General features: G+C 30.1%; 63 protein-coding genes and 1 CRISPR repeat array (1 of these 64 running past the window's edge). Of the genes, 16 read left to right on the forward strand and 47 right to left on the reverse strand.

The window, feature by feature from the left end; all coding sequences use genetic code 11:
• Nucleotides 1–296: 296 nt before the first annotated feature.
• The 5 genes from ABDZ93_RS05805 to ABDZ93_RS05825 all read right to left on the reverse strand — a co-directional run bounded on the left by ABDZ93_RS05805 (nt 297) and on the right by ABDZ93_RS05825 (nt 5,323).
• Complete coding sequence (locus tag ABDZ93_RS05805; protein WP_343824558.1) at nt 297–2,270, reverse strand: ABC transporter permease; 1,974 nt, start codon at nt 2,268–2,270, stop codon at nt 297–299.
• Nucleotides 2,263–3,030, reverse strand: a complete 768-nt coding sequence (locus tag ABDZ93_RS05810; protein ID WP_343824560.1) for an ABC transporter ATP-binding protein — start codon at nt 3,028–3,030, stop codon at nt 2,263–2,265. The genes ABDZ93_RS05805 and ABDZ93_RS05810 overlap by 8 nt, the downstream gene beginning before the upstream one ends.
• Before the next feature lie 128 nt (nt 3,031–3,158).
• Nucleotides 3,159–4,172, reverse strand: a complete 1,014-nt coding sequence (locus tag ABDZ93_RS05815) for a sensor histidine kinase (RefSeq protein WP_343824561.1) — start codon at nt 4,170–4,172, stop codon at nt 3,159–3,161.
• A 1-nt stretch (nt 4,173) separates the two neighbouring features.
• The gene (locus tag ABDZ93_RS05820; RefSeq protein WP_343824563.1) at nt 4,174–4,845 is read right to left on the reverse strand and encodes a response regulator transcription factor; all 672 of its coding nucleotides are present in this window, start codon (nt 4,843–4,845) and stop codon (nt 4,174–4,176) included.
• Between the two features lie 292 nt (nt 4,846–5,137).
• Nucleotides 5,138–5,323 carry a hypothetical protein gene (locus ABDZ93_RS05825; RefSeq protein WP_343824565.1) on the reverse strand — a complete coding sequence of 62 codons (186 nt, stop codon included), beginning with the start codon at nt 5,321–5,323 and terminating at the stop codon, nt 5,138–5,140.
• Nucleotides 5,324–5,888: 565 nt separating this feature from the next.
• On the opposite strand from ABDZ93_RS05825, the gene ABDZ93_RS05830 reads away from it, so the two are divergent.
• On the forward strand, nt 5,889–6,416 hold the full coding sequence (locus ABDZ93_RS05830; protein ID WP_343824566.1) for a GNAT family N-acetyltransferase: 528 nt from the start codon (nt 5,889–5,891) through the stop codon (nt 6,414–6,416).
• Between the two features lie 159 nt (nt 6,417–6,575).
• On the opposite strand, the gene ABDZ93_RS05835 is transcribed toward ABDZ93_RS05830, so the two are convergent.
• From ABDZ93_RS05835 to ABDZ93_RS05860, 6 genes are all read right to left on the reverse strand, one after another.
• Nucleotides 6,576–6,845 carry a hypothetical protein gene (locus ABDZ93_RS05835; protein WP_343824568.1) on the reverse strand — a complete coding sequence of 90 codons (270 nt, stop codon included), beginning with the start codon at nt 6,843–6,845 and terminating at the stop codon, nt 6,576–6,578.
• An 85-nt stretch (nt 6,846–6,930) separates the two neighbouring features.
• Entirely contained in the window at nt 6,931–7,341 is a 411-nt protein-coding gene (locus ABDZ93_RS05840; RefSeq protein WP_343824570.1) for a hypothetical protein, read from the reverse strand.
• A 426-nt stretch (nt 7,342–7,767) separates the two neighbouring features.
• Nucleotides 7,768–8,916: a toxic anion resistance protein gene (locus ABDZ93_RS05845; protein ID WP_343824573.1), complete on the reverse strand. Its 1,149-nt coding sequence runs from the start codon at nt 8,914–8,916 to the stop codon at nt 7,768–7,770.
• Between the two features lie 27 nt (nt 8,917–8,943).
• Entirely contained in the window at nt 8,944–10,086 is a 1,143-nt protein-coding gene (locus ABDZ93_RS05850) for a 5-bromo-4-chloroindolyl phosphate hydrolysis family protein (protein ID WP_343824575.1), read from the reverse strand.
• A gap of 713 nt (nt 10,087–10,799) precedes the next feature.
• The gene (locus ABDZ93_RS05855; protein ID WP_343825123.1) at nt 10,800–11,195 is read right to left on the reverse strand and encodes a putative immunity protein; all 396 of its coding nucleotides are present in this window, start codon (nt 11,193–11,195) and stop codon (nt 10,800–10,802) included.
• Nucleotides 11,192–11,602, reverse strand: coding sequence for a peptide deformylase (locus tag ABDZ93_RS05860; protein ID WP_343824577.1), 411 nt, complete (start codon nt 11,600–11,602; stop codon nt 11,192–11,194). Before ABDZ93_RS05860 ends, ABDZ93_RS05855 begins: the two co-directional genes overlap by 4 nt.
• Nucleotides 11,603–11,832: 230 nt before the next feature.
• Between ABDZ93_RS05860 and ABDZ93_RS05865 the strand changes: the two genes are divergently transcribed.
• The gene (locus ABDZ93_RS05865; protein WP_425544756.1) at nt 11,833–12,255 is read left to right on the forward strand and encodes a helix-turn-helix transcriptional regulator; all 423 of its coding nucleotides are present in this window, start codon (nt 11,833–11,835) and stop codon (nt 12,253–12,255) included.
• A gap of 279 nt (nt 12,256–12,534) precedes the next feature.
• Here the strand turns inward: ABDZ93_RS05865 and ABDZ93_RS05870 are convergent, their stop codons facing one another.
• From ABDZ93_RS05870 to ABDZ93_RS05910, 9 genes are all read right to left on the reverse strand, one after another.
• Nucleotides 12,535–14,889 carry an ABC transporter permease gene (locus tag ABDZ93_RS05870; RefSeq protein WP_343824579.1) on the reverse strand — a complete coding sequence of 785 codons (2,355 nt, stop codon included), beginning with the start codon at nt 14,887–14,889 and terminating at the stop codon, nt 12,535–12,537.
• The gene (locus ABDZ93_RS05875) at nt 14,886–15,569 is read right to left on the reverse strand and encodes an ABC transporter ATP-binding protein (protein WP_343824581.1); all 684 of its coding nucleotides are present in this window, start codon (nt 15,567–15,569) and stop codon (nt 14,886–14,888) included. Before ABDZ93_RS05875 ends, ABDZ93_RS05870 begins: the two co-directional genes overlap by 4 nt.
• 77 nt (nt 15,570–15,646) lie before the next feature.
• Nucleotides 15,647–16,684, reverse strand: a complete 1,038-nt coding sequence (locus tag ABDZ93_RS05880; protein ID WP_343824583.1) for a sensor histidine kinase — start codon at nt 16,682–16,684, stop codon at nt 15,647–15,649.
• Between the two features lie 8 nt (nt 16,685–16,692).
• Nucleotides 16,693–17,379 carry a response regulator transcription factor gene (locus ABDZ93_RS05885; protein WP_343824585.1) on the reverse strand — a complete coding sequence of 229 codons (687 nt, stop codon included), beginning with the start codon at nt 17,377–17,379 and terminating at the stop codon, nt 16,693–16,695.
• Entirely contained in the window at nt 17,361–17,585 is a 225-nt protein-coding gene (locus ABDZ93_RS05890; protein ID WP_425544757.1) for a helix-turn-helix domain-containing protein, read from the reverse strand. Before ABDZ93_RS05890 ends, ABDZ93_RS05885 begins: the two co-directional genes overlap by 19 nt.
• 269 nt (nt 17,586–17,854) lie before the next feature.
• Complete coding sequence (locus ABDZ93_RS05895; RefSeq protein WP_343824587.1) at nt 17,855–19,516, reverse strand: FAD-dependent oxidoreductase; 1,662 nt, start codon at nt 19,514–19,516, stop codon at nt 17,855–17,857.
• A 192-nt stretch (nt 19,517–19,708) separates the two neighbouring features.
• Nucleotides 19,709–20,272 carry an alkyl hydroperoxide reductase subunit C gene (ahpC, locus tag ABDZ93_RS05900; RefSeq protein ID WP_343824588.1) on the reverse strand — a complete coding sequence of 188 codons (564 nt, stop codon included), beginning with the start codon at nt 20,270–20,272 and terminating at the stop codon, nt 19,709–19,711.
• A gap of 414 nt (nt 20,273–20,686) precedes the next feature.
• Complete coding sequence (gene tsaD, locus ABDZ93_RS05905; protein ID WP_343824590.1) at nt 20,687–21,727, reverse strand: tRNA (adenosine(37)-N6)-threonylcarbamoyltransferase complex transferase subunit TsaD; 1,041 nt, start codon at nt 21,725–21,727, stop codon at nt 20,687–20,689.
• A gap of 311 nt (nt 21,728–22,038) precedes the next feature.
• Nucleotides 22,039–22,920: a LysR family transcriptional regulator gene (locus ABDZ93_RS05910; RefSeq protein ID WP_343824592.1), complete on the reverse strand. Its 882-nt coding sequence runs from the start codon at nt 22,918–22,920 to the stop codon at nt 22,039–22,041.
• 114 nt (nt 22,921–23,034) lie between these two features.
• Here ABDZ93_RS05910 and ABDZ93_RS05915 point away from each other — a divergent pair, with 114 nt between their 5' ends.
• The 3 genes from ABDZ93_RS05915 to ABDZ93_RS05925 all read left to right on the forward strand — a co-directional run bounded on the left by ABDZ93_RS05915 (nt 23,035) and on the right by ABDZ93_RS05925 (nt 24,976).
• Complete coding sequence (locus ABDZ93_RS05915) at nt 23,035–23,598, forward strand: chromate transporter (protein WP_343824594.1); 564 nt, start codon at nt 23,035–23,037, stop codon at nt 23,596–23,598.
• A gap of 11 nt (nt 23,599–23,609) precedes the next feature.
• Entirely contained in the window at nt 23,610–24,167 is a 558-nt protein-coding gene (locus ABDZ93_RS05920) for a chromate transporter (protein ID WP_343824596.1), read from the forward strand.
• A gap of 140 nt (nt 24,168–24,307) precedes the next feature.
• Nucleotides 24,308–24,976: a RusA family crossover junction endodeoxyribonuclease gene (locus tag ABDZ93_RS05925; RefSeq protein ID WP_343824598.1), complete on the forward strand. Its 669-nt coding sequence runs from the start codon at nt 24,308–24,310 to the stop codon at nt 24,974–24,976.
• Nucleotides 24,977–25,100: 124 nt separating this feature from the next.
• Here ABDZ93_RS05925 and ABDZ93_RS05930 read toward each other — a convergent pair whose 3' ends face one another.
• Nucleotides 25,101–26,027 (reverse strand): hypothetical protein, encoded by a 927-nt coding sequence (locus ABDZ93_RS05930; RefSeq protein WP_343824600.1) that lies wholly within the window; start codon nt 26,025–26,027, stop codon nt 25,101–25,103.
• Nucleotides 26,028–26,126: 99 nt separating this feature from the next.
• Nucleotides 26,127–26,423, reverse strand: a complete 297-nt coding sequence (locus ABDZ93_RS05935; protein ID WP_343824602.1) for a hypothetical protein — start codon at nt 26,421–26,423, stop codon at nt 26,127–26,129.
• Between the two features lie 284 nt (nt 26,424–26,707).
• On the opposite strand from ABDZ93_RS05935, the gene ABDZ93_RS05940 reads away from it, so the two are divergent.
• Nucleotides 26,708–26,977: a hypothetical protein gene (locus ABDZ93_RS05940; RefSeq protein ID WP_343824604.1), complete on the forward strand. Its 270-nt coding sequence runs from the start codon at nt 26,708–26,710 to the stop codon at nt 26,975–26,977.
• A gap of 149 nt (nt 26,978–27,126) precedes the next feature.
• Here ABDZ93_RS05940 and ABDZ93_RS05945 read toward each other — a convergent pair whose 3' ends face one another.
• Nucleotides 27,127–27,342, reverse strand: coding sequence for a heavy-metal-associated domain-containing protein (locus tag ABDZ93_RS05945; RefSeq protein ID WP_343824605.1), 216 nt, complete (start codon nt 27,340–27,342; stop codon nt 27,127–27,129).
• Nucleotides 27,343–27,568: 226 nt separating this feature from the next.
• Between ABDZ93_RS05945 and ABDZ93_RS05950 the strand changes: the two genes are divergently transcribed.
• Nucleotides 27,569–28,591, forward strand: coding sequence for a branched-chain amino acid aminotransferase (locus ABDZ93_RS05950; protein ID WP_343824607.1), 1,023 nt, complete (start codon nt 27,569–27,571; stop codon nt 28,589–28,591).
• Between the two features lie 113 nt (nt 28,592–28,704).
• Here ABDZ93_RS05950 and ABDZ93_RS05955 read toward each other — a convergent pair whose 3' ends face one another.
• Entirely contained in the window at nt 28,705–30,003 is a 1,299-nt protein-coding gene (locus ABDZ93_RS05955) for a hypothetical protein (protein WP_343824609.1), read from the reverse strand.
• 189 nt (nt 30,004–30,192) lie between these two features.
• On the opposite strand from ABDZ93_RS05955, the gene ABDZ93_RS05960 reads away from it, so the two are divergent.
• Entirely contained in the window at nt 30,193–30,423 is a 231-nt protein-coding gene (locus tag ABDZ93_RS05960; RefSeq protein WP_343824611.1) for a BhlA/UviB family holin-like peptide, read from the forward strand.
• Nucleotides 30,424–30,570: 147 nt separating this feature from the next.
• Nucleotides 30,571–32,175: direct repeats of the CRISPR family, unit length 30 nt; unit sequence ATTTAAATACATCTCATGTTGAAGTTAATC.
• Nucleotides 32,176–32,348: 173 nt separating this feature from the next.
• On the opposite strand, the gene cas2 is transcribed toward ABDZ93_RS05960, so the two are convergent.
• The 9 genes from cas2 to ABDZ93_RS06005 form a co-directional block, all read right to left on the reverse strand.
• On the reverse strand, nt 32,349–32,639 hold the full coding sequence (gene cas2 / locus ABDZ93_RS05965) for a CRISPR-associated endonuclease Cas2 (protein ID WP_343825127.1): 291 nt from the start codon (nt 32,637–32,639) through the stop codon (nt 32,349–32,351).
• 1 nt (nt 32,640) lies between these two features.
• Nucleotides 32,641–33,639, reverse strand: coding sequence for a type I-B CRISPR-associated endonuclease Cas1b (cas1b, locus tag ABDZ93_RS05970; RefSeq protein WP_343824612.1), 999 nt, complete (start codon nt 33,637–33,639; stop codon nt 32,641–32,643).
• 9 nt (nt 33,640–33,648) lie between these two features.
• Nucleotides 33,649–34,143 (reverse strand): CRISPR-associated protein Cas4, encoded by a 495-nt coding sequence (cas4, locus tag ABDZ93_RS05975; RefSeq protein ID WP_343824614.1) that lies wholly within the window; start codon nt 34,141–34,143, stop codon nt 33,649–33,651.
• A gap of 9 nt (nt 34,144–34,152) precedes the next feature.
• Entirely contained in the window at nt 34,153–36,726 is a 2,574-nt protein-coding gene (cas3, locus tag ABDZ93_RS05980) for a CRISPR-associated helicase Cas3' (RefSeq protein WP_343824615.1), read from the reverse strand.
• Nucleotides 36,727–36,838: 112 nt separating this feature from the next.
• Nucleotides 36,839–37,612 carry a type I-B CRISPR-associated protein Cas5b gene (gene cas5b, locus ABDZ93_RS05985; protein ID WP_343824617.1) on the reverse strand — a complete coding sequence of 258 codons (774 nt, stop codon included), beginning with the start codon at nt 37,610–37,612 and terminating at the stop codon, nt 36,839–36,841.
• Between the two features lie 2 nt (nt 37,613–37,614).
• On the reverse strand, nt 37,615–38,565 hold the full coding sequence (locus tag ABDZ93_RS05990; protein ID WP_343824619.1) for a type I CRISPR-associated protein Cas7: 951 nt from the start codon (nt 38,563–38,565) through the stop codon (nt 37,615–37,617).
• Nucleotides 38,558–40,315, reverse strand: coding sequence for a type I-B CRISPR-associated protein Cas8b/Csh1 (gene cas8b, locus ABDZ93_RS05995; protein ID WP_343824620.1), 1,758 nt, complete (start codon nt 40,313–40,315; stop codon nt 38,558–38,560). The genes ABDZ93_RS05990 and cas8b overlap by 8 nt, the downstream gene beginning before the upstream one ends.
• Nucleotides 40,316–40,328: 13 nt before the next feature.
• Nucleotides 40,329–41,021 (reverse strand): CRISPR-associated endoribonuclease Cas6, encoded by a 693-nt coding sequence (gene cas6, locus ABDZ93_RS06000; RefSeq protein WP_343824622.1) that lies wholly within the window; start codon nt 41,019–41,021, stop codon nt 40,329–40,331.
• Nucleotides 41,022–41,219: 198 nt separating this feature from the next.
• On the reverse strand, nt 41,220–41,420 hold the full coding sequence (locus tag ABDZ93_RS06005; RefSeq protein ID WP_343824624.1) for an HTH domain-containing protein: 201 nt from the start codon (nt 41,418–41,420) through the stop codon (nt 41,220–41,222).
• A 352-nt stretch (nt 41,421–41,772) separates the two neighbouring features.
• Here ABDZ93_RS06005 and ABDZ93_RS06010 point away from each other — a divergent pair, with 352 nt between their 5' ends.
• Nucleotides 41,773–42,042, forward strand: coding sequence for a hypothetical protein (locus tag ABDZ93_RS06010; protein ID WP_343824626.1), 270 nt, complete (start codon nt 41,773–41,775; stop codon nt 42,040–42,042).
• A 112-nt stretch (nt 42,043–42,154) separates the two neighbouring features.
• Here ABDZ93_RS06010 and ABDZ93_RS06015 read toward each other — a convergent pair whose 3' ends face one another.
• The 6 genes from ABDZ93_RS06015 to ABDZ93_RS06040 all read right to left on the reverse strand — a co-directional run bounded on the left by ABDZ93_RS06015 (nt 42,155) and on the right by ABDZ93_RS06040 (nt 46,595).
• Complete coding sequence (locus ABDZ93_RS06015; RefSeq protein ID WP_343824628.1) at nt 42,155–42,772, reverse strand: hypothetical protein; 618 nt, start codon at nt 42,770–42,772, stop codon at nt 42,155–42,157.
• 187 nt (nt 42,773–42,959) lie between these two features.
• On the reverse strand, nt 42,960–44,288 hold the full coding sequence (gene dnaB, locus ABDZ93_RS06020; RefSeq protein ID WP_343824630.1) for a replicative DNA helicase: 1,329 nt from the start codon (nt 44,286–44,288) through the stop codon (nt 42,960–42,962).
• Between the two features lies 1 nt (nt 44,289).
• Nucleotides 44,290–45,249, reverse strand: a complete 960-nt coding sequence (locus ABDZ93_RS06025; RefSeq protein ID WP_343824632.1) for a conserved phage C-terminal domain-containing protein — start codon at nt 45,247–45,249, stop codon at nt 44,290–44,292.
• Between the two features lie 161 nt (nt 45,250–45,410).
• A complete protein-coding gene (locus ABDZ93_RS06030; protein WP_343824634.1) occupies nt 45,411–45,584 on the reverse strand; it encodes an LPXTG cell wall anchor domain-containing protein in 174 nt (57 codons plus the stop codon).
• A gap of 245 nt (nt 45,585–45,829) precedes the next feature.
• A complete protein-coding gene (locus ABDZ93_RS06035) occupies nt 45,830–46,312 on the reverse strand; it encodes a GNAT family N-acetyltransferase (RefSeq protein ID WP_343824635.1) in 483 nt (160 codons plus the stop codon).
• Nucleotides 46,313–46,382: 70 nt separating this feature from the next.
• Nucleotides 46,383–46,595, reverse strand: coding sequence for a hypothetical protein (locus tag ABDZ93_RS06040; protein ID WP_343824636.1), 213 nt, complete (start codon nt 46,593–46,595; stop codon nt 46,383–46,385).
• 304 nt (nt 46,596–46,899) lie between these two features.
• On the opposite strand from ABDZ93_RS06040, the gene ABDZ93_RS06045 reads away from it, so the two are divergent.
• From ABDZ93_RS06045 to ABDZ93_RS06055, 3 genes are all read left to right on the forward strand, one after another.
• Entirely contained in the window at nt 46,900–47,325 is a 426-nt protein-coding gene (locus tag ABDZ93_RS06045) for a hypothetical protein (protein WP_343824637.1), read from the forward strand.
• Between the two features lie 80 nt (nt 47,326–47,405).
• Nucleotides 47,406–47,630, forward strand: coding sequence for a DUF1659 domain-containing protein (locus ABDZ93_RS06050; protein WP_343824638.1), 225 nt, complete (start codon nt 47,406–47,408; stop codon nt 47,628–47,630).
• Nucleotides 47,631–47,676: 46 nt separating this feature from the next.
• On the forward strand, nt 47,677–47,895 hold the full coding sequence (locus ABDZ93_RS06055; protein ID WP_343824640.1) for a DUF2922 domain-containing protein: 219 nt from the start codon (nt 47,677–47,679) through the stop codon (nt 47,893–47,895).
• An 80-nt stretch (nt 47,896–47,975) separates the two neighbouring features.
• Here ABDZ93_RS06055 and ABDZ93_RS06060 read toward each other — a convergent pair whose 3' ends face one another.
• The 8 genes from ABDZ93_RS06060 to ABDZ93_RS06095 all read right to left on the reverse strand — a co-directional run bounded on the left by ABDZ93_RS06060 (nt 47,976) and on the right by ABDZ93_RS06095 (nt 54,870).
• The gene (locus tag ABDZ93_RS06060; protein WP_343824642.1) at nt 47,976–48,158 is read right to left on the reverse strand and encodes a hypothetical protein; all 183 of its coding nucleotides are present in this window, start codon (nt 48,156–48,158) and stop codon (nt 47,976–47,978) included.
• 475 nt (nt 48,159–48,633) lie between these two features.
• A complete protein-coding gene (locus tag ABDZ93_RS06065) occupies nt 48,634–49,572 on the reverse strand; it encodes a hypothetical protein (RefSeq protein WP_343824643.1) in 939 nt (312 codons plus the stop codon).
• A 174-nt stretch (nt 49,573–49,746) separates the two neighbouring features.
• Nucleotides 49,747–50,679, reverse strand: coding sequence for a GNAT family N-acetyltransferase (locus ABDZ93_RS06070; protein ID WP_343824645.1), 933 nt, complete (start codon nt 50,677–50,679; stop codon nt 49,747–49,749).
• 379 nt (nt 50,680–51,058) lie between these two features.
• Nucleotides 51,059–51,532 (reverse strand): GNAT family N-acetyltransferase, encoded by a 474-nt coding sequence (locus ABDZ93_RS06075; RefSeq protein WP_343824647.1) that lies wholly within the window; start codon nt 51,530–51,532, stop codon nt 51,059–51,061.
• 72 nt (nt 51,533–51,604) lie between these two features.
• On the reverse strand, nt 51,605–52,309 hold the full coding sequence (locus tag ABDZ93_RS06080) for a TraX family protein (protein ID WP_343824649.1): 705 nt from the start codon (nt 52,307–52,309) through the stop codon (nt 51,605–51,607).
• 318 nt (nt 52,310–52,627) lie between these two features.
• Nucleotides 52,628–53,149: a hypothetical protein gene (locus ABDZ93_RS06085; protein WP_343824650.1), complete on the reverse strand. Its 522-nt coding sequence runs from the start codon at nt 53,147–53,149 to the stop codon at nt 52,628–52,630.
• Nucleotides 53,150–53,242: 93 nt separating this feature from the next.
• Nucleotides 53,243–53,668, reverse strand: coding sequence for a YhfM domain-containing protein (locus ABDZ93_RS06090; RefSeq protein ID WP_343824651.1), 426 nt, complete (start codon nt 53,666–53,668; stop codon nt 53,243–53,245).
• A gap of 146 nt (nt 53,669–53,814) precedes the next feature.
• Nucleotides 53,815–54,870 carry a DUF5700 domain-containing putative Zn-dependent protease gene (locus ABDZ93_RS06095; protein ID WP_343824652.1) on the reverse strand — a complete coding sequence of 352 codons (1,056 nt, stop codon included), beginning with the start codon at nt 54,868–54,870 and terminating at the stop codon, nt 53,815–53,817.
• A 297-nt stretch (nt 54,871–55,167) separates the two neighbouring features.
• Here ABDZ93_RS06095 and ABDZ93_RS06100 point away from each other — a divergent pair, with 297 nt between their 5' ends.
• The 4 genes from ABDZ93_RS06100 to ABDZ93_RS06115 all read left to right on the forward strand — a co-directional run.
• The gene (locus ABDZ93_RS06100) at nt 55,168–55,785 is read left to right on the forward strand and encodes a DUF4230 domain-containing protein (RefSeq protein ID WP_343824653.1); all 618 of its coding nucleotides are present in this window, start codon (nt 55,168–55,170) and stop codon (nt 55,783–55,785) included.
• Between the two features lie 175 nt (nt 55,786–55,960).
• Nucleotides 55,961–56,539, forward strand: coding sequence for a lytic transglycosylase domain-containing protein (locus ABDZ93_RS06105; protein WP_343824655.1), 579 nt, complete (start codon nt 55,961–55,963; stop codon nt 56,537–56,539).
• Nucleotides 56,540–56,675: 136 nt separating this feature from the next.
• On the forward strand, nt 56,676–57,119 hold the full coding sequence (locus tag ABDZ93_RS06110) for a GNAT family N-acetyltransferase (protein ID WP_343824656.1): 444 nt from the start codon (nt 56,676–56,678) through the stop codon (nt 57,117–57,119).
• A 228-nt stretch (nt 57,120–57,347) separates the two neighbouring features.
• Nucleotides 57,348–57,671 carry the 5' portion of a VanZ family protein gene (locus ABDZ93_RS06115; protein WP_343824659.1) on the forward strand. Its footprint extends 303 nt past the window's final position, so the window shows 324 of its 627 coding nt (coding positions 1–324); its start codon is at nt 57,348–57,350; its stop codon lies off the right edge, out of view.

A 57,671-nucleotide genomic window follows, 5' to 3' on the forward strand; every position in this document is an offset into this window, starting at 1 on the left:
TAACACTCAGCCGGCTATGAGTTTTTGTTAATATATTCAAGCTATATTTTTATATTACACTATGACGTGGTGCTAGGGTCAACACTTTACAAAAGAATTATATATCATTAATTTTCTTCTTAAAGCAAAATAAGAAGGAGAACCTCCTCCCTCTAGATTTGGTTCTCCTCCAATACTTAAATACGTTGTATTGAAAATTATCTGCAATTGAAGTTTAAAAAACATAAGGGATTGTCTCAAAACCTCTGATCCAGCATGTTTCAAGACCGTCCCTTTTTATTAAACTAAAAAACAAATCAGCTTACAATTTTATAATAAACTCGTGAAGTGAGGAAATAAACAATAGCATAGAAAATGGCAAAGACAAAAATTGTTCCTGCTGTACAGATTACAAATAATGTAACATTAGTGAGATTTAATACTGCAAGAAGCTTCACGATAACCTTAAAGGCAAAGGCAATATGAATAATTGCTGTTACAAGTGGCAAGAAGAACACCATAAGCACTTGGTTGCCAATTGATTTTTTAATTTCTTCTTTGCTCATGCCAACCTTCTGCATAATTTCAAAGCGTTCCTTATCATCATAGCCTTCTGAAATCTGCTTGTAGTATATAATAAGAACAGTAGCCATAATAAAGAGTGCTCCAAGGAATATACCTAGGAAGAAAAGCCCTCCGTATAGAGAAAAGAAGGATTCTCTGGATTCTTCCAAACCTTCACAACGTGCATCAATAGATAATTGCTTTATTTTGCTGTTAATTTCATTAGTTAAAGCAATTTCCTTTTCCGCATTATCATCAGTATCAAAGGCAAAGTAATAAGATAAATCCTCTATTTTGCCATCAACCTGAGTGCTGGAAGCATATATTTTTTCAATTGTCTTTTCATCAGGTACGATAATAAAATAGCCGTTAGCAACTACTGCGGATGCTATTCCATCCACTGTCATGCTATTTATACGTTCTTTTATTTTAAACTCATTGCCTAGAATATTAATGCTGTCTTCAGCTATTTCCCCTCTATAAGTAAAGAGCAACACTTCATTTTCCTTTAAAGTAATAGACTTATTTTCCAAGTCATTATATTCACTTAATGGTATAAACTCTAGGAAGCTTAAATTGTTTGCGTCCAAATAACTGCCGTTATCTGTGAAATAATTCTTATCTTGTATCATAGGTAGAGACAAGGAGCGATATTTAACTATATTTTTCATGAGTATATCGTCCTTATCCCCCTGTTCTTTTATCATATTATTAAGCACTTCTGTCTTTTCTTTTGATACATTTCTTGCGCTTATCGAAATATCTCTTGGAAATCTTGTTCTAAGCACATCTTCCATACCAATATACAGTGACACTGTTGTGGATAACATCACTAGAACAGTAGTTGAAAGAATACAAATGTTAGCAAGTCCTACTGCATTCTGTTTCATTCGATAAATCATGCCAGACACATTTATAAAATGATTGGTCTTATAATAAAACTTCTTATTTTTTCTAAGCATTTTTAAAAGAGCAATACTTCCTGCAGTAAATAAAGACCAAGTTCCTATCATAACAAGAATTGCTGCCAGAAAGAACATATTAAGTGCAGCTAGAGGCGATTCTGTAGTTAAGGCAATATAGTAGCCTGCTCCAAGACTGAGAACTCCAATTAAAGTAAGAATCCACTTTGTTTTTGGCTCCTTTTCACCAACCTGACCGCCCTTAAGAAGCTCAACAGGTTTTGCAAGATGAATTTGTCTCATATTATTTATAAGAGTTAAGACAAAAATAAAGCCAAAAAGAATAACCGTTTTAACTATGGAGTTAGTTGATATAACAAATCCCATTGTAACCTTAAAGTTTAAAATCTTAAGAAGTACTAAAAACATAAGCTTGCTTACTGCAATTCCAGATATCAGTCCCAATATCATGCTTATAATTACCACGAAAATGGTTTCCCAAAGCAACAATTTAGCAATATGCTTTTTCTCCATACCCAAAATATTATATAAACCCAGCTCTTTTTTACGCCTCTTTATAAGAAAGCTGTTAGTATAAAAAAGAAAAACCACTGAGAAAAAACCAATAACATAAGTACCTAAATTGAGTATTATTTTAAGTTCCCTTCCACCAGACATACTATTTAGTCCATCATTTACTGATATAAAGTGCATGATATAAAACATGGCAATAGTGCTTATACAAGTTAGTATATATGGAAAATATGTCTTTCCATTCTTTTTAATGTTATTTACAGCCAGCTTTTGATAGAACATCTTACTCATTTTTTACACCGCCTGTAGCAATTATAGTAAGTGTATCGGAAATTTTTTGATACATTTCTTCTTGAGACATGGAGGCTCTATATAGCTGATGAAACACCTCTCCATCCTTTATAAAAAGCACACGGCTTGCATGGCTGGCTGCTTTAGTGCTGTGAGTAACCATTATTATGGTTTCTCCTTCTTTATTAATATCATTAAACAGGTGAAGAAGCTCATCACTTGAATGAGAATCCAATGCTCCAGTAGGTTCGTCTGCAAGAATAAGCTGCGGATGAGTAATTAATGCCCTAGCAACGGCAGCTCTCTGCTTTTGACCTCCAGAAACTTCATAAGGATATTTTTGCAAAATATCATCTATTCCAAGCTTCTTTGCAATAGGTTTTAAACGATTATTCATTTCATTAAAGGACTTACCAGATAAAACAAGGGGTAAAAATATATTATCCTGCAAAGAAAAGGTATCAAGAAGATTAAAATCTTGAAACACAAAGCCTAAATTATCACGACGAAACTTAGAAATTTCCTTTTCTTTAAGATTCATACTGCTTATACCGCTCAGCACTACCTCGCCGCTTGAGGGCTTATCTAGAGATGCAATAATATTTAAAAGGGTAGTCTTACCTGAGCCAGACTCACCCATAATAGCTAAGTACTCACCCTTCTCAACTGAAAAGGACACATCGGATAAAGCCTGAACATGGTTTGTACCAAAACGGCTGGTATATACTTTTTTAAGTTTTTTTACTTCTAATATTGACATAATTTTCTCCTTTCAAACACTGAGTATTTCTATCATGTTCAGTATAACAAAAGGAAGAAATATCTGCCTTAACTTTGGCTTACATTTCTTCCTTTAACCTTACGCCGTTGTAAGGTTGTAGCATAATCTTATTCTATATTTACTTCAATTGTTGCCAGATTAATCATTACTTTTGTCCCTTTATCAAGACTCGATTCTATAGCTATGCTGTGAGAGAGCTTGCTTAAAATCTGCTTGCATAAATATAATCCAAGGCCTGTAGACTTTTTATCCCATCGACCATTATAGCCTGTAAAACCTCTTTCACATATACGATTTAGGTCTTCTTCCCTTATGCCAATACCCGTATCTTCTATAACAAGAGTCTTTTCACTGAAATTATCCATGTATATTGAAATAGCTCCCTCTTTAGTATACTTCAACGCGTTTGATAGAATCTGCTCAATAACAAATACCAACCACTTTTCATCCGTTAAAATCTCACAGCTTAATTCTTCAAAATCTAACTTAATTTTCTTTCTTACAAACATTCTTGCATATTTTCGTACTGCCTGTTTTACTATATCATCAAGACTATATTTTTTTAACACAAGGTCAGAAGACATGCTCTCAAGCCTTAGATACTGCAGCACAAACTCTACATACTGCTCAATCTTAAAAAGTTCCATGGAAAGTTCTGAGTTTAACTCATTTTCCTCAGACTGAAGAATTAGACTCATTGCTGAAATAGGTACTTTAATTTGATGCGCCCATAAAGTATAGTAGTCTATTAAATTACTTCGGCTCATATCTGCACTATGGGCGATCTGAATATTATTGCTATAGAGGATAGTAAGCAGCTCCTTATAGTCCTTTTCAATTATATCTTTAGGCTCAGGGAGTTTATCAAAGCTTAAGGTAATGCTACTTTTTAAGTCTTGAAGCAATTTATGTCTATTATATAACCTTATAAAATCTATTATAAGGAATATAATACCTATGCATGCACATAGTACACTAGCATAAACTATCGGTTCTACGAGGAGATTATATAAAGAAAATACAAGTGCAAAGGTGATACAAAACAAACCTAATAGAATAATTCCTTTAACACGCATTTTAAAATAGGAAATCACAAACTTAAAAACCTCTGTTTTCTTCATATCATTCCACCATATACCCTATACCTTTTTTGGTCGTAATAAAATCAGACAGTCCTACCTCCTGCAGCTTTTTGCGAAGTCTTGTTATATTAACGGTTAAGGTATTGTCATCGATATAGCTGTCAGTTTCCCAAAGCCTTGTCATAATGGTATCCCTGGACACAGCCTTGCCTTTATTTTCGAGAAGAATCTGCAGTATCTTGTTTTCATTCTTTGAAAGCTCAATTTTTCTGTCGTGATAATTTAAGGTAGCATCACTTATATTAAGTATTGAACCTTTATGCTCAAGCAAGTTAGTCTGTCCTGTAAAATCATAGGTTCGACGTAATAAAGCCTGTACCTTTGCAGTCAGCACATTAAGGTCAAAAGGCTTTGCAATAAAATCGTCTCCCCCCATATTCATAGCCATAACTATGTTCATACTATCTGAGACTGATGAAATAAAAATAATAGGAACCTTAGAAACCTTTCTAATCTCGCTACACCAATGATAGCCATTAAAAAATGGCAAGGTAATATCTAAAAGAACAAGCTGCGGACTATAGGAAACAAATGTAGCAAGTACATCCTTAAAATCAGTCACACATTCTGCCTCAAATCCCCAAGACCTTATGTGATTCTTCACTGTTTTAGCAATTATCAAATCATCTTCTACTATAAGAATTTTATACATTTATTGTTCACCCTACTTTTCTATATATATAACAACCTAATTATACCATAATCAAGTCTATATATTGATTTAGCTTAGGCATCTGAAAATAAATAATAAGTCAAAGATGGGAAGTATATTTTGCGTTAGACAAGGAAACAGGTTCCGCAGATAGTAGCACTATCTAAGGGTTCTGTTGACGCAGTATAACACAAAATAGACGAGCATTCTGACTTATCTATTTTTTGAAGATGCCTTATACCCATCATTGAAGAAGGTTTCAACGGGCAGAATAGGTGCTAGGAAAAGATTATTATCCTTCCCAATTCATCTGGCTGTCAGGTATTCCAAGCTTTATGCACTCTTCACATACAATTTGTTTTTCTTTTTCATTTCCTATTTCATATCTTAAAATTTTATTTCTAAAGACAATAATTTTTATGTTACCTGATTTCATATCTACAAACCAGTTTCCAACCTCTTCGTTAGAAATTATCACCTTAGATAATAACTCTGCTCAAGTTGCAATTATGCAACCATAGATTATATTGCTATTTGGAAATTAGTCTTAAGTATACTCAAATATTAATATAGAAGGTTATACTTTGATGAGTATTAAATTGTTATTTAACAACTAATTTTATATTGTATGCTACAGTTTCCAAAAGGTCTAAGTTGAAATTTTCATGGGTAATTAGAGTTCTTTCAAACTCATAATCTTTTTGAATCATAGCCATTTTAAGAAAACAAAGATATATTCCCATGTCTATGGAATTATAATAAGGAAGCTTACTAGGTAGGCTTTAAAGTTATTTTAGGTATAAATATAGACTTACACTCATTTATGTAAGCCAAATTTTAAAATTTACTATTAAGACGTTTTGGATTTAAAAGAAGAAAAATCCAAATTCATTTTATTAAGGCTATGTTTAAGATAAGTGGTTAAATATTTGAATAATCATATTACTATGTTGTATAATTAAATACAGACACAATAGTAGATTAATGTGGCTATAAAAGATGTAAAACAACTCAACAAATAGTAATTTATAGAGGTGATTTTTATGGAAGACTTAGTATTAAAGAAAGTAGCAATAGAATATGGTGATGACATATTCTCATATAAGAATGAATTTATTAAAAATAATGAATCAATGGATGGAACAGGTTTCTTAAGAAATTCGAGTTCACCACAAGAATATATTGAAAAGTCATTATTGAATGAAACAGAAGAAGTAGATGGAAGAAAAGTTACATCAACACAATTATTAGCAATTAGAAAAAGTGATAATTGCATTGTAGGAATGATACAAATAAGGCATTTTTTAAATGATTATCTTTTACAATATGGTGGACATATAGGATATTCTGTAAGAAAGTCTGAAAGAAACAAAGGATATGCAAAAGAAGAATTAAGACAAGCATTAATTTATTGTAAGGACATATTACAACTAAGTAGAATTTTACTAACTTGTGATAATGATAATTTGGCTTCTCAGAAAACCATATTATCCCAAGGTGGAAAAAAAGAAAATGAAGTATTAATTAAAGATGAGAATTGTGTTGTTGAACGATATTGGATAGATTTATAAATTCCAATTTGTAGGGCTGATGTAACATAATTTTAGATTCAGTTCTGTCGTATCTTTCTTTAAATATGAATTAATGGAAGCCATTTTTGATTTCCCTTAAAAATTGCCATATTATCAACACTGCTATTAAACATAGCCTTTATTAAAAGATATTACTTGCTATTTAATTTCTAAAGCCATTTTCCATGCATTATAAAAATCGCTAATTGATTGATAACGTTGATTTCTATCATTACTTATAGCTTTTTGGGCAACCTGAAACAGCTTTTCTGATGCTTTCCATTCTTCAATACTTCTATTATAATTATTGCCTAATAATTCAAAAGAGGCTGCTCCCATTGTAAATACATTAGTAATCTCATCAATAGTTGCTCCTAATTCAAATTCCTCTGGTGACATAAATCTTGATGAACCCCACATACGTCCCATTTCATTTTTGAATGGTGATTTTGAATAAAAATCAATATCACAAATTGTTGTTGTATTGACATCAAAATCATACATTATACTACCATCAGAGCAACCTCATTCTTTCAATGATCTCAGGTTCTATTCCAATCTTAGCAACATATTCTACCAGATTAATCATCAAATTTGATGTCATAATATAAGCTCCATCTCTCTTCGACATTTCTAACATAGGGTTTCCATCATTTGATATACATTGCAAGCTCCAATCATATGGATGATCAAAAAATGAAATGTCCATATTCAGATTCTCTCTAAACTTTTTAAAATTCTCAATTCTCAATAACTGTTTTAAATGAGTATGTTGCTTCCTATTGAGTTTAATTCCTTTAGTAGTATATCCACCCTGAAAATTATCGTAAGTAATTTCTAGTTCGCCACATATCATATTAACTTTAAACCCATATGTTAATTTGTCCAAAGCTTCTGCATTAAAAACAACTTTTATATAATACATAATTTGCTCTCCTAGTCTCAATGGAATATGCTTGCTCATTTGAGCCGTAAACTCAGTGTAAATTGCTTTTTTTTTACACTTCCTTTCTTCACTATTACTATTTATCTTATACTTGAAAGATTTATTGCTATTCCTCTAAACATACTTATTATAACATTTTTTGTAAATAATTCATATAAAGCTTATTTCATTACATTACTTATGATATGGTATTTTTACTTATAAAAATAGTCCTAACCAAGCAATATCAATGGCTAAGACTAATTTTTACACTTATTTATGATAAGGTTCACCGTATCAGCAGCAAGTGAGGTATATATACACCTACACTTGTTAAGAGCAATACATAGCCTTTAAAATCCATCAATCTATGTTCATATTAAATAACTATTTTCTTGACTTATATTTATATAATTTAAATATATACTAATATTTAAAATCTAAAAGCTTATTTTTTAATTGATTTTCAATATTTCTTAATTCTACTTCAGCTTCCCTACGTTTTTGACGTCCTTCTGTTTGTATATTAAGTATTTCATCAAGAGTTGAAATTAATGACTCATTCGTAGCTCTAAGTGTTTCAATATCAACAATTCCTCTTTCAGACTCTTTTGCAGTTTCTATAGTTGAAGTTTTTAATATTTCTGCATTTTTACGTAAAAGTTCATTTGTCATATCTGTTACTTCTCTTTGAACTCTTGCAGCATTAGCAGCGTGAGCAACTCCAAGTGCTAAAACCATTTGATTTTTCCAAAGTGGAATAGTATTTATAATTGTAGATTGTATTTTTTCAGACATTAATGAATCATTATTTTGAATTAAACGAATTTGAGGAGCCATTTGTAAAGAAATCATTTTAGTTAATTCTAAATCATGAATTTTCTTTTCAAAGCGATTGCAAAGAGCCACAAAATCATTTAATTCTTGAGCATCCTGAGGGTTCCCACTATTTCTTGCTTTCTCTTGCAATTTAGGAAGTTCTTCCTTTTCTAGTTTTTGAAGTTTCTTTTTTCCAGCTAAGATATACATAGAAAGCTCTTTAAAATATACTTTATTTATTTCATACATCTTATCTAGCATAGCAATATCTTTTAAAAGCTGTATTTGATGCGATTCAAGAACATTACACATTTTACCAATATTGTTATCTACATTTTCATATTTTATTTTCATTTGGGAAATCTTATCCTTACCTTTTTTAAAGAAACCTAAAATTCCTTTTTTCTCTTCGGATTCTTCAAAGTTCTTTAATTCATGAACTACACCAGATAGTATTTCCCCAATTTCACCTAAATCTTTAGTTTTTACATTATTCAATGCTGACTGTGAAAAATCAGAAATTTTCTTTTGAGCACCTACCCCATATTGTAAAATAGAATTTGAATTATTTATCTCTATTTTATCTACAAATTGATCAACCATTTTTTTTTCTTCTTCTGTAAGTTGGATTTCATCAATTATTTCTTCTTCTATTTTTTCTTCTTTTACTTTTACATCAAGAACTTCATCTTGGAATGGTTGAAAAGTTAATTCTGGTTTTATATCAATAAACTCTTCTTTGAATTCATCACTCATTTTTAATGCCTCCCTCTTATTTAAAACTTACTTTTTAAAATCGTCTTCTGCTAATCCCTCTTGTTTAAATAATGTTTTAAGAACAGAAATATCTGTAGAAATATCTAAAACAACATCTTCAAATAAATCATCTAATAAATTTTCAAAAGCGTTATTAATAAGATCAATACTCTTTTCAATTTCACTTTTAGCATTTTCTATATTGTCGCCTTGAACTAATTGATTATTTATCTCTTTATATGAATTAATTAATTTTATAGTAATAGGAAGATAATGATTTATAAATTTATTAACTTCTTGTATCTTTTTAGGATTTTTTTCAACATGACAAAGGATTTGATTTGCAATGTTTCCTAATTTATCTAACTTTATAGCTATTTCTTCTTTATAAAGCTCATTTCTTACATTTTTTATTTGTTCAATATAATTTCTTCCTATTTCAATTGTAGATTCTATTTCTTCTTTTTCCGAATTATATATTTCTTCATTTAATTTTTCATTATTGCTTTCTTTAGCCATTTGTTGCTTTTTTAAATTTAAATAGTCACCATAGACTTCATCATTTAACATAAAATAAGTTTTTTCTTCATCTACATGCCCTTCTAAAAACATACCTAAATCAATCATTTTACTTAGGTCTTTAACAACAAAACTCTCTTTCTCTTTGGCAAATTTTGCCAAGTCCTTAATTAAGAAATAACTATTGTCATCAATAAATCTTACATACTTCTTAAAACGCTTTACTCTTTTTCTTAAATTTATTCCTCTTAATAATAAACCTAAACTTGCTGCAAAGAATAAAAATAAAACTCCAAAAATAATATGGCTACTTATAATAACACCACTAAAGAATATCTTAAATATTAGAAATATCAACATTGAAAAAACATAAATTAAACTTCCACTCACGCCGAATAATATATAAAGTATTCCTGATATACTTCCAGCTGGTCTTTTACTAATATATGTTGATACATCATTCTTAGCTTTTTTATTTAAACTCATATGTTTTTCACTATATCCATTAAACTTTGATTTAAATTGATTTAAGGTATTCTCAGTTTTATCGTTAATATCCCTTTTCAAATTAGCAAAATCTATTGCTTTAAGTGCATTGCTAACTGTAGACATAATTTGATCTTCTAAATTAGAAAAATCCTTTTTATCCATTATCTTGCCTCCAGATTATTTTTCTTATAATTAACATAACTCTAGATATATACTATACCGTTATGTTAATATTTTAAGTTTATTATATCTTATAATTTAGCTAATTGTAACTGCTAACTTAAAAATGTACTTTTGGAGTCATTTTAAAATCCTGTTTAGTCTTGAAGATAAATAGTATATAAAAAGTAATTTCTTTAAGTGGTAAATTCTTATCTCTGTTCATATTATGGATAACTCAGATTTCTTACAAAAACGTGCTGCAATAAGAACTCAAGGTTTTATAAGATACTTATTTAAAAGAACGTTAATTTGGGCTATCATACTAATTTCTGTCGAACTTATAGTAATACAATGAAAAGGAATATAATAAATTTATATATATGCCAATAACTTTTCTTGTTATTCTAATCCTTCAAATACACAAATCTATCTACTCTCCACTCTTATCTTAAATATAGCGATTTATTATAATATATTTTATAAATATATTATTACTTATGCTACGGTATTTTTCTATAAAAAATAGCCCTAGGCAAGCTATATCAATACCTAAAGCTAAAAGTATCCCTTACTTGTGATACGGTTCACCACGACTAACTCTAAATTTATAAATTTAATTTTTTCGCTGACGACTTTTGTTAGCGAATGTACATTTATATGCATTGAAAAATACGCAGATTCAATGCTGCGTATTCTTAAATAAATTTCTATATTTAACAATTCCAATTTATTTTTGCTGGATTAGGCTCATCTATTATAGCAACTTTACGTAAAGCCTCCTCCATATTCCTGCACTCTCTTGCTGCAATCTCATCATAAACTTCAACCTTCTCATTAACACCAATAGATGAATATGCTATGGCTGCAGCACCGTAAAATGCAAGTCCTAAAGAACTCGTTATAGTATTAATCGTTGCCGTTGTTGCTCCAATTGCCCTAGCTGCAGCTTGTGCAGCTGGATTCCCTTCTACTTCTCTTGCAGCTATTTGAGCTTCCTTAATAACTTTCTTTGCCTCTGTTAATTTCATTTTTCCTTCTAGCCATTCATTAGATGCATTTAATGCATTTTTTAAATTAATAATCTCATCATAAGCAATTTTATATCTTATATTATTATACCTTCAAAATGATCCACTTCATGCTGAATAATCTGTGCAATAAATCCAATAAATGTTTGTTTATGCTTCTTAAAGTCTCTATCAAAATATTCTACCTCAATTGTTTTATACCTTATTGTTTTTCTAAAGCCAGTTAAAGATAAACAGCTTTCTTCTGACTCATAACTCTCCTCTTTCTTTAATATAACTGGATTCACCATAGGAACTATAATATCACCTATACTAAATACCAATATACGTTTTTTGACTCCTATCATATTAGCAGCCATGCCAACACAATACTCTAAATTTGCTCTTAATGTATCTACTAAATCATCAATAACAGCTACATCATCTTTAGTCGCAGGTTCTGATTTCTGTCCTAAGAATACTATATCCTTTACAACTGGTCTTATCATAATTAATCCAACCTTTCTAATTTCTTTGTCTAAACAATCTTAGTAAATAAAATATTAGCCTCTCTATCCTTCTTGTATCTATTCCAATCTTCTACTCCTCAATTATACACAATATATGATAGGTTTTCTAAAGCTCTTAATATTTTTTATAAAAAATTAACTTACAAAATCGTGCAATAAAAGAAAGGATATTTTTTTATCATATTAAACTTCATTTAGTAGGCGATGATATGGAGTGGTTAAAGAAACTAAGTCAATCTATAGATTATATAGAAAATAATTTGGATGAAACTATTTCTTATGATGAAATAGCAAAGATAGCAGGTTGTTCTACTTACTCTTTCCAACGCATGTTTACCTATATTGCAGGTATTCCACTATCTGAATATATAAGACGTAGACGTATGACAATTGCTACATTTGAAATACAAACCAAAGAAATTAAAATTATGGACATAGCTCTGAAGTATGGTTATACCTCACCAACTGCTTTTAATCGTGCATTTCAAAGTGTTCATGGGGTGGCACCAACTCTTGCTAGGACAGAAGGAACTCTATTAGAAGCATATCCAAGAATCAGTTTTTCAATATCAATTATGGGAGGTGAAGGTATGAAGTATAGAATAGAAAAAAAGACCCTATTCGAATTGTAGGAATAAGAACTAGTTTACAAGATTATTGAATATTAGGGGGATTGCTGTAAATAAAAATGGAAACGGCGATACCTCCTTGATACCGCCGTGTCTCTGCAAGTCGTCATAGATTTGTGTAAATGCAAAGAAACAGTGGCTCTGAAAATCAAAGCCGCCGCTTCATAAGCGCGTGAAAATATGTCTGCTGTACGACGGCTTTTTTTCTTTTGCCGTCGTACAACAGGTTTTAGAGTATTCGATTTGGTTTAATCTTCTTTATCAATTTCATAAATAATTCTATTACAATTCATTTATCGTTTCCGTTACAGATATATTCCGAATCCGTTTTGACGGAGCATAAACCGCAGTGATAGCTGCAACAAAAACAAACAGAAGTATAATCATTATTGGTATAACAGGTAAGCTCCAAGTAGCGTAGTTCCAATGAGTGGTAATAATATTGTCATATAACAGTTTACTAATCAACAGACCAACTGCACAACCGACAACACAACCGGACAAAGCATAGGTAAACGCTTCAGCGGCTATCATTTTTGTTATCTGACGTTCATCCATACCAACCGCACGCATTGCTCCGTATTGTTTTATTTTTGCGGACACACTCATAGAAATGCTGTTCACAATATTCAATACAGTAACCAAAGTAATAATTGCCAAAAATCCATATACAAACAACATGAATGCAATATATGTGCTGGTAGTCTGATAGTCGCGCTGGTCACTAAACGTGTACTCTTCACCTACTGCATTACGGATTGCTTCAACATTCTCGTCCGTCGCGTCTCTTGTCGTCTGTATCATAATAAGTGAATAATCGGTTACACCCGTTATGCGCGTAAATGTTTCTCTAGAAGTAATAAGCGTTATTTTTCCATTCATGCTGCCGTCACTGCTGAAAGGGTCAAATTTCAGCATACCTGCAATTTCAAGTTCTTCATTGTCAACCCGTATTTTATCACCTATCTCTAACGGACTATCTTTGTCCCATGTTGTAAGTACATAATTACTGTCCCCATATACTTTTGAAATATTGCTACCTTTTCTAAGTTCCTTATCCTTTGTAAGACAGTCTAAATCATATTCATCATAGGAAATAATATCAATCGTATTCGACAGTTGATTATCTTTATTTACTTCTGCCGGAATATCAAAACAATTCCTACGACCGAAAACACATTTTACACCTTCCATGCTGCTAATCTTATCAAGCAGCTCACTGTCTATCGAATTTGAACTGTCATTGCTTGAAATACTAATGTCGAAAGCATTCGATGGCTGGGGCATAAGGTAACCAACCAAATCTATCAAAACTGAAAAACTCAAAAAAAGGATAATGCTGAGTGCAAATGAGCTTGTCATAAGTAATAGGTTTTTCTTTGCTGATACTGCATGATGAATGCCGAGAGCAGTTTCAATTTTTGAAAAACGTGTATTTACCCCATGGTGCATATTTTTTGTGCTTTCTGAATTACCCGATACTGCTGTCACAGGTGATACTTTAGCGGCCCGTTTCGCTGGAGACCTGGCGGAAATCAGTACCGTAACAATCCCCACAATTACTCCGCTGATAATACCGATTGGGCTAACTTCAAAAAGAGGCATATCAGAGAACTCCCCGCCGACAAGGAACCGTATTGCAGCACATAATCCCCATGTGATTACAATTCCGAGTATGACACCTACCGGAACCGCAGTTTTGCACCAGTTAAGAGCTTCCAACCTTACGAAACGGATAATCTGCTGTCTGCTCATTCCAATACAGCGCATCATTCCGAAAAATTTTGTCCTTTGGGCGACATTACTGTTTATGCTGCTTGAAATCATCAGTACCCCTGCAATCAGTATCAGTACAAACAGTACTACCGCGGCAGAATATAATGCCTGCACAGTTGTATTTCCGCTAAAGCCCGATGATCCTAAAGTGGCTGCGTTTTCATCTATATTTTCGTCTGTCAACCCGTATTGTTCCTTTATACCTGCAATCTGTTTGCTTATTTCTGTATTCTCATGAAACTGAACATAATATACAGGGGCAAGCTCTCTATCATTCATGGCACAAATTTTATAAAATGCTGTTTGGTTCATATATGTACTAATTGTATCATACCGCGAATTGGAACCTACGTCGTCTTCACCAAAGCCGGATACAGTATAATTCATGCTTCCAGAAGGGGTATTTATTGTAACACTGTCGCCTATATTGATACCGAGAACAGTTTTGGCATTTGGACTAAGCATGATTTCTGTATCACTCTGCGGATAAGAACCCTCTGCCAAGCAGTTCCGTATATCAGTGATGTACATTTCATCAACACCGTATAAAACCGCTTTTCTATCGCCTATATAATAATCATCTTCTCGATTGTAATTTATTACATCGTACCACGACATGGCGGCAATGTCGGTGCGCGAACCAATTTGTTCCGTAACACTTTCGGATATATTTTTAAGCTGTATGTGCCAGTTTCCATGTTTGTTAAGTAAAGTTGTTTTCTCCATTCTGACACCCATATCTGCCATACTGAAAACAACCGTTACTAAAAATACAGCAAAAATGATACATAGGAGCGTCATACAGTTCTGCCGCCTGTGTACTTTTGCAGAAATTGGAATAAGACTAAGGTAGCTCTTCATTGACGGCACCTCCCAAAATCGGTCAGGACACCGTCTGACACCTGCAATACACGGTCTGCGGTCTGCGCTATACTGCGGTTATGCGTAATCATAATAATCGTCTGCTCATACTTCTTTGAGGTTTCTTTCAGTAGAGCGATTACTTCGCTGCTGTTCTGGGAATCCAGATTACCCGTCGGCTCGTCCGCAAGAATCAGAGACGGTCTTGTAATCAGTGCGCGTCCGATTGCTACTCTCTGTTGCTGGCCGCCTGATAATTGACTGGGTAGGTGATGACGGCGTTCCTTCAAATTTAGTACCGTCAGTAGTTCTTCCAGATACTTTTTATTGGGCTTCTGATAGTCCAGCAATATAGGAAAAATTATATTCTGCTCGACTGTCAGTTCAGGAATTAAGTTGAAAGCCTGAAAAATAAACCCGATATTTCTGCGGCGGAAAATCGTAAGCGCACTGTCTTTCATGGCCAAAATATCCTTGCCGTCAATCAGCACTTCGCCAGAGGTTGGGGTGTCAAGCGCACCTAGCATATTGAGAAGCGTACTCTTACCAGAACCCGATTCTCCGACTATTGCCACAAATTCGCCCTTCGGAACTGAGAAGCTGGCGTTTTTTAATGCGTGAACGGCTGTTTCACCACTGCCGTAAGTTTTAGAAATTGATTTAACTTCTAATAAATTCATAGTATAAGCACCTCTTTCTGTATTTGAATCATATTGGAAGTATATCATCTATACCCTACAGCAAGATGACCGTAAGACTACAATTTTGTAGGAATCAAAAAATTTATAACAAAAGTAGTACCAACTCCCAATTCACTGTCAACCTCAACCGTGCCGTTGTGTGCTTCAATAATTGCTTTCGCAAGTGGCAAACCAAGTCCGATACCCTGAATATCCTTTGAAAAGCGGCTACGATAAAACCTCTTAAAAATATGGGGCAAATCCTCTTGGTAGATTCCACTCCCATTATCTTTCACTATAATCTGAACAACAGTCATAAACTGTTTCCATTCAATATGAATTAAATCCCCTCTTTGAGTATGGTCAAGAGCATTTTTTACGATATTGTCTATGGCCTCGATGACCCAATCGCGATCACAAAGAAGAGAGATGTTCTCGGCACCAGATAAGACAATTTCTTTTTGTTCCTGTTTAGCCCGGTATGCAAAATGTAATTCAATGTCATTCATCATATCTGCCACATTTTCAGGAGCCTTTTCAATCACAATGGAACCCGCGTCCAGCTTTGTAATTTTCAACAGATTTTGTACCAGCGTTTCAATCCGGTCGAGTTCCTGTTCTGATAACGTGGCAAATTCTTTAATCGTAGGTAGTTCTTCTGCTTCGCCTTGTAATAGCCCGTTATAAATATTCAAGGCTGCAAGAGGTGTTTTTAGTTGATGTGAAATATCGGATATTGTATTTTTCAAAAACTGTTTCGCTTTCCCTTCATTTTCAGCGTGGGCGTTCAAAATGGAAACTAGAGAATTTACTTCATGAAATAGTCTGTATAACTCGCCCTCATCATCGCATTCAATACGCGCTGTACGATTGCCGGAAATATATTCTGTAATTTGTGTCACGGCATTTTCCATGATTTCGTTCTGTTCCTTGAAATATCTGTAACAGGCTATCAATATTCCAATTCCCATACATAGAGAACATATCAATATATAAAATGCCGCATTTTCAAATTTAAGGCTCATGAAAGACGCAGACAGTAAGGTAAATATCAGTATACACATCAATATCCTATAAAATAGGGTCTTTATTTTTCTGTTTGACAGTATTTTCATTATACACCTCAATTAGAAGTATTCCATTTATAACCCATACGGCGGACGGTTATTATCATTTTTGGGTTACCTGGCTCATCTTCAATTTTTTTGCGTAGCCTGCGTATATATACAGTAAGGCTATTATTATCTATATAGTCTTCATTACAATCCCATAATCTGCTTAAAATCTGTTCTGGCGAAAGTACAATATCGGGATTTTCCATAAACAAGCACAGCAATTTATATTCATTTGCCGTTAAGTCAAGCTGTTTCCCATTTTTATATGCTTCTCCTTTTAGCAGTTGTACCTTTATATCATTAGAATTCAGTTCTGTATCTGCCTGACTGAAATTATTACTTCTGCGGAGCAAGGCGTTTATCCTCGACATAAACACAGCCAACTTAAAGGGCTTTGTAATATAGTCGTCGCCACCAATATCAAGCCCCATTATGATGTCTGTTTCCTCATCAGCAGCAGTAAGGAACATAATGGGTACTTGTGATGTTTGGCGTATTTTTCTGCATATATCAAAACCGGAACCGTCGGGAAGCGATACATCTAAAATTATCAACTCATATTTCCCGTCCGCCCATAAGGTATCTGCTTCAAGGCTTGTACGGGCAATATCTATCTCATATCCTTGCTTTTTGATAGCAAAAGACAGTCCACTTATTAAACTCAAATCATCCTCAACTAAAAATATCCGTTGCATTTATTTTCACCATCCTTTACTTTACTGCTTCTATATCGTCCGTCAGCTAGTTTTTCAGCGTCAACCGGAACAAGCCATGTATTTCCCAGTTTTTTAGCTCCCTTAATCCGTCCAGCAGCGCAATGGTACACTACCATTCTGTCTGTGATTCCCCAATTTTTTGCTGCTTCTTTTGTCGTTATATAATCCATGCATAATACCTCCATAATTTTATTATATTTCTTTTGACATAAATATACAAACTGAGGTATAAAACAAAAAATGCAGGAGTGTGGAAAGTAGTTCACGCTCCAGCTTAACAAACCTCGCCGAACCTGTTACCATAAGTATATTTCAATTTTGTGGGCAGATTTTAAGACAAGAGAAAAGCCGTAGGACTTAAAAATCCTACGGCAAATCTCAAGAACTTAAAACATCCTTATTGAACCTGGGACATTCAGATTGCACTTTTTCTTAATAAATATTTTTTACTTAGTTACTTATTTATAAGCTTTATTATCTCATCAATTTTTTTAGCGCCAAAATAAATGTCATCATCATTTACAATTATAGCTGGAACACTCATAACATTAAATTTATCTTTTATATCTTTAAAGCTAGCAATATCTATCATTTCAGCTTCTACCTTTGAATTTTCTATGGCAATTCTTTGAGATGATACCACTACATCCGGGCATAGATGGCAAGCTAGTGATACACATACTTTAATGTTAATTTCCTTATCGATATTCTTAATATTTTTTAATGTCTCTTCTGAAATTTGTTGTCCTGGTCCACCAAGGTTATATATAGCTAACAAAAATGAATTTAACTCATGTCCACCTGGCACCCCATGGAACTTAACTCCACTATAGTTTTTATCTTTGTCTAGTAGTGCAACTACAGGATATTTATCGGAATTTATTTTGCTTTCAATATCTAGATTTTCACCTTTAACATAAATTTCAGCAGAAACCTTTTCTCCTAAGGCTGAGATATCTAATACTAAATCTCTTAGCTCTAAGGACTTACTGTTATCTTCGTCAACTATGGATACAAGGGTAACTTCATCCTCTAATCTATCTAATACGCCCTTTAATTGAAGTCTTAAATCATCATTTAAAAGCTTACTCTTTCTTGAAACTTCCTCTAAACTAGTCTTAATACTTGCTTTCTTCTCTACTTTTTTAGGCTCATATTCCTCTTTTATTCCTAGCCTATCCTTTAATTCAATGATATATCTTTCTGCTGAAGTTGCAGCAATAGCTCCATCTGCTACAGCAGTTACTATTTGTCTCAATTGTTTTGGTCTAAGGTCTCCTGCCACATAAACACCCTTTATATTAGTTTCCATATTTTCATTAGTATTTATATAGCCAAACTTGTCTAAGTCTAAAATTCCTTTAAGTAAAACACTTTGTGGCGAATAACCTACAAATACAAATATACCAAAAGCACCATCTTCCTCTTTAGCATTATATTCAAAGCCTTCACCAGTTTTATTATTGATAAACTTAGCATAGTTTACCATCTTGTCGCCCTTAGCTTCTAATATTTCTGTATTAAATTTAACTTCTATCTTAGGATGTGCCAAAACCTTATCTGCTATAGATTTTGCACAAGTAAATTCAGGCTCTCTAGCTATTACCGTAACTTTAGTAGCAAACTTAGTTAAAAATATTGCTTCCTCTGCTGCTGCAAATCCAGCTCCAATTACAAAAACCTCTAATCCTTCAAAGAATTGTCCATCACAAGTTGAACAGTAGGCTACACCCCTACCTGTAAATTCTTCTTCACCTATAAAACCTAACTTTCTTGGAGAAGCTCCAGTTGCAACCACCACAGCTCTTCCCTTTATTTCTCCTCTATCAGTTTCAATAATCTTTGTATCTCCATCTAAACTAACACTTAATACTTCAGCGGACATAAAATTTACACCAAAATCTTCAGCTTGATGTCTCATTTCTTCCATAAGCTTTGGCCCATTACTATTTCTAGCTCCTGGATAGTTAGAAATGTCATAAGTTTTATTTACCTGACCACCAAATTCAGCTTTTTCTATAATTAATGTATTTAATTTAGCTCTCCCTGCATATATACCAGTCGAAAGTCCTGCTGGACCTGCACCTATTACTAATAAATCATATATTTTATCCACATTCATCCTCCTATTATTTTCAAAATGCTACCTTTTAGCATCATTACTTTTTAAACATTATTTGAAACATTATATTTTTAAAGGATTATTAAAATCTTATCTGTGTTTTATCTAAATAAAACTTTAATAATACTTTAAAGTAATGGTGAATTAATAAACCTATTAATTCACCATTACATTTAAATATTAATATTATAGCTTACCAACTAAATCTAGGCTTGGTACTAATGTTGCTTCACCTGGTTGCCATTTTGCTGGGCAAACTTGATCTCCATGCTCTGCAACAAATTGAGCAGCTTGAACTTTTCTTAATAATTCTTCTGCACTTCTTCCAATTCCTAAATCATGAACTTCATAAGCTTTAACTTCTCCTTCTGGATTAACTACGAAAGAACCTCTTAAAGCTAAACCTTCTTCTTCTATTAAAACTTCGAAATCTCTAGCTAATTTACCTGTTGGATCTCCTAACATTGGATATTTGATTTTAGCAATTGTTTCTGAAGCATCTGCCCATGCTTTATGAACAAAGTGAGTGTCTTCAGATACTGAGTAAACTTCGCAACCAATTTCTTGGAATTTAGCATAGTTATCAGCTAATTCTCCTAATTCTGTTGGGCATACAAAAGTAAAGTCTGCTGGATAGAATACAAATACTGACCAGTGTCCTTTAACTGAATCTAGTGTTACTTCCTTAAACTCCCCATTATGATAAGCTTGAACTTTGAAATCTGAAACTTTTTTATTTATTAATGACATTTTAAACGCCTCCTTGATATTTATTTTCATTTGATATATATTATCATCTCTCTATGTAATTAATAATAATTATTATTAAACAATTTGTCAACACTTATTTGAAAAAACTTTTTACTTTTTTAAATTACCTTGTAAAAACCCTTTAAAATACTAGTATTCTAGCTAAGTGTTTACTAGTTAAACTTATAAATTGTAAAATAAAACTATGATTTAAAACATTAATATGTCTGTTAGGTGTTAGTGGATAATAAATAGCTAATTATTAGTAGTATAGGAAATAGAACTAATCTCTTTACTATACTCTGCTAAAAATTGTAATAATATCATTTATAATAAAACTTTTATAAATAAAAAAAGTATTTATCCTTATAGGATAAACACTTTCTAACTAAGATTTTATAAAAACTCTTTAATCTATCTTTGCCCTAATTTTAAGTTTGGTACTGCATTTAAGGTTAAATCTGCAATTCTACCAGCTTTATACTCATAATAAGCAGCACTTCCGATCATAGCAGCATTATCTGTACATAAAATTGGTGCTGGGAATAAAACTTTTATCCCTTCCTTTTCTCCTCTTTCCATGAGCTTTGCTCTAAGATAAGAGTTAGATGCAACCCCTCCAGATATAGCTATCTTATCTACTTGCTTCTCTTTGCAAGCCTTCATAGCATTATCAACTAATACATCTACTACAGCCTTTTGGAAGGAAGCAGCTACATCAGCTTGGTTGTAGCTTTCACCCTTCATTTGAAGAGAGTTTAAGTAGTTAAGTACTGCTGATTTAACTCCACTAAAGGAGAAATCTAGTGTCTTATCATGGAAATTTGCCCTTGGAAACTTAATGGCATTTTCATTTCCCTCTTTAGCAATCTTATCAATTTTAGGTCCACCAGGATATCCAAGTCCAATAGCTCTAGCTACCTTATCATAGGCTTCTCCAGCTGCATCATCCCTAGTTTCTCCTAAAACCTCAAAACTACCATAATCCTTCATATGAACAATAAAAGTATGTCCTCCTGATACTACTAAAGTAACAAAAGGTGGTTTTAGATCCTTATGTTCAATAAAGTTTGCACTTATATGCCCTTCAATATGATTTACACCTATAAGCGGAATATTTAATCCATATGCCAAAGCCTTAGCATATTGAAGCCCCACAAGTAAAGCTCCCACAAGACCTGGCCCATAGGTAACGCCCACTGCATCTATATCTTGAAAAGTTAAATTTGCTTCTCTAAGTGCCTCTTCTACCACAGCACTAATGGCTTCTATGTGCATTCTTGAAGCTACCTCTGGTACAACTCCACCAAATTTTTTATGTATATCAATTTGAGAAGCTATAACATTAGATAAAACTTCTCTTCCATTTACTACTACTGAAGCTGCTGTTTCATCGCAACTTGACTCTATAGCAAGTATTTTAAAATTTTCTTTTACTTCATTTACTTCTTTCATATTTTTCACCTACTTTTAAATAATTTACACACTATGAAAGTTTATATTAAAAGTTTGCCCCTAAGGTACTAACTTAAACTTATCATTTCATTTTTATCCGATGACTACCAGCTCTAATACGCCCATCTTCTTTAAAAGTGGGAGTTAAGAGCTGTTACGTCCCTGGATAACGATTTCTAAAGCTTCAAAGAAGCTAAGAACTCTGTTTATCCACATGTTAAAATAATATATCCACACATTTAAACAATTATATCAACAAATGTGATTACTTTATACATTTTATCATTTTTTAAGTTTTAATTACACATCTTTTACTTAATTCTTATACAACAATCAATGAACCACTGCAACGGTTTGGACAAATACTTATCGTGATGATAACAAATAGAGTTATAATTTAAAAGCCTCATATCTTTAATAGCTAGCTTTACTATGTCTCCTTCTTTAACTTGTTGAGTAACAAGTAAATCTGGAAGAACACTTATTCCAAAATCACACTTTACAGCCTGAATAAGAGCTTGTGAATTTACACTTGTCATCATAGGATCTACATAAATACGCTTAAGTAATAAAGCACTATCAAGGGTATCTCTTATGGCAGACCCCTTTTCTCTGAGTAGTAATGGTTGCGTGACAAACTCTTCTACCGTGATTTCTGACCTTCCACTTTTAGCAAAGTCATGATTAGAGGAACATATAACTGACATTTCATAAGAAGAAACCTCATGGCTAATCAATTGTTTATTATGAATAGCTCCCTCCATTAGTGCAATATCTATTTCATTGTTTAATAGTTTTTCTTCAATATTAGCAGCACTATCCACTTGAATCTTTAATGGGGTTCTTTCATATTTTTGCCTCCACTCTTTAATCCATTTCTGGAGCCAGAAATTAGCGATAGTAATGCTAGAGCCAATTCGAATAGTTACTAATTCCTCTTGGTCTTTAAAACCATTCTCTAAATCCTCATGAAGTTCAATTATCCGTATCACCTTATGTAGTAGTATTTCACCAGTTCCTGTAAGATAGATTTTCCTCCCGATTCGTTCAAAAAGTTTTCCACCTATCTCCTCTTCTAAATCATTTATAACATGAGAAACAGCTGGTTGTGTCATATATAACTTTTTTGCTGTCTTAGTAAAGCTTAACTCTTCACATACCTCTTTGAAAATATACATCTGCCTCAAATTCATTATAAATCTCACCCCTTTACATTACTTTTTAGTAATGTATTTCATAAAATTTTATCATTTTATTTATCTATGTACAAGTAATATAATTGTGTAAGTTAGAGAAAGGGGGATTCCATGAATTATTTAAATAAGAATTCAAAATATAAAACTTGCCTTTGGCTTTTTGGAGTTAACTTCTTCATTAGTGCATTCACCTTTGGAGGAGGTTATGTAGTAATTCTTATGATTCGTAAATACTTTGTCGAGAAAAAACAATACTTTGGTGAGGAAGAGTTACTAGATATGGCAGCAATAGCTCAGTCTTCTCCTGGAGCCATAGCTGTAAATCTATCAGTATTATCAGGATATCGCATAGCTGGCTTTTTAGGTGCTGTTATTAGCTGTATTTCTGCTGTGCTTCCTCCACTTATAATACTATCTTTAATTTCTACCTGCTATGGCTTTTTCCGTGATAATGCCACTATTTCATCTATCTTAAAGGGAATGGAAGCAGGAGTTGCCGCTTTGATTGTAGATTTAGTAGTAACCATGATTCAGACTGTTACAAAAGAAAAAAATGCTTTACTTTCTTTAATGATTCCTGTAGTTTTCATAGCTAGTTTTATTTTTAATATAAACGTTATGGTTATTCTATTAAGTTGCGTTATCCTTTGTCTCATTTTTAAAAATAAATTTTAGGAGGAAGGTTTATGTATAACTCTATTTTTAAACTTTTTCTTAGCTTTTTACAAATAGGCTTCTTTAGTATAGGCGGTGGATATGCAACTATTCCTTTAATACAAGAGCAAGTAGTAGAGAAATATAACTGGCTTACTATGCAAGAATTCACAGATATTATTACCATATCTCAAATGACTCCTGGTCCATTAGCCGTTAATACTTCCACCTTCGTAGGAATTCAAATTAACGGAATTTCCGGTGCCATTGTAGCTACCTTAGGATGTGTTATCTCTGGCTTTTTCATCTCTCTCTTTTTATATAAATTTTTTCAGAGTCATGATAAGTCTAAAAATATTTCAAATATTTTAAAAGGACTTCGTTCAGCTTCCATAGGACTTATCGCTTCTTCTGCTGGTACTATATTAATGCTTTCTTTCCTAGGAACCTCAACATGGAATTTAGTAAAAATGAGTCTTCAAATAAAATCTGTAATTATTTTTGCAATCTGTCTCTTTCTACTTAGAAAGTTTAAACTAAACCCTATGGTAGCAATAATACTCTCAGGCACTGCAGGAATACTATTTTAAAATTATATAAAATAATCTAACCTCTAACTAAAATATTTTTGTTTCACTCAAACATCAGTTCTTATGGTATAATAATACTTATTTAATGAAGTTATTTTAAATCTACAATTAATCACACAATCATAGAAAGAGGAATTAAGATGAAAGATGTTAACTATGCTAAAGTTGTGGTAAAGGGATCACCAATTTCTAAATCTAACTTTAAACTTTTTAATAGCAGCAATAGAGCTATTTTACCATATAACTCCGGAAAATATCATGATAGATATGCACTATACGAAGAGGAAATAGCCTACGAATGTAGGGTTCAAAACCCAAGTATAACCTTAACAGAAGCCCTTATAGCTGTCCTTAAGGTTTATTATAAAAGTGAAAAACGTCATCCAGACACAAACAACATAACTAAAAGCATTTTGGATGGTGTTGAAAAAAGTGGTCTCATCATAAATGATGCCCAAGTAAGAAGACTTATTATAGAAGAATTTTATGATAAAGAAAATCCACGGTTTGAACTTGAACTCTTTGGAGAAAGCTCCTATGCCATGGATTATAAAATAGTTAAACTAGAAGAAAAGAGACCTATGATAAATTATGAACCTCCTAGCAACAAAAAAAATAAAACCATAGATGGCTATAATGCCTCAGGTTTATGCAAAGAGCTTTCTCATGAAGATATCAACCTCTCTTCCAGTAAAAGCTCTAGACAAATCTGTGAACTTTGCCTAAAGGAAGTCTCAAAAGATAACATCATGTCCTGTAATAAAGGAAAAACTTTGATCTGTAAAAGCTGCTTTAAAAAACTATTCTAAAAAACACAAGGGCTTTCGCAAGATAAATTAATCTAAAAAATATTGAGCCTGCACTTATATTATTAAAGTACATGCTCAACATTTTATATAAGATTAGTTATATATCTTACAAAAGCCCTTAATTTTATTTAATAGTTCGACCATTAACAAGGATTACTCGTTTAGAAAACATCCCATGAACAACTTTAACCTCTTCACCTCGATAAACATAAGGATAACAATAAGTTCTATAGGTAATTTCTCTTTTATTTTTAAAGTCAGTAACATATACAGTCCAATACTCCCTTCTATCTTCACTTTCAGATGCTTCTGTTATCCCAGTGCATATACCTGTTAAAGATGTATATAGTCCTAAAATATACTCTATAAGAGAAAAAAACTCTATAATTGCAATTATTAAAAATACAATCTTGAATATATCATGTTTCTTACTTTCTAATATAAAATATCCAAATATTAACATAAGAATAATGTTATATAATCCAATGCTTCTTTTATTAAATGGAACTTTTTCAATAGGCATAAACCAAAGTTTAAATCTCCAAAGTATACTACTTCCTTCTACGTCATAGCTTGTACCATTTACTGCTGCACACCACTTCATTTGATAGTCATTAAGCCCTAACACTATGATTTTCTCTGTAATGAATATTACATTTACATAAATACCCAACATTATAAATCCAGCTATAATAAAATATAGTTCCTTTATTACTAATGCTGAGAAAAGAATATATAAAATGAAAAAAGCAGTGCCTAATTGCATTAATCTCATTTTAAGCCTAATCTCATCCTTAGCCTCTTGGGATATATCTTCAGCCCTATTTAATGCGCTTCCAATTGCAGTAGCCACAAAAATAAAAAAGAAAAAGTGAACATAATTTTTTATATTTATTTTTTGAATTATACTAATTTCATATCCTAAATCCTGAATTATATTAACATCATATCCAAAGTATCGAAGTACAAGTAGTGTATTAATTACTATACTTATTAGCAACATACTTACTGAAAAATTTCTTACAGATTTCAAACCACGTTGATCTAACATTATTTTACTCCTTTACTATATTTATATAATCATTTAAATTATATATTTTTTCCTACAATATGTAAATAACCATAGAGTTATACCCCATGGTTAATATAATTAATCTATATCTTGAGCTTTCATTTTATCTAGTTCAGCTTCTTTTTCTTTTTTGTATCTCTTACGTCCATATTCCCATTCTGCCAATAACATATTAGTCATTATGAGAAATGGAAATAAATTTCTAAAGCTAAGTGTTAGTTTTGTAAATTTAAACACACATATTGCAAAAATCACTGATATTAAAGGTATAATCCCTCCTAATAAAAAGTTCTTTTGTTTACCAAGAAAATATTCAACTCCTAAGAGTGCACCTGCAATTACAAATGCAATAATAATAGTACTTATATCTGACATGGTTATTCTCATAATCTATAATATATTTTGTTGTTTTGCTAAATACAATTGCAGATTTCAATTGGATTTTTAAAATATAAGTGCCAGGATCATCTTCTAGTTATAACTTAACTCCCCTAGCCAATAAGAACTCTCCATGTCTTTTCAAAATATTTACTGATAAATTATTCTATAATTCTACCATACTTCCTTTATTAAAGCTCATTTATAAACCAAGGCATTATAGGAAATACTAATTACGATTTACAATAGACTTTTTAATAAAATAACGGAGGAAAAAATCTATGGAAAACCTAGTCAGAGCAATTGACAGAATAAAAATACTTGAATGCCCAACAGGAGAATTAGAAAATCGGGTTGCAGGTATTCTTGAGAATTATAGGGTTGCGGATAAAAATAAAATAACTATAAATAGAGCTAGACAATTAGATTCAGATGGTGCAGAAGCTTATAGTGCTAAAATTTCAAGCAATTCACCACAGTCTTTTACTATACTAGCAAAGTCAGGGCTGGATGGTTATGTAGATAAAGTAATTGATGTATCTATGGGGTAAGTTACAGTAATATGTAAATCCTAATAAAACTTTCAAATTAAGATGCCTTATATTAACTTATTAAGAATATGCTAAATAAAAAATGCTTTTGCCTAAAGTTCAGCAAAAGCATTTTTTAAAGGTAAAAGGTATTTCATTACTTTTTCAAATTAAGCCTGTTCTATCTTTTCTACTATATAACCTGCATCTTCAATAGCACACTTCATTTGTCTATCTTCAACTGAGTCTGTTCCATCAACAACTACAATTTGAGATTTTAGATGTACATCTACATTATTAACCCCATTAACTCCTTGTAGCGCTGTTTTCACATTACTAACACACTGTCCACAAGTCATACCTTCAACTGTTAATCTTTTTTTCATTTTTATTTCCCCTTTCATTATTTAGCATATACATAGTATGAATATATTAATGAAAAATTATTGATAAAATAATTAAAAGTGTTAGTATAGTATTATAGGCACATAATTCTAAATTTTTTAAACATAATAAAGTATACGATTTCATTGGAGAAAATAGAGGATTATGTTAACCAGACATTTTAAAACAACAAATAAAAAGTTAATTTTAATAGGGGGAGATTTGGTAATGGAAAAAGAATTTAATTGGAAAGAATTAGGGTTCAATTACCTAAAAGCAGATTTTAATTTTATTTCTCATTATAAAGATGGACAATGGGATGAAGGAAACTTAGTTGAGGATGATAAAATAACAATTAGCCAAGGTTCAACATGTTTGCACTATGGACAACAATGTTTTGAAGGGTTAAAAGCATATACTCATAAAGATGGAAAAGTATGCTTATTTAGACCTGACCAAAATGCTAAAAGATTAAATGAAAGCTGTAGAAGAGTTTTAATGCCAGAAGTACCAGTAGAATTTTTCTTAGATGCTTGCAGAAGAATTGTTAAAGCAAATAAAAGACTTATTCCACCATATGGAAGTGGTGCAACACTATATCTTAGACCTTACGTAATAGGAGTAGGCGACAATGTAGGTGTTCGTCCTGCTAGTGAGTATATATTTGGAATCTTTGTTACACCAGTTGGTCCATACTTCAAAGGTGGAATGGCTCCAGTTAACTTCATAACTTCTGACTTTGACAGAGCTGCTCCTATGGGAACTGGTGCTGCTAAAGTTGGCGGTAACTATGCTGGAAGCTTATTACCTCATGCAGAAGCTGTTAAAGCAGGATTTGCTGATTGTATCTATTTAGATCCAGCAACCCACACAAAGATTGAAGAAGTAGGTGCTGCAAACTTCTTTGGAATAACTAAAGATGGTGCCTTTATTACACCTAAATCTCCATCTATACTACCAAGTATAACTAAGAGATCTCTATTATATATAGCTGAACATAACTTAGGTATGAAAGTAGAAGAAAGAGATGTACTAATTGATAAATTAGACGAATTTGCAGAAGCTGGAGCTTGTGGTACTGCAGCTGTAATTACTCCAATCGGTGCAATTCAACATAAAGAAAATAAACACGTTTTCTACAGTGAAACAGAAGTTGGTCCAATGACTAAAAAACTTTATGAGACTTTATTAGGAATTCAAGCTGGTGATGTAGAAGCACCAGAAGGATGGATATTCAACGTAGAAATTTAATAAAATATTTAGGGCTCACCATAGAAAAATTATGGTGAGCCTCTTTTATATTCAATGAACAACATAAATTGTAGCATAATACCAAAACCTTTAAAACTTTTTCCTTAAATATTTTAAAGCTTTAGCTTTTCTCTTATATCTTTCCTAACTTTCACAAATTCATCAAACTCATAAAAAAATCTTATTTTCTGCTCTGGAAGAGTATTCCCCTTTGGCTTGTCTTCTAATACAAATAAAGCAAAGGATTCTGCAATATCTTCTGCTGGAGATGTAGAACAATACTGGTTTGCAAAATCATTTAAGTGTCTCATATAAAAACAACTTTTAGCTTCTTCTGGCTCTTCTGACATATCAGTCATAATTAAATTTTCATAAATATCAGCCCAGTATCTTTTGTAAAATTCATTTAAATAAGAGTTTTCCTTAGCTAATAAATACCCCTCTTCATAATAATAATTTGGATCCACCCTTTCTGTATACTCTACTTCTTCTCCATTAGTAGTGAGTACATGTCCAAATTCATGTATTACTGTTACTCTAAATTCATTATCCTCATTTTTCACATCTTTATAATCTATACTTAAATTGTATTTTAATAAATCATCTTCCATTACTGCTACATAAGCCAATGTGTCATACTCACCATCAGAAAAAATAGTAAATTCTTCAAAGTGCTTCATTTCATCTTCAGGAAGTATTTCTTTAATCTTACTCCATATAGCATTGGCTTCTTTTATAACTTCCTCTGATGGCTTCTCTGGAGTCAATAATTTGATTGGCTGATAACTTATAGAAAGGTCTTCATTCACTTTAAATACACCCTTTATCTCTTTAGGCTGTATAATTTGCCCTATAATCATTTGAGAATCTAACTCGTTATATTTGTTAAAGATATTGCCTATGTCACATTCAAAGTCAAAATCCTCCCCAGCTTTAAATCTTTCTACTAAATCTATTATATTTTCATAATCATCACTACTTATATAATCTTTTAAATCGTTTATAATCTTTTCGCTATATTGATTATTTAGCGCTTCTTTTTCTTCATCTTCAACAGCTTTTATTTCGTACATACTATCATCTATTAGTTCTATCTCATTTTCGCTTAAAAGCCTCCTAATATATTTTTCTGTTAGTTTATCTAATCTTTTATTAAACTGTAATTTTAAATGCTCTTCTCTTTCACTCCTATCACTTATTCCATCTTCTAATTTCTGTTTTTCAATTGTATGTATCTCTTCATACAGTTCATATAACTTCTTTTTTTCAACAGGATTTATATAATTAGCAAGTTCACCTAAATTATTGGAGAACCCTTGAGCATAGTCTTTTTCTACTCTTACTTGATAAAAACTTAAAAAGCTAAATAGTATAACTGCAACTACATCTACTGGAATTAATAATTTTTTCATAAGAACTCCCCTTCCTTACCTATAATTTTACCATAAATTCGGAATGGATGGGGTCAGGCTCAATACAAATTGACCTCATACAAATTGCATAAACAAATAGAGCTGCATATATAGTATTAAGGGATATTTTGAACATGAGTAAAAGTTTAAATAATATCCTAATTAAATTTAGGGGGGGTATTAAAGTAAATGGAAGCTGAAATATTGAAAATAGCTCTATCCCAAGGTATATGGGCAGTACTCAGCATGTTTCTACTGTTCTATATATTGAAAGCTCAAGAAAAAAGAGATGAAAAGCAAGAAGAAAGGGAAAAGAACTATCAAGAGATAATATCAAAAATAACAGATAAATTAAGCTTAATAGAAGATGTAAAAAAGGATGTTGAAGATATAAAACAGCATATTATAAAGAATAAATAAAAGTTAAGCCAATGGCATTAAAGGTGCCATTGGCTTATTTGTTATTAAGTTAAGTCTACTTTTTCATGTATTTCCTCTTTTATGCCATCAATTCTATATGTTGATGTTAATCCTGTAAGACTTAACTGTTATATGATCATCTTTATTATTTAAATACATCTCATCTTGAAGTTAATCTTTGTAAAAAGTATTCATGCCATGAATATTTTACGATTTAAATACAGCTCATGTTGAAGTTAATCGCGTTAAATCATCAGTATTTTCGTAGAAATATCCATATTTAAATACATCTCATGTTGAAGTTAATCCGAAGCAGAAAATTTATTACGACATTTACTACACTTATTTAAATACATCTCATGTTGAAGTTAATCATTCACATTCTATGCAGAAACTCCATTTTTAGCAAATTTAAATACATCTCATGTTGAAGTTAATTTATAGATTACTACAGATGGAAAATGCTTTTATAGTATTTAAATACATCTCATGTTGAAGTTAATCTCCTGCCTCTTGACTTATGTATATTCTATTAGTTTCATTTAAATACATCTCATGTTGAAGTTAATCAAAGATGAATATAGCACAACAAAAAATACTGTAAAATTTAAATACATCTCATGTTGAAGTTAATCATACAAATTTAAAAAGGTTTAATATGGAGGTATTATTAATTTAAATACATCTCATGTTGAAGTTAATCAAAGGATATTCAGAATAATTACAATAGAACTGTTTCATTTAAATACATCTCATGTTGAAGTTAATCGGACTTATATTGATTTATTGGCAATCCACAAACAACTATTTAAATACATCTCATGTTGAAGTTAATCAATAATACCCCAGCCTCTTATTTGGCTATTTCGTCATTTAAATACATCTCATGTTGAAGTTAATCCAAATAATATTAAAAATGGTATAACAATAAAGGCATTTAAATACATCTCATGTTGAAGTTAATCTTGAAATTTTTAAGAATAAATTTCCATCACAATAATGATTTAAATACATCTCATGTTGAAGTTAATCCTGTATAATATTTGTATGGGGGGATGCAAAGTGTATTTAAATACATCTCATGTTGAAGTTAATCACTCTATCAGCTCTTAAGTATCCTTCAACTATCAAATTTAAATACATCTCATGTTGAAGTTAATCTTTGATTTCACTATAAAAATTACTATCCTTAGGAACATTTAAATACATCTCATGTTGAAGTTAATCGAACGATACAACGAAGAAAGAATTGCAGAGAAGCTATTTAAATACATCTCATGTTGAAGTTAATCTATTACCCTTACCTGGCAAAATGTCAAAATCAAAATATTTAAATACATCTCATGTTGAAGTTAATCAGTATTATTAACAGGATTATAAGGTACTGCAACTTGATTTAAATACATCTCATGTTGAAGTTAATCTTTAGCAACTGTATAAACTTTATGGTAATTAGCCTATTTAAATACATCTCATGTTGAAGTTAATCGTATTTGTACCTTCATCTCCGCCTCGACCTTTACCATTTAAATACATCTCATGTTGAAGTTAATCTAAGAGAAACCGCAGATGTTAACAAGATGTATGGCAATTTAAATACATCTCATGTTGAAGTTAATCTTGAGATGTAATAAATCTCTTAATAGCATTACTTTCATTTAAATACATCTCATGTTGAAGTTAATCAGCACCATTTACAGCCTTTTCACCCTCGTTTTCGATATTTAAATACATCTCATGTTGAAGTTAATCCATTGTAATTAAGCCATTCTCTAAAATAAATATATTCTAAACTCCTTGTAAAATCAAGGTTCTAAAATATTTTACCAGCCAAATTTGTTTTATTGATATATATTTTTAAAATTAGTATAAGCTATTGAAACTACTAGACTTTTATAAATTAATATGATAATTTACCTGGTAAATTATATAATTAGGTCTTCTCCCGTATTATTTCTTTGATTACCCAATATTTCTTCTCCATATACATTGTCATTCATAAGTTTTATTATGCATATGAAGTCCTCATCCTCATCTATTATCTTATTTAAATCCTTTTTTAATAATATCAATTTAGATGGTGTAAGTTCTCCCCTAAAAACAGAGTTTTGAAAGTGTGATAGATATTTCTTACACACCTTAAAGACTTTATTTACCCTTTTCTCATTTACATCATAAAATAAAAATGCATAATTGTAATTTAAATTTTTAGCTATATTAAACACCTTCCTTTAGATTAAATGGAGTAAATTCTTTATCCTCCATTATAAACTTTATTAGTTTATAAGCATCCAATTTTATTGCAGTTCTATAACTTACCTTTCTTTTAAGTTTTGGATGAATAAATACACTTTCTAGTCTTTCCTCAAAGGCCTTGATAAAAATGTTTCTTCCCTCTTCATTTAGTAAACAATAATTAACCTTTTTATCAAAATGCTTAGATACCTGCAGTTTTTTATTATTAACAAGTTCAAATATAGTCTTATAGACTATGGCTGGTTTAAATACTTCACTTAAATCTAAGCTTAAGGAGAATCTTCCTTCTGAAGGTTCATGTAAAAAGCTTATCCTTTGGTCTAGATGTGTTCTATAGATTCCAGAAATAGTTTTAGTATAAAGAAGAGAATTACCAAAGGATATAAGGGCATTTATAGGATTATCTGGCGGCCTTTTTACGCGTTTATTCAGTATAAAATCTTCTGGCAAAATATTTTTAAACTCTCCATAAAACCTTTGCCATACCTCTCCTTCTACAGCCATAAGCTCTTTTATTCCTGGAGCATTATCTACTCTAACTTTAAAGTCACCTCTTATCCAGTCAATGGTGCCTTTTACTTCTTTTTTATCATGTTTATAATAATGATATAATACTTCACTTATATTTACTCCAATAGTTCTTACTATGGATTTAGCTATAATAAGTCTATTATTATTAAAAGCTTCTACCTGTTTTATAAGTAATTTTCCACTATTGTATTTATCCTTTGGATAGAAAGTGCCGCTATAACCTTCATAATAATTAAAAAAGTGAATCACTATGTTATTACTTGAAATGAAGTCTAATAATTTAGTATTAATAGTTACTTCATTTAAACAATATATCTCAGTGGTATTTTCCACTGGAATATAGACATTTTTTCCATCCTTCCTGAAACAAAGAGAATTATCTTTTCTTGTTAACTCTCCCATAGATGTTATATATCGTGTACTCCCCATTTCCTCCTCCTAAATATAACAATACTCATAATAAGCACATTTTTTGCAAGTAGGCTTATTAATTGCACTTGGTATTTCTTCCATATTAATCAAATCTTCTATAGATTTCACTACATTATCTAACTTAGTTTCTGATTCTTCATCCAGTTCCACATATAAAGTTTTATTTTTGCTTTTGTTCTTTTCAACAAACTCTAGCTTTCCTTTTCTATCTATACCTTTTCCTTTTAGTATTTTTAGATAAAGTAATAGCTGCCACTTTGATGCTTCTACATCTGCATCTGACTTTTTAACTTCTACTAGATATTCATTAGTTAATTTATCAATCTTTACATTATCTATTGTTAACTCTGTATTTTTCCCTTGTTCGGCCTTTTCTTCATGAATAGCTTTTCCTATCTTTACTACTTCACTATTATCTTCTAGATTTAATCTATTTCCATGAAGCCAGCATTGCCTCTTACAATGAAAATAATAATTAATCAATGTTCCATTAACTTTCATATCTTTCTCCTATATAAAATCTCCAATACCCATTTTGAACAATTCTTTATTAAACTTATCATCTTTGAAAAATCGCTCTCCATCTCCTATGAAATATATTTCACCTATTTTACTGCCAATTTTATCTCCATAGGTAAAACCCTTAGCTCCTCTTATTTTATATATAAAATAATTTAATTTAGCTCTCACTTCAGATAGCTTTACCTTTTTTTCAGAGAATTCCATTTCCTCATTTCTAAGCAAAGCTTTATACTCATACCACAATTCATCACCATAAATTAAAGTTCCATCTTTGTCTTCAATTACTCTACTTAAAAATAATGTTATTTCATCTTTATCATCATCTATTAACTTCATCCTTTTCTCTATTTCACTAAACTCAAGGTTTCCTACCTTTTCATTTAAAAAACGCTCTATATTACCATCATTACATTGTGATGTATTTGCTATAATTTCCTTGAGAATATTATCATAAAACTTACTAAACTCTTTATTTTTAAGTATTTCTCTCATCTCATCATTAATCAAAGTATATTTCTCATACTTTCTTACATCCCCTTTATATATTGTATCTGCTTTATCTAAATTAAAGAAATAAACTTTTGATCCATCCTTTTTACAAGATCTATTTATTCTACCTAGAAATTGTTCATCCCCATCTAAAATTGATATATCCTTAAATCCAATATCCATATCAATATCTACTCCAGCCTCTATTACCTGAGTAGCAATCAATATTACACTATACCTAGATTTAATTTTATTTAGCACCAACTCCCTATCTATAGAATTATCATCACCTGTTATTAATAGTGTCTCTGGAAGTATTTCAAAGTCTTCTTTTAATCTTTCATAAAAATCATAAGCACTTTTCTTACTTATAAACTCAACTACTATCTTCTTATTATTAGAACTTGATATCTCTTTTACCTTTTTATATAGCTCCTCTTTAATATCTACAGATTCTAATAAACTATAGTCAAGGTCTACTCTATTTTTGAATACTGGACTTTGAAAGTATCTAAATGAGTTTTTTATAAGTCTAACTGTATTTTCTTCTGTTTTTACAAGCTTATTAAGATTTGGGAGAGTTGCAGACATTATAATAAACTTAATATTTAATAATTCAGAGTAAGTTTTTAAAAACATTATTATTTCTTTCCATAGTATATTTTTATAGCTTTGAATCTCATCTAGGACTATTACACTATTAGTCATGTGAATTAACGGAAATGAGTCTTCTTTTCCAGCTCCAAATAAATAATTAAATATACTGACATGAGTTGTTAATACCATTGGATAATGAAGGAACTGTCTATTTAATACTGACTCATCATAATTCACTTTTTCTTCATCTTGATTCCTATATACCTTCTTTATAGGAACTAATGAATTTATAACAGACACTTGCTGAATAAGGTCAGAGTTTTCTCCAAAGGTTTTATTAATATTATTAATATTTTGTTCTACTAATGTATTAAAAGGATATACATAAAATATTTTGTTAAGGTTCGTATTCTCTTTTATAAGTTTAAAACTCAAATTCATTGAGATATTACTCTTTCCCCCACCTGTTGGAGCCTCTAAATAAAAAATACCACTATCAAAATTTCCCTCTAAAACTCTCTCTGCTTCTAAAAACATTTCATTTCTTAAAATATTTATATCCTTAACCTGTGCGAAATCCGTTACCTTTCCAAGTTCTTCTTTCTCATACTTTCTTATCCATGCCATAACTTCAGTGTCCTTATAAACATCATAGAACTTGTCTATATCATTCATTTCACCTAAAGAATTTATGCTGTTACCTGTCATGAATTCAGTTGTTGAGTAAAAATCACAAGCAAGCAATAGTGAAAATATTAGCTTTTCATATATAAAGTTAATTATTTTACCTTCGCTATTTATTTTATTAATGTAAATATCATAAATTTTAAATGAATTCCTTATTTTACTTTCTGTAATAGTTATTTCTGTTAAATATATATCCTCTATTATAGTGAAATTATCTTGTATTAACTTCCATCCCTCACCATCTACACCTATAAGCCTATCTGAAAATGCCTTAAAAGAATCCAGATTTCCATGGTGCTTAGATATAATATAACTATTCATTAGCATAATAGGTATAAATAGCTTTTGATTTTCTTTGTCTAATTTCTTTATTACTTTATAATAATAGTCCATATAAATAATTGCTGATAGCATAGAATGATTAGAATAATTTGATGCCACCGCTTCATTAAGTCCTAAATTATTATTCATCTTTTTTAATTGAAAACATGGATTTATCTTTCCTATATCATGGATAAACACTAAATTTAATATCATTTCTCTAAAAAGTTCCCTTAATTCATAAGATATATCTCTACCTAAAATTTTATCTTCCATATTTATAAAGATACTCTTTAATTTCTTTTCCCTAACTATTCTATATAAATTCTCTTCTGCTAAAGTTAAATGCTCCTCTAAAGTTTCTTTTTTCTTTAAATTTCCTTCTTTCTCCTTAATGTGAGCGTAAAACTTATAAGAAGAATTTACATAGTCTTCTAACTTAAACCTCTTATCCTTATTAAAATACACAATCTTCATTCTCCTAGCTTTTTATTTTATTCCATTGCTGCTATTTATATTATTAAAGGAGGGTTCCCCCTCCTTTAACATCTAAAGTTTTATACTAATACAAAGGTACTTATTAAAAGAAAAATATATTTTCTTTATTAACCCTATAAACTAAGCCTTCTTTAACTTGTTTCACCTTAGAATTAGTACATACAAAGCTTTCTAATTCATACTTATTAGTTGTTTCTTCGAGGGAACAAGGTAACTTCTCTTCATATTTCCATATTGGTTCTTGGTCATCATCTTCATCTTCAAATGGATCTTCATAATTATCTAAGAGAAAGTTGCTCTTCTTAAATATACTTCTAATATCAACAGCACTATTTATTTTCTCAATATGTTCTACTAAGGTTACACCTTCTATATTTGCAATGTGATCATTTTTACCTAAATACGGAATATATTGAAACTGAGATTCTAATAGTCTAGATTTTAGTGTAGACACTACCTCTGCTAACGCTTCTGCAACTTCATTATGGTTTTGAAGTAATATATATATATCCCATCTAGGATTTTCTAACCATTGCTCCTTTATTATCAAATTCCCACCTTGTTCCTTTGATGCATAGCCTACTGAATTATTAAAAGTTTGTACTTTTTTATTTATATATCCTTTAGTATTTAGTGGCACAATCCCTATCTTTAAATCATTTAACTTACTATAAAATTCAGGATATATATCTTCCTTTTTCATTGAATTATACCCTCTATATCCACATATAGCTCCAAAGATTCCAAGTAAAGCTATCTTATGAATACATCCATAGGTAAAATAATAATAACTATTAACATCTGGCTTCTTAAAAAACGCTGTATCTCCTCTTAAAGTAAACTTGATGGCATCCATATCTATACCTCTTCTTTTGTAAATATATTAAATATTTTCACCTTATTTATATCTGATACAATTTCAGTTGTATATGGATTATAATAAATCTCTACATTTAATATTCTATCTTCTAGTTTGTTTAATAAATCTCCACACTTAACGGAAATTTTATTTTTCATATCTCCTTTTTCAAAATTTATATATCTTGAAAGGTCTGGAAGATATAAATTTTCTTCTGTCTCTACAAATATGGCAAATTCATTTTCACATCCCACCTTAGCATTGGTAGCAAATGATGTTGCTGACACTAATGAAGTTTCTTTAAAATTGTTGTAATCTTCATCTGTATACCCATCAGTAACTTCCATGTACACAAATTCATCATAGGCCTTAGAATTAATGCTAAATGGATAGAAATAATGAGCTTCATCACTAACAATTTTAGTTCCTAATGTTGAATTTTTAGCTTCTTCATCAGAGCTTTTATTCCCTTTATCAGATGCATCTCTAAAAGGAGATAATATCTGTTGCTCCTCTGCTCTAGAATCTTCATATTTATTAAATCCTTGACCTATTTGTACTGCTCCTGTTATAGATATATTGTTTCCTTCTTCAGCAAATGTAGCTCCAAAGTTTTTAACATCTACAGCTTTAAATAGGTTTGTAAGAACAACTCTACTATCCTTATTTTTCTTTAAATCTTCTTCATTAAATATATACTCATACCTTTCTTTTAATGATCGAGGTACAATTGTGACTTCACCTTTTTTCCCTTCTGATATTTTCATTGATTTTATATATAAAACTTTTTCTCCTTTGTCATTCCACATTTTTTTCATTGGATACTTTAGAGCCTTATCACTTCCAAATATATCTCCAGAAGATGTAGTCTTTGGATATCCTGTGAAATCCGCATTCCAATTACTCATTACTGAAACTATTCCTAAAACACCATACACTCTTTTATTCATTTTCTACACCTTCCTTATTTATACTTTCATATATTAAACTACTGTGTAAATATCCAGCAACAATTAAATCTTCATTTATTTCACCTTCTGGTTCATAAGATTTAACTAGTGCAAACATATTATTAAATCTTTTACTATTGTTATCTATATCGTAATTATACTTTTTATATAACCTTGATAACTGCTCCTTTAGTCTCTCATCACTCTTTACATTTATTATAGGGTTTACTAGTGATTGCGGCTTTTTCCTTCCTTTACTCTTAGATATGAAGAAATTAGCAAGTTGGCCAACAGCAAAGAAGTATTCCCTGTCATTTTCTATTTGTCCAGTGTTCTTTTCTGCTATTTTTTGTCTCAAACTCTCTTTTACACTTTGTAATATATCTGCCATTTTTTCTCCTCCTTCAAAATATTCTTGCAGAGCAACTCTTAAATTAAACTGCTCCACTGCCTTTGGGTAATATCCATTATTAATTGAACCTTTGATTACACTTAAAGATGCCCTATCCAAAGATTTCCATACTGAACTCTTTGAACCTTTATAAAACCACGTAAATAATGAATTCCTGGCTAATAATAGATTTCTTTTTATATTGGCATCATTAAGAGTTATATCTTTGGCCTCTGTAAAATAATTTGAAATTAAAAATTTACTAAAAAATACTTCATGAATTAAATTTTGCACAGAATTTAAGGTACTTACTTTTCCATATTGTTGTTTTAAAATAGCAACATCTGCATTAAGAACATTTTCAAAGTCTAAATTATTAATCTTAGGATTATAACTTGTTATAGTATCTATATCATGAATTTCTACTTCTTTGCCCTTTTTAATCCTTAAATATATTCCTGTAAATTCCTCTTCTATCAGCTCACCATTTACCTTAGGAATAACAATTTCCTCATTTATATAAATATTGTTATTCCCAGCAGCTACTTGATTCATCAAATAATCAAAAAACTTCTTTTGTAGTAATACCTCTTCTTGACTAATCAAATATGGAACCTTATTTTTTCTTGTCTTATTCTCTAAGTAAGGCTTTTTAGAATTTAACCCCATATTATCATTAGGTAATCCATATACGGCCTCTCCTATGGTTATATTAAAATCGGTACTATTGTATATGTTAGGAATTAAATACTTTTCACTTTCTTTTCTAAACTCATCTAAATCGTATTTAAATAATATTTTTAAGTAATTTTTATCAGCACTATCTTTATCTACTAATAAAAATATATTATTTTTAATCCACAGCTTTATTTTATCTAGCCTCTCTAGATTAACCTTTCCATTTTTTTCTTCCACTAAATCATATAATTCTATAGCCTTCTTAGACTTTTCATATTTCTTCCTAGTATTGCTTAATACTTCATAATAATTATCAATAATTTCATCTGTAAGTTTTATTTCACCTTTTTCCTTATCTGGTACTAAACTATCTTTTTTAACCATAAAGCTTAGATAATTATTACTGTGGATGACTTTTTTACTGTCAATTGGCTTATTCATGTCAATTAATTTACTCATATAATCAGCCTTAGCTATAAAGTCAAATCCCTCTTGAATTCTATCAATTGCCCTGGTTTTTTTATCCATCTTAACCTTGACTCTACATACTTCTTTTAACTCATTATTAATTTCTTCAACAACTATATACTCTCCATCACTAGGAATGTATGACTCTGTAATTAACTTATCCCCTTCTTCTTCATACATCCTTTTAAAAGTATCTAATACTTGATTTAACATCTATTAGCCTCCCTTACATCCAAAGATAGTTGGCAAACCCAAATCCCCTGCTATTCATTTCAGCAAGGCCTGTCCCTAGACTCATGTATGCCAAATTTTGGGATATAGGGTCTTCTGAAAGAACTAAGCTAATCTTATCTCCTAACAATCGTTTCCCTTTGTACATTATGGCAATAGGTTTTCTATTTTTTATCTCTATAGCTGTATACAATTGAAAATCCTCATCAATTTTTACATCATTAATAGCGTTATATTTCTTTATAAGATTTTCTTTTATTCTTCTATCAAAGTCTTCAAAGGTTAAAGAGTTTTTCCAATATCCATCATCAGTTTTAATAACTAATGGAGTTATGTTGTAAAGTTTTTCTATATGTTTCTTAGGAATAATCTTAATATTAGTAATTAATCCTTTGATAAAATCCGTATACTCATTAGTTAAGGTTTTATTAAAATAATCTGATAGCTCTTTATCTATTGTTCTAATCTTAATGTCATATATATTGCCAACTTTATATATTCCATCCTTTTCTAATGGAAAGAATGAATTGAAACAATAGTTTTTAAAACTGTTTCTCCTATGAAAATCTAAAAATTTTTTATCACTAGCTAATGCCTTATCAAGTAATTCTGCTATTCTCTGTTGTGATTCTTCAACTGTAATATTTCTAAGAAGATACACCTTTAGAGTTATTTCATACACCTTCACCAAATCCCCTCCTTTTATTACTTAATTATACTATATTCCCAACATTTTATATATAAATATTTGTAATACAGTATTACATCTCATGTTATGGTTAATGCATTTATACAAGCTATATATTCTTTATATAAATTAAATTTAAATACACCTCGTGTTTCTAATTCTATATTATATTGATATTTAAATAATTTTCTTTTTATATTAAATCTTGGTTATTAACTTATAGCCACCGTATCTTCCTCTTATGGAAATAATGTAATGTCCAGCTAATTCTAAATCCTGTATATAAGTTCTAATCATTCTCTCATCTACCTCTACTTTATTAGCTAATTCTTTTCCACTGTGAATTCTTCCATCAGATAATACTTTTAAGACTATCAATTCATTAGATGTTTTACTCATTTGTTACTTCCTTTCTGATATACATTATTTTTATATATTCTTTATATATATTAATGACTAATATATATTACATAATCATCATTGCCAAATTTCTATTTGCTATTCATTAATTTAATTATAAATGTTAATTAGGAACTATATCTGCACATTAAAAAATACACCATAGGTAATTTTTTACTTATGGTGTATATAATATAGCAGTATTAATTTTCTTTATCTCTGTTTCTACTATAACTATTATTCTTCTATAAACGGTAACTCCTCTTTAAAATTACCACTTACTAGTATATACTTTATATATAAACTAGAAATAATTATAAAACTTCAAAGAATATAAAACTCGGGAGGCACTATGAAAAAATTTAAGGCATTATTAACTACTGTATCTTTTATGTCAATTTTATATATATTTTACATGGTTTTTTACACCAATAATAAAAATGATACTACCTTTAGGATACTATCTATATTTTGTTTAATCACAGCAGCTACACTTGGATTTTTAGACGGTTTAGAATATATTTACAAGAAAAATTCTAAAAAAATAGGATATACAATTTGTATACTAACAGTTATCATAACACTGACCTTTATATTTTATATATATAAAGTTACTATGTAAGCTATAATATAACTTATACTTATATTTCTAATAAATTTATTATAAAGTACTTAAAAAAATAGCTATCCATACTAAAATGGATAGCTACTATTTTATATTTAATTTTTATTATTTATTTTTCTCCATCCTTACCTAGTGCTGAAGAATCTCCACTCTCAATAACTTCTCCCGTAGCTTTATCTTTAAAATTTACTATAGTTTTTGCTGTATCAAAAGATTTTCCATCCATAGCTTGATACATATTTCCAGACATATAAAATCCTACTGCTACAAAAGGTTGAAGTCCACCATAGGACGCTTTATCAACCATAATATCAAATTCTGTCAAGTCATCATTATATTTTATCTCTGTAAAAGAAGGATAATTTTCTTTGTCAGCTAAAGTCTTCTTAATACTTTCATCAATTGACTGTTTCATACTTGCTAATAACTCTTTATGAGTTTTCTTATCCATAATATATGTTACAGAACCATCTTCATTGACTTTCACTTCATGTACACCTTTTGCTTTTGCTTCTGTCTCAATTGCGGACTTGTCCGTATCTTTAAAAAAGGCTGCAGGCAATGTTACTTCTACATCAAATAAATTCTTTTGTGAAGACATCTCTCCCCCATTACTTTCTGTTTTCTTTTCCGCCTTAGCTCCCTCTTCTGAACCCTTTGAACCACATCCTACCATTGTAATTGCCATTGTAGTTACAAGTAGTAATGCTAAAATTTTCTTTTTCATAATTTTTACCCCCATATTTAGCTAATTATTGCCTTATTTTTATGTTATTTAACATAATTCTTATAAATATAATATAAAAATATTATATTTTTTATATTATACTTAAAATATAACACAAATAACATTTTATATCATTAATACTACTCAAAAGTATAAATTTATTACATAAGATTATCTATTAAAGACTCTACTCAAGCCCCAAAACTCTCTGATACTTTCCAATCCATCCTAGATTTATATTCTTTACTTCACCATTTCTATTTTTACCTATGATAATTTCCATGATTTCCTTAGGCTCCTCCTCCTCTTCATCCTTATTTTTATCTTTATTTTCAGTATCATAATAACTTTCTCTATAAGGAAAGAGCACCATATCTGCATCTTGCTCTATAGAGCCTGATTCTCTTAGATCTGATAGCATTGGTCTTGGATCGTTTCTGCTTTCTGCTGCTCTTGAAAGCTGAGCTAATGCTATGACGGTAATTTTTAAAGATTTTGCCATTGCCTTTAACTCTCTTGATATCTTTGCAACTTCTTGCTCTCTAGATGAACTTACTCCAACAGATTCTATGAGCTGAAGATAGTCTATTATTATTACATCTAAACCTTCTTTATATTTTAAGGTCTTTGCCTTTCCCCTTATGGTTGAAAGTGTAGTTGATGTATCATCTATGAAAATTTTTCTCTCTGAAAGTTCTGAAGCTCCTACCATAAGCTTATCTAGCTGTCCTTCTTTTAGGTTTCCACTTTGTATATTTTTAAGAGAAATCAAGCATCTAGCAGAAAGCATTCTTTGTACAAGCTGATTCTTTGGCATTTCTAAAGAGAATAGTCCCACCTTTGCCTCTTTTGATACATGTTGGGCAAGATTTAAAACAAAGGCTGTCTTTCCCATGGAGGGTCTTGCTGCTATAATAACTAAGTCCCCAGATTTTAATCCTGAAGTTACTTCATCTAGATCCTTATACCCCGTAGATATACCTTCAATGGCCTTTTTATCAAGATATCTTTTCTCAATGTGGCTCATGGTATCCTGCAAAGTATCCATAATTGGCTCCATATCTTCCATGGCTGCACTGCTATAGGCTTTATGGATATTATCCTCTAAGCCTTCCACCACCATATCTACAAGAGACTCCCCATTACTCTCATCAATTGCCTTCCTACAAGCTTTTATAACCCTTCTTCTGCTAGCTTTATCTATGATAATTTCACAGTAACTTCTTATATTACTTAGATATATAGCAGAACTTGATAGCTCTGAAAGATATGTTATGCCATTGCATTTTTCTAAAACTCCCCTAGATTTTAGCTCTTCGGAAAGGGTGATTAAATCTATATTTATATCCCTAGCTCTAAGATTTAAAATTCCTCTATAAATCACTTTATGATTTTCATAATAAAAATCCTCTAGATTTAAAATATCCTCTACTTCATAAATTTTATCTTTATCATTAATTATCACCCCAAGGACTACTTGCTCTGCCTCTAGGCTATGTGGCATCACCATATCCATGCTACATGTCCTCCTTCAAAACCATCTTCTTCAACTTTTCCTTTAGATGAGCTTTATTTTTTTCATCACTAAGAATCATATTTCCTCTTTTAAATTTTCCATCAACCTCTTTTTCTACTTTCCTGTCTTGATTTAGGTAGGTCTCAAATTTATTTCCAAAGAGGGTAGTGGGAACTAAATATTGCTGGAACTTAGTGCCTGTCCATCTATATTTCATATTATCAATTACGGTTTTAAAGTCTTCTAGAGTAAAACCTTCATTAAGCCTTGCTTTAATAAGCCTAATAGTTATCTTTGTGGTGCTTCTAAAGTTTTTTCCCGTTTCTAAATTTAAGTATTCTATTATCTCAAAAGCCGTTTTCTGCAAGGAAACACTTTTATTTATTTTATTAGATGAATCTTTAGTAGATGGATTATTTGTTGTAGATATTAATCCATACCCCTTAGAATCTTCACTGATACCCTTTGAGTTTTCATCCATATCCTTAATGAAGCCATTATCTCCATAATTCTCTTCCGGCTCTAAGGAAAATTTGTTTTTCTCATAATTCTCCTTATGGTCTATATCTTTATTCTCTACGCATTTATTCTTAATATTCTTATGCTCTATGCCTTTATACTCTATATCTGTATCTCTAGTTATAAGTTCTTCATAGTTTTCACCTATACCAAAATAGGAGTATGTTCCCTTTTCTCTTACAACAAGATGAGTAAGTACTCCTGCATCTCTTAATTTAAAAAATCTAGATTGAACTGTGCATTTCTTCATTCTAAAAATAGGAAACTCCTTTAAAACTGCATCATAACGAAGCCAATAATAAAGCTTTCCATCTACTTTCCTTGTATTCATTCCATTACTATCTTTAAAATCAATAAAATATCTAAGAATACTTGCATCAATAATATCAAGACCTAGCTTAACTAATTTCTCTTGTCTAAAACCCATAATTGTATGTTTCATAAATTTTTCCCCCTCTATCCTTACTTAAATAAAACTCTCTATAGAATAGATAAGCACTAAGGATAAAAAGTGGAAAAAATTTTTTATAACAAATAAAAATAAACAACCTAGGGTCAAACCCCAGGTTGTCCAAAAACTCTTTAATTTAGTTTTATACATTACTATTTCTTTTTCTTCATAATAAAAATAAAAGCAATTAATAAAACAATAACTATAGCAATAAAAATAAAAATTGTATTTTCACTAATATTTTTTTGTCCGTTTATCATCAACATCATAATCATTAGAATAATCAATATTATGATATTAAATAAAAACATAATTTTCCCTTTCATAGTCCTTCTCCTCCTATGAAACATTGTTAGTCCAAGGTTTTCGCAAAATTTTTTAAAATATATCCCTAAATCAGATAGAATTTCACCTATGAAACTATTTATCTAGGAAACTATATACCTATAAAAATATATAAATATGGTTATATAAAGCTAGTTAAATATTGAAATAGTTAACTAGTTGTTCGGTTCATGCGGATTTCATGAATTTCACTAATAAGATCATCTATGCTAAATGTTAATTATATTTATAATACTTTCTCAAACTCTGTTAAATAAACATCTTCGCTTATCTCTATATCTTTTACCCTTATATAGCCATTTTTTAAATACAAATTAACAGCAGGCAAATTGTCCTTTCCAGTGCATACTACTATCTTATTTACGCAGTTATTAATTTTCTCTACAAAATGAAGTAAACTTTCACCAATTCTCTTTCTAAAAAAATTAGGATGTACTGAAACTCTATGTATATCCAAAACATTCTCAATAACTTTGTATGAAATTATTCCTGCTAAAACATCATCAATATAATATCCATAAAAAATTTCGTTACATTCTCTCAAACTATCTACAGTATCTTTTAATGGTGGAATATCATAAAAGCCTATAATTTCAGCTTCAATTTTATATGAATCTTTCTGTAGTGCCAGTATATTTCTTGTTATTTCTCTATCATGTAAATTAAGTTTTTTAATTATATTTGTATTCATTTTTATTTCTAATTCCAAGTTGTCTACTCCTTCTTATTTAAGATAATTAGCTTTTAAATATTTTAAATAATTCTTTATTGTTAATGACCTATTGAGTTTTACTACTATACCCTCCCATATCTTTCAATAATAAAATAATAAAATATATGGCAAGTAATACGTAGCCTAAATTAAATGTAATTAATAAATATTTATTATCAATTATTTTACTAATAGGCTGGTGTAATATAGCTATAGATAAAATCAGAATATTTCTATTTAAGTGTTCTTCTGTACCTTTTTTACCCTCTCTATTTTTCATAACCATTTCTCCTCAACTTCATTTTTAACAATCACTTTATGCTTTCTTCTGGGTTCAGCCCCCTAACATTCTCTGGGGTCTATCCTCACATATTTATATTTGTTAAGTTCATTATAATGTATATAATATTTCATATTCCATAATAATACATGAAAGTATCATTTTTTTGCATAAGATTACAATTTTATATAATAGATTCCCAGTAAATATTATCCATGTAGCTTTCTTATCATTGGAGTTTCAGTGAATTTTATTAATAATAGCATATATATTAAATGTTAATTAATTTAGAAGGAGGATTCCCATGAAAAAAGATAATAAAATTAGTAATCCTATAGATGAATCTAATTTTGAAGATGACTTAAATGAATTCAATGGTATCTGTGAGGACATCACAGGAACCCCAATATCATCCTTTAATTTTTCAAAAGAAACTACACCTAAGGAATGTTTCTCCACAGCCACTTTAGCCCCTGCATCACACTATAATGATAACTTTACTGATAACCGCAAGCTTAAAACTGAAGCACCTGAAATAACTCCCCCCATAAATGGTGAACCCTTTGATACTCAGAGATGTTATAAGATAAGAAATTCTACAGCTAGAATGCTTAATGAAATTAAAGCTATTCATCCTAATGTTAATGTGTATATGAATACTATTGTGGATGCAGCAATTAGAAATTACTATGATTATATTTTCAATAAAGATGGAATTAAAACTTTATAATTATTCAATATTTATGTTTTCCACTTATCTTTTAACATGCATATATAATCATTGAAACCGTTAATAAGGAGGTGAATCTCATGGCTGTAAATAAAGTTTTAAACACCACTTCTTTTCATATCGAAGTAGAAAACGGAACTGATAAGACTGGAGCTACAATTTATAAGAAAAAAACTTTTTCTGGAGTAAAACCTAGTGTTGATCCTCAAAATGTTTTTGATGTAGCTGAAGCTATTAAGGATGTTTTAAGTGCTTCTACTAGAGATAGTTACTTAAATGAATCTTCAAAATTAGTTAATGCTTAAGGAGTATTAACTGTCATTTAACCTAGGGAAAGGAGGAAATTCAGGTATGGAATATTCATTATTAATGACTTTTATTAATACCAGTGGAGATAAAGTAAACCTATCAATTTCAGGGGTTAAGCAAGATATCACTGAACCTCAGGTATCAACTCTTATGGATACAATAATTGCTAAGGATGTTTTTCTTAGTAAAGGAGGCTCACTAGCTTCTAAATACGGAGCGCAGCTTACTCAAAGACAAACTACTAAGTTTAGTCTTGCGTAAACCTAAATTGCTTCCTCTTTTATCATAAAAAACTTCAGTGGAAGTGCTATCTTCCACTGAAGTTTTTTATTTTTAAATTCTTATTTTATACTTTCAACAACACCTACGGCAAACCATTCTCCCTCAAAAGGGATTAAATCACGTTCACTTTTTTCTCCTATCGATTCTCCAATGGTTACCATGTCTGTCCTATCAAAGTTTGCTTCAATTTCAACCCCTCTTATTAAAAAATATATAACAAGTAAACACACTTCCCATAACACAAATAATTACCATTGTTAAAATTAATGATATACTACTAGACAAAAACTTATTTAAAATAAAACATATAACCATTCCCAAAATGAAGCATATAGACATTCCAATGAGTAATAGCATAATGCTTATATTCAATATATCTTTTTTCATATCTTTACGCCTCCAAAGTTGTCTTGTCATCATAATGCTCCTTACTATCATATTTACTTACTAGCCCTCTTAGAGTTGATTACTACAGACATTTTCTAGTCTAATTATAATGTATATAAAGTTTTATATTCCATAAAAATACATGAAAGTATCAATTCATTGCATAAGAATATATATGTTAAATACTAACTAACTAAAATATACAAATTTTAAGGGAAGTCATTATTATTTTGACTTCCCTTGATCCATATTTTTATTTATTTCTTTAAAGTATTAACAATTTCAAATAGTTCATATTAATAGGGTATACCCTCCATACTCCCTAAATCCTTATGCTTCTTCAATAAGTGATTTCATATTATCTTTTATTGAAAGTAATTCATTCTCTACAGTTGTAAGCTTTTCTTCAAGAGATTTTATTATATCCTCTACGTTATATACAACATTGCATACGCCCTTTAAAGAGTCACTGATTTTTGATTGTACAATCCAATCAGATATAAGACCATCAAAAAAGTAATCTACAAAAGTTTCAAAAGAGCCAATATTTATATCAATATTCATTGTTAAATCTACATCTGACAATTCATTTCGAAATTTCATCAATGCAATTTTTGTATTCTGAGCAAAACTTTTAGCTTTATCAATATCGGAGTGCTTAGCTGCTGTGGCAATAATACCTCCACCTAGTATATCCCATGTTCCCCATCCCTCAGCACTTTTGAGAGAATCTACTACATATTGAAGTTCATTTCGAGCAGTGTTACCAGCGTCTATTGCTTCCAGTAGCTCTTTCTTCTTAACTTCAATAGCAGCTACATTGTCCATAATTTCAAGTAGTTTTTTAGAATTCTCATTATTTAAACCTATTATAAACTCTTCTTTTTTCTTTAATACAGCTTCATATTCAGCCTCTGCACCAAGTAAACTGTTTAATGACTCTTTATAAGATTCAAGATCTCTTTCTAAAACTAAAACTGAGTGACAACATTCATCATACTTTAACTTAGCTGCAAGGAACTCTTGTCTCTCTTTATCAAGCTGCTGTTCCTTACTACCAAGTATAGAATAAAATATGTTAGTAATACTTAATGATTCAAGTTTTTTTACATCCTTATCCTCGTCTTTAAGAATGTTTTCAAGCTCTTTCTTTCTATTCAACTCTATTTCAAAGGTTTCCTCAGTATGATTAATCGAACCTTCAAGTTTCTCTTTTCTCCTCAAATTTTCCTTGGCATCTATAAGTTCTTTATTAATATATTCAAACATATTAAATTTCCTTTCTGCTCTTACTGGGGTCATACCCAATTAGTCCTAGTGACATTATAATGTATCCAGTGCTTTGTCTTCCAAGATAATACATGAAAGTATTAATTTATTTCATGAAAATTTACAGTCTACTAGTTTATTATATTTACCATGGCTTCAGTAATTTTATGAATACTATTTATCTAAATACATATTTGTAAACTTAACCCCTGAGAAAAATCCCATTTTATGGTACAACCCTTCAGCTGGATTGCCTATAGTAACGCATAATATTGATGCAGGAGATATTTTCTTTAAATTTGTTAATGCTCGCTTTATCATATTCGAAGCAATTCCCAGTTTTCTATATGCTGGCTTTACTGCAATTTCACCAATTTCTGAAAAATCATTATCACAATATCCACTAATTCCCGCTAAGCATGCTCCTATTAACTCGTTTGTGTTTTTATTGAAAACAAGAGTTGAGCCATCAAGAATATTGTTTGATTTATATATATCTAAGACTTTCTCAACATTCATAGTAACTTCATCTAAACTCTGATTCCCAAAAACTTTATAATCGATACCCCCACTATAACTTTCGAAAAATAACTTTCCTATCTCAGGAATATCAAATGTATTTGGTACTCTAATAGTTAAATCATCACTCCAGCTGATATTATCAAATACCTCTGTTGGTCGAATCATTACTCTTCTTTCACATTTTATCCTATATCCAAGTTTATGAAAATGTTCTATATCTCTAGGCGTAACACCATATACTCTAACCTTGTCATCATCTGACCATTGTAGTAATGCATCATTAAGAGCACTAATAACTATAAATCTATCAATAATATAAGGTGCTTCCATAAAAAAAGCTCCCATTAATTTAGGATTAATATGCACTCCTCCAACTCTTTCTCCATCCTTAAATATCCAAAAATGACTATTATAATCTATTTTATCTACAGTTTGCTTTTTCCAACTATAACTTAGCTCTAAATCTACATTTGAATATATTGTTTCATGAATTCCAAAATCACGTTTATCAGCTTTTTTAAGCATAAGCCCATTACTCAACATATATTCTTCTTTTTCCTCTTGCCACCTTTCTATTTTCCCCATGAAAATACCCCCTGCTTTGAATAATCATCTCAATTAAAATATTTTTTTATTATATAGAAAGTTTTATCTTGTCATATCTACAAATCATTCTTAAATGAAAAATACTTCAACAAATGGATTTATGAAATAGAAATATAAATAAGAACTATCCAAGGTTAATAATCCACATACATTTCTATATATTTCATTTTCTCCTCTCCCTAGTGGTAAGGTTCTATTAATTTGATTGTAACACTTATTTCTGCCTAATGTATATATATTGTATATAAGTTAATATATTCTACACATAAAGTAAAATCAATTTCAAAAATGCTATGTTTTTTATACATATGATTTTTAAAATTGATTTTATAAAATTACTACCATATTACGTTATTTATTATTTTATGCTATTATACTTCATTACATAAAATTCACCAAAGCCAATTTTGGTTTTCTGATTTTTTGTTTCAATTATTTCAAAGCCTTGAGATTTATAACAACTTATTGCTCTCTTATTCCATGTCCTAACCTCTAATAAAATAGGCTTATTAGGAAATCTTTTTTCACTTTCAATTAGAGCCATATTTATTATTGCTTTACCTATACCTTTATTACAATAATTAGGCTTTACACCAATTCCAAAGAACACAGACTCTCCTTTATCTAATAAATTAACAAAGCCTACTAATTCTTTTTTCTTATTTATAAACCCTATGAATCTTTTTCTTTTTATACTGTCACATAAAGAATACTTTTCCTTTATCATGGTATCCCATGAGGGTAGATTATAGATTGAATACTCTTCAGGATATTCCCAACTTGATATCTCCTTTGCGTGTTCTTCTGAAACTCTCTGTGGCGTTAGCTCCATTATTATTCCTCCTCTTATTAAAACTAATAAATGATTTAAACTTAATAAAAAAGAGTAAACTTCAATTATATTTTATATCCTTCCGATAAGTACTACTGCTATAAGATGTATTGGATAAAAACAGTAAAACATCCATTTAGTAAACTTATTATTAATACCTAATTTTCCGTTATACATTAGTATAGGAATTATAGCAAACACCATCATCCATTGATAATCCCAAACTAATATAGATTCTAAAAATAATTCTCCATTTCCAAGGGCCGTAAATACAGGAAGAATACTAGAGATTATATATACTAAAGCCATAACACCCTTTTTCTCTCTTAAGAAGTAAAATATCAATATCATTGAAACACCATAAAGTGAAGCCTCAGTAAACAACTCTAATGCTAATGCAATTACAGAAAACATTACCCATATAATATAATTTTCGTTATTTCTACGTGTCTCCTTAGCTTTATCAATACATATTAAAAGTGCTACTGAAAGTCCAAGAGATAAAAATATATTATTATGAATACCTAGCATGTAATCTACAACTAGCATTACTCCGCTAAAAGCAAATAGCCTTAGCATGTACTTATTTTTACTTCTAGTATGGAAAAATCCTTCAACTATTAAGAAAAAGAATATAGGTGCGGCACTCTTTCCAAAATATCCAAACCATATTGGAATACTTACCCCTCCATAAGTTCCTATATAAGTTAGAATATGATCCATAAGCATAAATATCATAGCTATAATCTTTAAAGTAAAAGAATCTAATTTTCTCATAAAATTTAACCTCCAAAATAAATTATCTACTGCTATGATTATAGGTAATAAGTATACTTTTTCATATTTATTTACATTACGTGAAGATTACAAAAGTGTAAGATAAAATTTTCATAGACTTTTAAGTGAAGTAATTATTTTTTCATCATAGTCTATCAAACATACTTCTGCAAAATATGTATTGCCATAACACATCTACTCTATTTCAAAATAAAAATACCGCATATGCATTTGAATAATACGGTATCTAAAAAATATTTATTCTTTTTATTTTATAAAATATCTAAAGGAATCTATCATCATGAGTATAAACATAATTTATTCCAAAACAAACCTGCCTTTTCCTTCTTCCTTTAACCACTTCTTAGCTTGTTTTCTTATATTTCCACTTAATCCAGCAGAATATTTAGTATCATATAAGGCTTTTTTTGCATATTTAGTTGGGAATATTTCCATTACAGATTCTTCATAATTAATGCCATACTCAGCCTCTTTATATTCAACAACACTATACTTGCCATCATTCTTCTTTAAAGTCATGAATACTGGATGTGAATATTCCTCTCTTATATAAAACTTTTTATTACCAAGTGAGTATCCTCTGCATAATGAATACATATAGACATTAATTACATTATCTTTCTCTTCAATACCATAAATCTTATGTGCTTCAAATTGCTTATAGCCAGCATTAAAGTTACCAAGACTACAATTTGATATTGCTTTATCTAGTTCTTCATCTACATTAACTGATTCTTTCGAAGTGATATATCCCATATAAATAATAGATAATATTATTACTGTAACTAATAAAATATGCTTTTTTAAAAATTGTTTCAACCGCAATTTACTCCTTAGAATATTTTATACGCATACTTTATGTTAAGTTATACAATGGAGTATATGTGAAAATATTGAACATTATCATTATCTTTAATTAGAATCCAATTCTTTTCCTGTAATCAGTTCAAACAATTCTACTGACACACGTTCACTAACCTTAACAAACTTAGTCTCACTATCAATAACAAGCTCTACTTTACCTTTATCAGGACTTATCCACAATTCATAAACTATTTCATTTATTTTCCCATTAGCGTCTTCAAAATAGAACTTATAGTGAGGAGGACATACCATGCTAACCGCTCCATTTTTCCAATTAATGTTACCTAGAATATCCTTTACCTTTTTTACTTCTTCGCTATCAGTGATGTCATTGTAGTGTTCATATTTATCTTCTTCGCCAACTCGCTTTTCAACGCCAATTATATTTCCTTTATTTTCAATACCATTTGAACAACCTACTACCATAAGCAAAAATACTGAAATAAAAATAATTAATATTTTGGTGAATTTCAAAATTACCCCACCTTTACAATTTATAATTTATACGATAAAACATTAAAGTTAGTTCACATTATCTTTATCCATGATTCTTATTTAGGCACTATTAAAATAATTCACCCCTAATAATCAAATTTAAAATGTAATAGTTTGATTGCATATCACTTAACTGTTTCCCAAGCTGATTCCCATAAAGTAATCAGTTTCTGTGATAACTGAATCTGATTTAACTCGACCGCAGCTTTATTATAATAAGTTAGGAAATATTTTAGATTAATAATACATTGAAGGACTTCTTCTTTTCCGAAAGCTCTATCTATTGTTCTTACCATTTCTTGTCCAATTAATTTATCTAATGAAGGCTTCATCCCTTGCATGAATGTATATGTGTGAACTTTTTTTCTTAAAGTATCCAATTCTCCGACTTCTTCAAATAACTGTTTCAAAAATAAATCTAACTCTACTATTCTATCTACTACTTTTAATTTTTCTTGATTATGAACCGATGTCATTTTCTCGCACTGCTCTTTACCTATTATTTTGCTTCCAATGATTTTCATTACTTCTTTGTCTACTTGATTATCAAAAAAATATACTGCACTACCTTCATCGAATATGGAACCAACTAATTTAATTGCTAAACTAATAGAATCATTTTTATTAATTAATTCCATTCTTTTTTTATCCTTGCCTCTCCAATACCTAGACCCTATATGGTGAAATTCATGCGCCATCCCATAAATTCCAAAGGAATAAAAATAATTAGGGTATAACATAGTTATACATTGAGTATAGTTATTCATGCCAATAATAGTTCCTCCATTGAAGCCATCAACTATGAAATGTAAGTTTAATTCCATATCCGTATCCTCAGGAAGATACAATGAAACAAGTTTCTCAATCTTAGAATAGTCAATTTTTTGAGCATAATTTAAATTAATTTCTAAAGAACTTGTATTCTCAAGTATTAATTTAAATCTCTTATAAATACTTTCAAGTTTACCATTATATTCACTTCCATTAATAATGCTATACCAAACATGTAAATATTCTTGTTTAGGGATTAAAGGTTCCAACGCATTTAACCATATTCTGTATGCTTCTGTTGTTTCTAAAATATTATTAATATCTTCAATTTTAACTAATTCTTTATTTGATACTGCAGTAAAAATCTTAGCCATCTTTTTTGCTCCATCATAAGTTACATTTATCTTCATTTTGCCACTCCTTTTACCTAAGTATTAAAATACAATTGATTATTAAATTATAAATTAATTATATACTAATAAAAGGTAAATAAAAATAATTTTACCATACTGCAAATTTCTATTAATTGATCTTCATTCTCCAATTAGGAAAAATCAAATTATAAACACCTAACCCAAACTATATTAATTCCTTCTTTAAACGAAATAGTTGTGGAGGAATTATCAAATACATCTTTCTATTCAAACATTCATAATATATCCTCACCTAGCATAAACATTAAAAAGATAATTTTGGGGGTGATTATTTTGAAAAATTCCAAGATAAAAAAGTTTTTTTCCTTTTTTAAAAAGATTAAGATTATAATTTTTATAATAGCTATAATTGCTGCTTGTTTATTTATAAGTTCTTTGACTACTAAAAATAATCTAGAGAAAAAGAGTGATTTTGTATCAGAAAAGCTTATATCTATATCCGAGCTGGCTACTTCTCGTTATGATTATTCTAATGTTATCTCTGTGAAGAATAGCTTAAGTTTTAAAGATATTACTATTCCTTTTACTGAAAAATCCTTTGTGATTAAATATAATGGATACATTACTGCTGGGTTAGATTTAAGTGCTGCTACTTTCTCTATAGATAAAAATATACTCACCATAACTATTCCACCTTGTTCTATCCTTACTCATAATGTAAATGAAGATGAAGTCTTTATCTTTGATGAAAAGAACTCCATATTTAATAAGCTAACTATGGATGATATGCTAAATGAAATTGTAGCAGAAAAGTCTAAGACTGAGGAAAGAGTAATAAAAGATGGCTTCCTTGATAAAGTTACTGTAGATACTTTGCAGCTTCTTAAAGACATTTTCTTAAATTGTGGTTTTGATGAGGTAAAGGTTAAGGTTGCAGCACAAGGGAACTAATAAATCATTATTTTGTTGTAGTAACATAATTTATTAAAACACTTAAGAAATTTGTAATGAATTCCTTAAGTGTTTTAATCTATAATTATATTTAAGAAGTTAGTTATACTTAAATTTATAATAAGTATATTAAGCTTCTTCCATTAATAAAGATAAATTTTAAGGAGGAACTCTTTTGAAAAAAACAAAATTTAGTGCTAAAAAACTTTTGTTTATTATAATTCTTATAGCTTTTAGCACATTAATCATACATTCTTTTAACAATACCCCCAATCAACAAGAAGAAACCTTTCAAATTAAATATAAAGATTCTATCAATAAATACTGTAAAGAATATGGGGTAGATAAATATTTAGTATTTGCAATGATAAAACAGGAAAGCAATTTTAATAATGAAGCTGTGTCTTCAGCTGAAGCAAGAGGTTTAATGCAGATGACAGAAGATACTTTTAACTGGCTAAAACCTCAGCTAGGAGAAAGCTCTACTACCTTTGATGATTTATTTGATCCAGATACCAATATTAGATATGGTGTATTTTTCATTTCAGTTCTTGAGAAAAATTTTTCTGAGCAAAACACAGTAGTGGCAGCATATAATGCAGGAATGAATATTACTACTAAATGGTTACAAGATAATAATTATTCTAATGATGGAGCCACATTGCATAACATACCATATAAAGAAACAGCCAATTATGTTGATATAGTGGACTATAATTATAAAAAATATTTAGAAATATATAAAGATAAGTAACCTACTAAATATGAAACTTCTAAACACTTATTAAGCATTTTATCAACATTTTGTATTATATATTATAATTTTCTTAAGTTAATTCTAGTATTATACTGAGAGTATAGATTATTTATTTTATGGAGGAAAGTTAGTTATGAGGATACAAAGATGCAATAATTCAGACATTAAGCTGGTAATTGAGGCAATTACGAAAGTAAAAGCAGAAGAAAATCATGTGTTATTAAATGAACCTGCCATTAAAAATTTTCTCACTCATGAAAATAACTATTTCCTGGTTGCCATAGAGAATGAATGTGTTGTAGGATATGCAATCAGTTATAGTCAAAATCGTATAGATATGTTAAATGATATGATGTGCTTATATGAGATTGGTGTATTAAAAAAATTTAGGCAACAAGGTATTGGTCGAAGGTTAATCAATGAACTCATGGATATATGTCAGAAAATAAATGCTATAAAAATGTGGGTGCCAACGAATAAACATAATATTTCTGCCTGTACCCTTTATGAAAAAACTGGTGGAATTGCCTCAGTTTCAGGAGATGACATTATATACACCTACAGATTATTAGAATAAGGCGTATTTTAAAAATACTACTGTGAAATTTTAAAATAAAATATAGATTTTATATGAGAGTAGATAGGTTTGTGTAAAGCAAATTTATCTATTCTCTTTTTGTATGATGAGTTGGGTATATTTCCATTATTTAAAAATATTGTAAGAATTGCTTAAGTGTTTCTTAAACAATTAAATGTAAAATATATTTAACAATATAAAATAAGTTTTGTGAAAGGGGTATTTACAATGGGGCTATTACTTTTAATAACAATAGGAATTATATTATATAATATTTTCATAGTAAAATATTTAAGTAAAAATGAAATACAAGTTTCAAAGCTATTTATTGTAGGAATGTATATATTCACCTACTATTTATGGGCTATGCTTAACATTATAGGACCTGGAAATTTATTAGATATAGGTTCTCAAAGAAACATAACTATTAGTTTAATACCATTTAAATGGCAAATGGAAAATATGTTTGGATTAATTACAAATACAATTCTTTTTATTCCATTAGGTGTATTGTTGCCAAGTCTTTGGAAAAGGTATGAGAGTTTTTCCAAA

The organism is Clostridium subterminale (genome assembly GCF_039521425.1).
GTDB classification, from domain to species: domain Bacteria; phylum Bacillota; class Clostridia; order Clostridiales; family Clostridiaceae; genus Clostridium_J; species Clostridium_J subterminale.

What these genes read in the sequence shown, in the direction of transcription:
- ABDZ93_RS06040 (WP_343824636.1), bottom strand. Translation starts at nt 46,595, where the DNA reads ATGAAAAATAGAGAGGGTAAAAAAGGTACAGAAGAACACTTAAATAGA.
- ABDZ93_RS06025 (WP_343824632.1), bottom strand. Translation starts at nt 45,249, where the DNA reads ATGAAACATACAATTATGGGTTTTAGACAAGAGAAATTAGTTAAGCTA.
- ABDZ93_RS05810 (WP_343824560.1), bottom strand. Translation starts at nt 3,030, where the DNA reads ATGTCAATATTAGAAGTAAAAAAACTTAAAAAAGTATATACCAGCCGT.
- ABDZ93_RS05925 (WP_343824598.1), top strand. Translation starts at nt 24,308, where the DNA reads ATGAAAGATGTTAACTATGCTAAAGTTGTGGTAAAGGGATCACCAATT.
- ABDZ93_RS05955 (WP_343824609.1), bottom strand. Translation starts at nt 30,003, where the DNA reads ATGAAAAAATTATTAATTCCAGTAGATGTAGTTGCAGTTATACTATTT.
- ABDZ93_RS05940 (WP_343824604.1), top strand. Translation starts at nt 26,708, where the DNA reads ATGGAAAACCTAGTCAGAGCAATTGACAGAATAAAAATACTTGAATGC.
- ABDZ93_RS05915 (WP_343824594.1), top strand. Translation starts at nt 23,035, where the DNA reads ATGAATTATTTAAATAAGAATTCAAAATATAAAACTTGCCTTTGGCTT.
- ABDZ93_RS06065 (WP_343824643.1), bottom strand. Translation starts at nt 49,572, where the DNA reads ATGTTTGAATATATTAATAAAGAACTTATAGATGCCAAGGAAAATTTG.
- ABDZ93_RS05990 (WP_343824619.1), bottom strand. Translation starts at nt 38,565, where the DNA reads ATGAATAAAAGAGTGTATGGTGTTTTAGGAATAGTTTCAGTAATGAGT.
- ABDZ93_RS05910 (WP_343824592.1), bottom strand. Translation starts at nt 22,920, where the DNA reads ATGAATTTGAGGCAGATGTATATTTTCAAAGAGGTATGTGAAGAGTTA.
- ABDZ93_RS05880 (WP_343824583.1), bottom strand. Translation starts at nt 16,684, where the DNA reads ATGAAAATACTGTCAAACAGAAAAATAAAGACCCTATTTTATAGGATA.
- ABDZ93_RS06045 (WP_343824637.1), top strand. Translation starts at nt 46,900, where the DNA reads ATGAAAAAAGATAATAAAATTAGTAATCCTATAGATGAATCTAATTTT.
- ABDZ93_RS06030 (WP_343824634.1), bottom strand. Translation starts at nt 45,584, where the DNA reads ATGAAAGGGAAAATTATGTTTTTATTTAATATCATAATATTGATTATT.
- ABDZ93_RS05830 (WP_343824566.1), top strand. Translation starts at nt 5,889, where the DNA reads ATGGAAGACTTAGTATTAAAGAAAGTAGCAATAGAATATGGTGATGAC.
- cas8b (WP_343824620.1), bottom strand. Translation starts at nt 40,315, where the DNA reads ATGTTAAATCAAGTATTAGATACTTTTAAAAGGATGTATGAAGAAGAA.
- ABDZ93_RS05850 (WP_343824575.1), bottom strand. Translation starts at nt 10,086, where the DNA reads ATGGATAAAAAGGATTTTTCTAATTTAGAAGATCAAATTATGTCTACA.
- ABDZ93_RS05845 (WP_343824573.1), bottom strand. Translation starts at nt 8,916, where the DNA reads ATGAGTGATGAATTCAAAGAAGAGTTTATTGATATAAAACCAGAATTA.
- ABDZ93_RS06005 (WP_343824624.1), bottom strand. Translation starts at nt 41,420, where the DNA reads ATGAGTAAAACATCTAATGAATTGATAGTCTTAAAAGTATTATCTGAT.
- ABDZ93_RS05865 (WP_425544756.1), top strand. Translation starts at nt 11,833, where the DNA reads ATGGAGTGGTTAAAGAAACTAAGTCAATCTATAGATTATATAGAAAAT.
- ABDZ93_RS06050 (WP_343824638.1), top strand. Translation starts at nt 47,406, where the DNA reads ATGGCTGTAAATAAAGTTTTAAACACCACTTCTTTTCATATCGAAGTA.
- ABDZ93_RS05875 (WP_343824581.1), bottom strand. Translation starts at nt 15,569, where the DNA reads ATGAATTTATTAGAAGTTAAATCAATTTCTAAAACTTACGGCAGTGGT.
- ABDZ93_RS05860 (WP_343824577.1), bottom strand. Translation starts at nt 11,602, where the DNA reads ATGATAAGACCAGTTGTAAAGGATATAGTATTCTTAGGACAGAAATCA.
- ABDZ93_RS05920 (WP_343824596.1), top strand. Translation starts at nt 23,610, where the DNA reads ATGTATAACTCTATTTTTAAACTTTTTCTTAGCTTTTTACAAATAGGC.
- cas4 (WP_343824614.1), bottom strand. Translation starts at nt 34,143, where the DNA reads ATGAAAGTTAATGGAACATTGATTAATTATTATTTTCATTGTAAGAGG.
- ABDZ93_RS05945 (WP_343824605.1), bottom strand. Translation starts at nt 27,342, where the DNA reads ATGAAAAAAAGATTAACAGTTGAAGGTATGACTTGTGGACAGTGTGTT.
- ahpC (WP_343824588.1), bottom strand. Translation starts at nt 20,272, where the DNA reads ATGTCATTAATAAATAAAAAAGTTTCAGATTTCAAAGTTCAAGCTTAT.
- tsaD (WP_343824590.1), bottom strand. Translation starts at nt 21,727, where the DNA reads ATGAAAGAAGTAAATGAAGTAAAAGAAAATTTTAAAATACTTGCTATA.
- ABDZ93_RS06070 (WP_343824645.1), bottom strand. Translation starts at nt 50,679, where the DNA reads ATGGGGAAAATAGAAAGGTGGCAAGAGGAAAAAGAAGAATATATGTTG.
- ABDZ93_RS05885 (WP_343824585.1), bottom strand. Translation starts at nt 17,379, where the DNA reads ATGCAACGGATATTTTTAGTTGAGGATGATTTGAGTTTAATAAGTGGA.
- ABDZ93_RS06110 (WP_343824656.1), top strand. Translation starts at nt 56,676, where the DNA reads ATGAGGATACAAAGATGCAATAATTCAGACATTAAGCTGGTAATTGAG.
- ABDZ93_RS05815 (WP_343824561.1), bottom strand. Translation starts at nt 4,172, where the DNA reads ATGAAGAAAACAGAGGTTTTTAAGTTTGTGATTTCCTATTTTAAAATG.
- ABDZ93_RS06015 (WP_343824628.1), bottom strand. Translation starts at nt 42,772, where the DNA reads ATGAAAAAGAAAATTTTAGCATTACTACTTGTAACTACAATGGCAATT.
- ABDZ93_RS06010 (WP_343824626.1), top strand. Translation starts at nt 41,773, where the DNA reads ATGAAAAAATTTAAGGCATTATTAACTACTGTATCTTTTATGTCAATT.
- ABDZ93_RS05835 (WP_343824568.1), bottom strand. Translation starts at nt 6,845, where the DNA reads ATGGGACGTATGTGGGGTTCATCAAGATTTATGTCACCAGAGGAATTT.
- dnaB (WP_343824630.1), bottom strand. Translation starts at nt 44,288, where the DNA reads ATGGATATGGTGATGCCACATAGCCTAGAGGCAGAGCAAGTAGTCCTT.
- ABDZ93_RS05840 (WP_343824570.1), bottom strand. Translation starts at nt 7,341, where the DNA reads ATGTATTATATAAAAGTTGTTTTTAATGCAGAAGCTTTGGACAAATTA.
- ABDZ93_RS05870 (WP_343824579.1), bottom strand. Translation starts at nt 14,889, where the DNA reads ATGAAGAGCTACCTTAGTCTTATTCCAATTTCTGCAAAAGTACACAGG.
- ABDZ93_RS05960 (WP_343824611.1), top strand. Translation starts at nt 30,193, where the DNA reads ATGGAAGCTGAAATATTGAAAATAGCTCTATCCCAAGGTATATGGGCA.
- ABDZ93_RS06095 (WP_343824652.1), bottom strand. Translation starts at nt 54,870, where the DNA reads ATGAAGATAAATGTAACTTATGATGGAGCAAAAAAGATGGCTAAGATT.
- cas1b (WP_343824612.1), bottom strand. Translation starts at nt 33,639, where the DNA reads ATGGGGAGTACACGATATATAACATCTATGGGAGAGTTAACAAGAAAA.
- ABDZ93_RS05935 (WP_343824602.1), bottom strand. Translation starts at nt 26,423, where the DNA reads ATGTCAGATATAAGTACTATTATTATTGCATTTGTAATTGCAGGTGCA.
- ABDZ93_RS05805 (WP_343824558.1), bottom strand. Translation starts at nt 2,270, where the DNA reads ATGAGTAAGATGTTCTATCAAAAGCTGGCTGTAAATAACATTAAAAAG.
- ABDZ93_RS05820 (WP_343824563.1), bottom strand. Translation starts at nt 4,845, where the DNA reads ATGTATAAAATTCTTATAGTAGAAGATGATTTGATAATTGCTAAAACA.
- ABDZ93_RS05890 (WP_425544757.1), bottom strand. Translation starts at nt 17,585, where the DNA reads ATGGAGGTATTATGCATGGATTATATAACGACAAAAGAAGCAGCAAAA.
- ABDZ93_RS05930 (WP_343824600.1), bottom strand. Translation starts at nt 26,027, where the DNA reads ATGTTAGATCAACGTGGTTTGAAATCTGTAAGAAATTTTTCAGTAAGT.
- ABDZ93_RS06055 (WP_343824640.1), top strand. Translation starts at nt 47,677, where the DNA reads ATGGAATATTCATTATTAATGACTTTTATTAATACCAGTGGAGATAAA.
- cas5b (WP_343824617.1), bottom strand. Translation starts at nt 37,612, where the DNA reads ATGGATGCCATCAAGTTTACTTTAAGAGGAGATACAGCGTTTTTTAAG.
- ABDZ93_RS06075 (WP_343824647.1), bottom strand. Translation starts at nt 51,532, where the DNA reads ATGGAGCTAACGCCACAGAGAGTTTCAGAAGAACACGCAAAGGAGATA.
- ABDZ93_RS05950 (WP_343824607.1), top strand. Translation starts at nt 27,569, where the DNA reads ATGGAAAAAGAATTTAATTGGAAAGAATTAGGGTTCAATTACCTAAAA.
- ABDZ93_RS06080 (WP_343824649.1), bottom strand. Translation starts at nt 52,309, where the DNA reads ATGAGAAAATTAGATTCTTTTACTTTAAAGATTATAGCTATGATATTT.